Origin of the sequence: Streptomyces sp. NBC_00523, assembly GCF_036346615.1 — a bacterium.
In the GTDB taxonomy this organism is placed as follows: Bacteria; Actinomycetota; Actinomycetes; order Streptomycetales; family Streptomycetaceae; genus Streptomyces.
In genome coordinates this window covers 4,428,037-4,482,448 of the sequence record NZ_CP107836.1, presented here as the reverse complement: position 1 = coordinate 4,482,448, position 54,412 = coordinate 4,428,037, and the positions used below count along the sequence as shown (strand labels likewise).

The 54,412-nt window shown below is 71.9% G+C and carries 60 protein-coding genes (1 of these 60 cut by a window edge); 20 read left to right on the top strand and 40 right to left on the bottom strand.

Going from position 1 to position 54,412, the window contains the following annotated elements:
• Positions 1-104 precede the first annotated feature (104 nt).
• On the top strand, positions 105-431 hold the full coding sequence (locus OHS17_RS20565) for a WhiB family transcriptional regulator (RefSeq protein ID WP_018101161.1): 327 nt from the start codon (positions 105-107) through the stop codon (positions 429-431).
• Between the two features lie 88 nt (positions 432-519).
• Here OHS17_RS20565 and OHS17_RS20560 read toward each other — a convergent pair whose 3' ends face one another.
• The gene (locus OHS17_RS20560; RefSeq protein ID WP_330313348.1) at positions 520-1,440 is read right to left on the bottom strand and encodes a LysR family transcriptional regulator; all 921 of its coding nucleotides are present in this window, start codon (positions 1,438-1,440) and stop codon (positions 520-522) included.
• Between the two features lie 89 nt (positions 1,441-1,529).
• Here OHS17_RS20560 and OHS17_RS20555 point away from each other — a divergent pair, with 89 nt between their 5' ends.
• A complete protein-coding gene (locus tag OHS17_RS20555; RefSeq protein ID WP_330315308.1) occupies positions 1,530-2,201 on the top strand; it encodes an MOSC domain-containing protein in 672 nt (223 codons plus the stop codon).
• Between the two features lie 52 nt (positions 2,202-2,253).
• Positions 2,254-3,027 (top strand): SDR family NAD(P)-dependent oxidoreductase, encoded by a 774-nt coding sequence (locus OHS17_RS20550; protein ID WP_330313347.1) that lies wholly within the window; start codon positions 2,254-2,256, stop codon positions 3,025-3,027.
• 19 nt (positions 3,028-3,046) lie between these two features.
• Here the strand turns inward: OHS17_RS20550 and OHS17_RS20545 are convergent, their stop codons facing one another.
• On the bottom strand, positions 3,047-4,810 hold the full coding sequence (locus OHS17_RS20545; RefSeq protein WP_330313346.1) for a DUF2264 domain-containing protein: 1,764 nt from the start codon (positions 4,808-4,810) through the stop codon (positions 3,047-3,049).
• Positions 4,811-4,981: 171 nt separating this feature from the next.
• Here OHS17_RS20545 and OHS17_RS20540 point away from each other — a divergent pair, with 171 nt between their 5' ends.
• From OHS17_RS20540 to OHS17_RS20520, 5 genes are all read left to right on the top strand, one after another.
• Positions 4,982-6,094, top strand: coding sequence for a substrate-binding domain-containing protein (locus OHS17_RS20540; RefSeq protein WP_330313345.1), 1,113 nt, complete (start codon positions 4,982-4,984; stop codon positions 6,092-6,094).
• Between the two features lie 107 nt (positions 6,095-6,201).
• Positions 6,202-7,530, top strand: coding sequence for an ABC transporter substrate-binding protein (locus tag OHS17_RS20535; RefSeq protein WP_330313344.1), 1,329 nt, complete (start codon positions 6,202-6,204; stop codon positions 7,528-7,530).
• A gap of 4 nt (positions 7,531-7,534) precedes the next feature.
• Entirely contained in the window at positions 7,535-8,422 is an 888-nt protein-coding gene (locus OHS17_RS20530) for a carbohydrate ABC transporter permease (protein WP_018101168.1), read from the top strand.
• Complete coding sequence (locus tag OHS17_RS20525) at positions 8,419-9,273, top strand: carbohydrate ABC transporter permease (RefSeq protein WP_330313343.1); 855 nt, start codon at positions 8,419-8,421, stop codon at positions 9,271-9,273. Before OHS17_RS20530 ends, OHS17_RS20525 begins: the two co-directional genes overlap by 4 nt.
• 29 nt (positions 9,274-9,302) lie before the next feature.
• Positions 9,303-10,331, top strand: coding sequence for a hydroxyacid dehydrogenase (locus OHS17_RS20520; RefSeq protein WP_330313342.1), 1,029 nt, complete (start codon positions 9,303-9,305; stop codon positions 10,329-10,331).
• 21 nt (positions 10,332-10,352) lie between these two features.
• Here the strand turns inward: OHS17_RS20520 and OHS17_RS20515 are convergent, their stop codons facing one another.
• The 6 genes from OHS17_RS20515 to groES all read right to left on the bottom strand — a co-directional run bounded on the left by OHS17_RS20515 (position 10,353) and on the right by groES (position 14,786).
• Positions 10,353-10,835: a hypothetical protein gene (locus OHS17_RS20515; protein ID WP_330313341.1), complete on the bottom strand. Its 483-nt coding sequence runs from the start codon at positions 10,833-10,835 to the stop codon at positions 10,353-10,355.
• Positions 10,836-10,847: 12 nt separating this feature from the next.
• The gene (locus tag OHS17_RS20510; protein WP_330313340.1) at positions 10,848-11,186 is read right to left on the bottom strand and encodes an ArsR/SmtB family transcription factor; all 339 of its coding nucleotides are present in this window, start codon (positions 11,184-11,186) and stop codon (positions 10,848-10,850) included.
• Complete coding sequence (locus OHS17_RS20505) at positions 11,183-11,629, bottom strand: SRPBCC domain-containing protein (protein WP_330313339.1); 447 nt, start codon at positions 11,627-11,629, stop codon at positions 11,183-11,185. The genes OHS17_RS20510 and OHS17_RS20505 overlap by 4 nt, the downstream gene beginning before the upstream one ends.
• A gap of 143 nt (positions 11,630-11,772) precedes the next feature.
• Positions 11,773-12,549, bottom strand: coding sequence for an enoyl-ACP reductase FabI (gene fabI, locus OHS17_RS20500; protein ID WP_330313338.1), 777 nt, complete (start codon positions 12,547-12,549; stop codon positions 11,773-11,775).
• Between the two features lie 199 nt (positions 12,550-12,748).
• Complete coding sequence (groL, locus tag OHS17_RS20495; protein ID WP_330313337.1) at positions 12,749-14,374, bottom strand: chaperonin GroEL; 1,626 nt, start codon at positions 14,372-14,374, stop codon at positions 12,749-12,751.
• A 103-nt stretch (positions 14,375-14,477) separates the two neighbouring features.
• On the bottom strand, positions 14,478-14,786 hold the full coding sequence (gene groES / locus OHS17_RS20490) for a co-chaperone GroES (RefSeq protein ID WP_018101172.1): 309 nt from the start codon (positions 14,784-14,786) through the stop codon (positions 14,478-14,480).
• A 303-nt stretch (positions 14,787-15,089) separates the two neighbouring features.
• Here groES and OHS17_RS20485 point away from each other — a divergent pair, with 303 nt between their 5' ends.
• Positions 15,090-15,494 (top strand): DUF6234 family protein, encoded by a 405-nt coding sequence (locus OHS17_RS20485; RefSeq protein ID WP_330313336.1) that lies wholly within the window; start codon positions 15,090-15,092, stop codon positions 15,492-15,494.
• Here the strand turns inward: OHS17_RS20485 and OHS17_RS20480 are convergent.
• From OHS17_RS20480 to tsaB, 7 genes are all read right to left on the bottom strand, one after another.
• Complete coding sequence (locus tag OHS17_RS20480; protein ID WP_330313335.1) at positions 15,491-16,519, bottom strand: polysaccharide deacetylase family protein; 1,029 nt, start codon at positions 16,517-16,519, stop codon at positions 15,491-15,493. The genes OHS17_RS20485 and OHS17_RS20480 overlap by 4 nt on opposite strands.
• Positions 16,520-16,620: 101 nt before the next feature.
• Complete coding sequence (locus tag OHS17_RS20475) at positions 16,621-17,286, bottom strand: hypothetical protein (RefSeq protein WP_330313334.1); 666 nt, start codon at positions 17,284-17,286, stop codon at positions 16,621-16,623.
• Between the two features lie 47 nt (positions 17,287-17,333).
• Positions 17,334-17,804 (bottom strand): VOC family protein, encoded by a 471-nt coding sequence (locus tag OHS17_RS20470; RefSeq protein ID WP_330313333.1) that lies wholly within the window; start codon positions 17,802-17,804, stop codon positions 17,334-17,336.
• Between the two features lie 63 nt (positions 17,805-17,867).
• A complete protein-coding gene (locus tag OHS17_RS20465) occupies positions 17,868-18,158 on the bottom strand; it encodes a hypothetical protein (RefSeq protein ID WP_330313332.1) in 291 nt (96 codons plus the stop codon).
• A complete protein-coding gene (gene tsaD / locus OHS17_RS20460; protein ID WP_330313331.1) occupies positions 18,155-19,255 on the bottom strand; it encodes a tRNA (adenosine(37)-N6)-threonylcarbamoyltransferase complex transferase subunit TsaD in 1,101 nt (366 codons plus the stop codon). Before tsaD ends, OHS17_RS20465 begins: the two co-directional genes overlap by 4 nt.
• Positions 19,255-19,749: a ribosomal protein S18-alanine N-acetyltransferase gene (gene rimI, locus OHS17_RS20455; protein WP_161212786.1), complete on the bottom strand. Its 495-nt coding sequence runs from the start codon at positions 19,747-19,749 to the stop codon at positions 19,255-19,257. The genes tsaD and rimI overlap by 1 nt, the downstream gene beginning before the upstream one ends.
• Positions 19,746-20,384, bottom strand: a complete 639-nt coding sequence (gene tsaB / locus OHS17_RS20450) for a tRNA (adenosine(37)-N6)-threonylcarbamoyltransferase complex dimerization subunit type 1 TsaB (RefSeq protein WP_330315307.1) — start codon at positions 20,382-20,384, stop codon at positions 19,746-19,748. The genes rimI and tsaB overlap by 4 nt, the downstream gene beginning before the upstream one ends.
• Positions 20,385-20,608: 224 nt before the next feature.
• Here tsaB and OHS17_RS20445 point away from each other — a divergent pair, with 224 nt between their 5' ends.
• Positions 20,609-21,154 carry a hypothetical protein gene (locus OHS17_RS20445; protein WP_330315306.1) on the top strand — a complete coding sequence of 182 codons (546 nt, stop codon included), beginning with the start codon at positions 20,609-20,611 and terminating at the stop codon, positions 21,152-21,154.
• 372 nt (positions 21,155-21,526) lie between these two features.
• Here OHS17_RS20445 and tsaE read toward each other — a convergent pair whose 3' ends face one another.
• The 8 genes from tsaE to OHS17_RS20405 form a co-directional block, all read right to left on the bottom strand.
• Entirely contained in the window at positions 21,527-22,078 is a 552-nt protein-coding gene (gene tsaE, locus OHS17_RS20440; protein ID WP_330313330.1) for a tRNA (adenosine(37)-N6)-threonylcarbamoyltransferase complex ATPase subunit type 1 TsaE, read from the bottom strand.
• Complete coding sequence (locus OHS17_RS20435; RefSeq protein WP_330313329.1) at positions 22,047-23,285, bottom strand: alpha/beta fold hydrolase; 1,239 nt, start codon at positions 23,283-23,285, stop codon at positions 22,047-22,049. The genes tsaE and OHS17_RS20435 overlap by 32 nt, the downstream gene beginning before the upstream one ends.
• A 38-nt stretch (positions 23,286-23,323) precedes the next feature.
• Positions 23,324-24,472 carry an alanine racemase gene (alr, locus tag OHS17_RS20430; RefSeq protein WP_330313328.1) on the bottom strand — a complete coding sequence of 383 codons (1,149 nt, stop codon included), beginning with the start codon at positions 24,470-24,472 and terminating at the stop codon, positions 23,324-23,326.
• 52 nt (positions 24,473-24,524) lie between these two features.
• Positions 24,525-24,911, bottom strand: a complete 387-nt coding sequence (locus OHS17_RS20425; protein WP_073964409.1) for a DUF488 domain-containing protein — start codon at positions 24,909-24,911, stop codon at positions 24,525-24,527.
• A gap of 53 nt (positions 24,912-24,964) precedes the next feature.
• Positions 24,965-26,431 (bottom strand): NAD(P)H-hydrate dehydratase, encoded by a 1,467-nt coding sequence (locus tag OHS17_RS20420; RefSeq protein WP_330313327.1) that lies wholly within the window; start codon positions 26,429-26,431, stop codon positions 24,965-24,967.
• A 186-nt stretch (positions 26,432-26,617) separates the two neighbouring features.
• Positions 26,618-26,986, bottom strand: a complete 369-nt coding sequence (locus OHS17_RS20415; protein ID WP_330313326.1) for a holo-ACP synthase — start codon at positions 26,984-26,986, stop codon at positions 26,618-26,620.
• 22 nt (positions 26,987-27,008) lie between these two features.
• The gene (glmS, locus tag OHS17_RS20410; RefSeq protein ID WP_330313325.1) at positions 27,009-28,856 is read right to left on the bottom strand and encodes a glutamine--fructose-6-phosphate transaminase (isomerizing); all 1,848 of its coding nucleotides are present in this window, start codon (positions 28,854-28,856) and stop codon (positions 27,009-27,011) included.
• A gap of 93 nt (positions 28,857-28,949) precedes the next feature.
• Complete coding sequence (locus OHS17_RS20405; protein WP_330313324.1) at positions 28,950-30,437, bottom strand: MFS transporter; 1,488 nt, start codon at positions 30,435-30,437, stop codon at positions 28,950-28,952.
• 132 nt (positions 30,438-30,569) lie between these two features.
• On the opposite strand from OHS17_RS20405, the gene OHS17_RS20400 reads away from it, so the two are divergent.
• Positions 30,570-31,553, top strand: a complete 984-nt coding sequence (locus tag OHS17_RS20400) for an Lrp/AsnC family transcriptional regulator (protein WP_330313323.1) — start codon at positions 30,570-30,572, stop codon at positions 31,551-31,553.
• 327 nt (positions 31,554-31,880) lie between these two features.
• Complete coding sequence (locus OHS17_RS20395) at positions 31,881-32,303, top strand: RidA family protein (RefSeq protein ID WP_330313322.1); 423 nt, start codon at positions 31,881-31,883, stop codon at positions 32,301-32,303.
• Positions 32,304-32,321: 18 nt separating this feature from the next.
• On the opposite strand, the gene OHS17_RS20390 is transcribed toward OHS17_RS20395, so the two are convergent.
• The gene (locus OHS17_RS20390) at positions 32,322-33,248 is read right to left on the bottom strand and encodes a LysR family transcriptional regulator (RefSeq protein WP_330313321.1); all 927 of its coding nucleotides are present in this window, start codon (positions 33,246-33,248) and stop codon (positions 32,322-32,324) included.
• Positions 33,249-33,371: 123 nt separating this feature from the next.
• On the opposite strand from OHS17_RS20390, the gene OHS17_RS20385 reads away from it, so the two are divergent.
• The 3 genes from OHS17_RS20385 to OHS17_RS20375 all read left to right on the top strand — a co-directional run bounded on the left by OHS17_RS20385 (position 33,372) and on the right by OHS17_RS20375 (position 35,485).
• The gene (locus OHS17_RS20385) at positions 33,372-33,770 is read left to right on the top strand and encodes a nuclear transport factor 2 family protein (protein WP_330313320.1); all 399 of its coding nucleotides are present in this window, start codon (positions 33,372-33,374) and stop codon (positions 33,768-33,770) included.
• 50 nt (positions 33,771-33,820) lie between these two features.
• Positions 33,821-34,753 (top strand): zinc-binding dehydrogenase, encoded by a 933-nt coding sequence (locus tag OHS17_RS20380; protein ID WP_330313319.1) that lies wholly within the window; start codon positions 33,821-33,823, stop codon positions 34,751-34,753.
• 87 nt (positions 34,754-34,840) lie between these two features.
• A complete protein-coding gene (locus OHS17_RS20375) occupies positions 34,841-35,485 on the top strand; it encodes a dihydrofolate reductase family protein (protein WP_330313318.1) in 645 nt (214 codons plus the stop codon).
• A gap of 13 nt (positions 35,486-35,498) precedes the next feature.
• Here OHS17_RS20375 and OHS17_RS20370 read toward each other — a convergent pair whose 3' ends face one another.
• On the bottom strand, positions 35,499-35,957 hold the full coding sequence (locus OHS17_RS20370) for a DUF4396 domain-containing protein (RefSeq protein ID WP_018101197.1): 459 nt from the start codon (positions 35,955-35,957) through the stop codon (positions 35,499-35,501).
• 135 nt (positions 35,958-36,092) lie between these two features.
• Here OHS17_RS20370 and argG point away from each other — a divergent pair, with 135 nt between their 5' ends.
• Positions 36,093-37,538 (top strand): argininosuccinate synthase, encoded by a 1,446-nt coding sequence (argG, locus tag OHS17_RS20365; protein WP_161211382.1) that lies wholly within the window; start codon positions 36,093-36,095, stop codon positions 37,536-37,538.
• A gap of 91 nt (positions 37,539-37,629) precedes the next feature.
• Here the strand turns inward: argG and OHS17_RS20360 are convergent, their stop codons facing one another.
• Together OHS17_RS20360 and OHS17_RS20355 are read right to left on the bottom strand one after the other, a co-directional pair.
• The gene (locus OHS17_RS20360; RefSeq protein WP_383167672.1) at positions 37,630-38,382 is read right to left on the bottom strand and encodes a DUF6008 family protein; all 753 of its coding nucleotides are present in this window, start codon (positions 38,380-38,382) and stop codon (positions 37,630-37,632) included.
• A gap of 176 nt (positions 38,383-38,558) precedes the next feature.
• Positions 38,559-39,419: a hypothetical protein gene (locus OHS17_RS20355; RefSeq protein ID WP_330313316.1), complete on the bottom strand. Its 861-nt coding sequence runs from the start codon at positions 39,417-39,419 to the stop codon at positions 38,559-38,561.
• Positions 39,420-39,559: 140 nt separating this feature from the next.
• Between OHS17_RS20355 and coaA the strand changes: the two genes are divergently transcribed.
• From coaA to OHS17_RS20340, 3 genes are all read left to right on the top strand, one after another.
• Entirely contained in the window at positions 39,560-40,552 is a 993-nt protein-coding gene (coaA, locus tag OHS17_RS20350) for a type I pantothenate kinase (protein WP_018101201.1), read from the top strand.
• Positions 40,553-40,571: 19 nt separating this feature from the next.
• Positions 40,572-41,528: a DUF389 domain-containing protein gene (locus OHS17_RS20345; protein ID WP_330313315.1), complete on the top strand. Its 957-nt coding sequence runs from the start codon at positions 40,572-40,574 to the stop codon at positions 41,526-41,528.
• A gap of 88 nt (positions 41,529-41,616) precedes the next feature.
• Positions 41,617-43,167, top strand: a complete 1,551-nt coding sequence (locus OHS17_RS20340; protein WP_330313314.1) for a PH domain-containing protein — start codon at positions 41,617-41,619, stop codon at positions 43,165-43,167.
• 37 nt (positions 43,168-43,204) lie between these two features.
• Here OHS17_RS20340 and glmM read toward each other — a convergent pair whose 3' ends face one another.
• From glmM to OHS17_RS20320, 4 genes are all read right to left on the bottom strand, one after another.
• On the bottom strand, positions 43,205-44,563 hold the full coding sequence (gene glmM, locus OHS17_RS20335) for a phosphoglucosamine mutase (RefSeq protein ID WP_330313313.1): 1,359 nt from the start codon (positions 44,561-44,563) through the stop codon (positions 43,205-43,207).
• 163 nt (positions 44,564-44,726) lie between these two features.
• The gene (gene rpsI / locus OHS17_RS20330) at positions 44,727-45,251 is read right to left on the bottom strand and encodes a 30S ribosomal protein S9 (protein ID WP_018101205.1); all 525 of its coding nucleotides are present in this window, start codon (positions 45,249-45,251) and stop codon (positions 44,727-44,729) included.
• Positions 45,252-45,296: 45 nt separating this feature from the next.
• Positions 45,297-45,740: a 50S ribosomal protein L13 gene (gene rplM, locus OHS17_RS20325; protein WP_018101206.1), complete on the bottom strand. Its 444-nt coding sequence runs from the start codon at positions 45,738-45,740 to the stop codon at positions 45,297-45,299.
• Between the two features lie 227 nt (positions 45,741-45,967).
• Positions 45,968-47,596, bottom strand: coding sequence for an ABC-F family ATP-binding cassette domain-containing protein (locus OHS17_RS20320; protein ID WP_330315305.1), 1,629 nt, complete (start codon positions 47,594-47,596; stop codon positions 45,968-45,970).
• 58 nt (positions 47,597-47,654) lie between these two features.
• Here OHS17_RS20320 and OHS17_RS20315 point away from each other — a divergent pair, with 58 nt between their 5' ends.
• A complete protein-coding gene (locus OHS17_RS20315; protein WP_330313312.1) occupies positions 47,655-48,509 on the top strand; it encodes a hypothetical protein in 855 nt (284 codons plus the stop codon).
• Here OHS17_RS20315 and truA read toward each other — a convergent pair.
• From truA to OHS17_RS20270, 9 genes are all read right to left on the bottom strand, one after another.
• Positions 48,506-49,360 carry a tRNA pseudouridine(38-40) synthase TruA gene (gene truA, locus OHS17_RS20310; protein ID WP_161211387.1) on the bottom strand — a complete coding sequence of 285 codons (855 nt, stop codon included), beginning with the start codon at positions 49,358-49,360 and terminating at the stop codon, positions 48,506-48,508. The two genes, OHS17_RS20315 and truA, sit on opposite strands and share 4 nt — an antisense overlap.
• Before the next feature lie 88 nt (positions 49,361-49,448).
• Positions 49,449-49,925 carry a 50S ribosomal protein L17 gene (rplQ, locus tag OHS17_RS20305; RefSeq protein ID WP_018101210.1) on the bottom strand — a complete coding sequence of 159 codons (477 nt, stop codon included), beginning with the start codon at positions 49,923-49,925 and terminating at the stop codon, positions 49,449-49,451.
• Between the two features lie 205 nt (positions 49,926-50,130).
• The gene (locus tag OHS17_RS20300) at positions 50,131-51,153 is read right to left on the bottom strand and encodes a DNA-directed RNA polymerase subunit alpha (protein WP_003966937.1); all 1,023 of its coding nucleotides are present in this window, start codon (positions 51,151-51,153) and stop codon (positions 50,131-50,133) included.
• A 137-nt stretch (positions 51,154-51,290) separates the two neighbouring features.
• On the bottom strand, positions 51,291-51,695 hold the full coding sequence (gene rpsK, locus OHS17_RS20295; RefSeq protein WP_003948617.1) for a 30S ribosomal protein S11: 405 nt from the start codon (positions 51,693-51,695) through the stop codon (positions 51,291-51,293).
• A 105-nt stretch (positions 51,696-51,800) separates the two neighbouring features.
• The gene (gene rpsM, locus OHS17_RS20290) at positions 51,801-52,181 is read right to left on the bottom strand and encodes a 30S ribosomal protein S13 (RefSeq protein ID WP_018101211.1); all 381 of its coding nucleotides are present in this window, start codon (positions 52,179-52,181) and stop codon (positions 51,801-51,803) included.
• 191 nt (positions 52,182-52,372) lie between these two features.
• Positions 52,373-52,486, bottom strand: coding sequence for a 50S ribosomal protein L36 (gene rpmJ / locus OHS17_RS20285; RefSeq protein WP_003956441.1), 114 nt, complete (start codon positions 52,484-52,486; stop codon positions 52,373-52,375).
• A 60-nt stretch (positions 52,487-52,546) separates the two neighbouring features.
• On the bottom strand, positions 52,547-52,768 hold the full coding sequence (infA, locus tag OHS17_RS20280; RefSeq protein ID WP_003956442.1) for a translation initiation factor IF-1: 222 nt from the start codon (positions 52,766-52,768) through the stop codon (positions 52,547-52,549).
• 164 nt (positions 52,769-52,932) lie between these two features.
• Positions 52,933-53,769 carry a type I methionyl aminopeptidase gene (gene map, locus OHS17_RS20275; RefSeq protein WP_330313311.1) on the bottom strand — a complete coding sequence of 279 codons (837 nt, stop codon included), beginning with the start codon at positions 53,767-53,769 and terminating at the stop codon, positions 52,933-52,935.
• Between the two features lie 129 nt (positions 53,770-53,898).
• Positions 53,899-54,412 carry the 3' portion of an adenylate kinase gene (locus OHS17_RS20270; protein ID WP_018101213.1) on the bottom strand. It continues 146 nt past the right edge of the window, so only the last 514 of its 660 coding nucleotides appear in the window; the start codon falls outside the window, past its right edge; its stop codon occupies positions 53,899-53,901.

Below are 54,412 nucleotides of genomic sequence, written 5' to 3'. Positions count from 1 at the left end.
CTACTAACACCGTAGATGTACGGTCTTGTACACGGTCATCGACAAGCACCCACCCACGACGCACACGACGCTTCCGACTCAGCACGGTTTCGAGGGGACAAGCAATGGCCGATTTCTCCCGACTTCCCGGACCCAACGCCGATCTGTGGGACTGGCAGCTGCTGGCGGCCTGCCGCGGGGTCGACAGCTCGCTCTTCTTCCATCCCGAGGGGGAACGCGGTGCGGCTCGGAGCGCGCGCGAGACCTCCGCGAAGGAGGTCTGCATGCGGTGCCCCGTGCGCGCGGAGTGCGCGGCGCACGCCCTGGCCGTCCGTGAGCCCTACGGGGTGTGGGGTGGGCTCACCGAGGACGAGCGCGAGGAGTTGATGGGGCGTGCGCGCAATCGGTTGATCACCGCTGCCGCGCCGGCGTCTCCGCCGGGGCACGGGTGACCGTCGCTGCGCGTATCGGGGGAGAAACGTTTCTGCACCCCACCCCGCCCCTTCCCGAAACCCGGGGCTCCGCCCCGGGCCCCGCGCCTCAAACGCCGGCGGGGCTGGATGATGCGGCGGGGCTCGAAGATGCCAGCGCCAGGTGGTCCAGGGTGGCGGCTACCGCCGGGACTCGCGCCAGGTCGGGCAGGGTCAGGGCGACGATCTCGCGTTCGATGGCCGGGGCCACCGTGAGGGTCCTGGCGCCTCGGGGGCGTACCGACTCGATGGCCAGGGCGGGCAGGACGGCGACCCCCAGGCCCGCGCCGACCAGGCCGATCACCGCCGGGTAGTCGTCGGTGGCGAAGTCGATGCGCGGGGTGAAGCCGGACTCCTCGCACACCTCCACCAGCTGCCTGCGGCACCGGGGGCACCCGGCGATCCAGGACTCCCCGGCCAGCTCCGCGATGCCGACCTCGTCCCGGTCCGCCAGCGCGTGCCCCTCGGGGACCAGGCCCGTGAGGCGGTCGGTGAGCAGGGGGCGGACCACCATGTCGTCCCATTCGGCGCCCGGCTCCCCGTAGCGGAAGGCGAGGGCGATGTCGCAGTCGCCGTCGCGCAGCATCTCGACCGACCGGGGCGGCTCGGCCTCCACGAGGGAGACCCGGGTGCCGGGGTGGGCGGCGCGCAGGGCGGCGAGGGCGCCCGGGACCAGCGAGGAGCTGCCGCTCGGGAACGACACGAGCCGGACCCGGCCCGCCCGCAGTCCGGCGATCGCGGCGACCTCCTCCTCGGCGGCGGTGAGCCCGGCGAGGATGCCGGAGGCGTGCCGCACCAGCGCCTCGCCCGCCTGGGTCAGCCGCATCTCGCGGCCGGTCCGGATGAGCAGCGTGGTCCCGGCCGAGGACTCCAGGGCCTTCATCTGCTGACTGACGGCGGGCTGGGTGCAGCCCAGCTCCCGGGCGGCGGCGGAGAAGGAGCCGGTGCCGGCGACGGCGCGCAGGACGCGGAGGTGGCGGGCTTCGATCACCCCTCCAGCATAAGTGACCCTTGGGGCGATCGCGAGATATTCGCGCGCGACTTTGGGGTGGCCTTGGATACCGTTCCGGTATGACCGCGATGACTGTGCTGACCGTGAACGCGGGGCGTCCCACGGCGGCGCCCTGCACCGACGCCCCCGGCGGCAGGACCGGGATCGACAAGCACCCCGTGGAGGGCCCGGTGCGGGTCACGGACCCCGGCCCCAAGGGCGAGGGCGGCAGCGGCGTCGCCGGGGACGCGGTGTGCGACCTGCGCCACCACGGGGGCTCGGACCAGGCGGTGTACGCGTTCGCCCGCGAGGACCTGGACGCCTGGGAGCGGGAGCTGGGCCGCGCGCTGCCCAACGGCTCGTTCGGCGAGAACCTGACCACGGCGGGGCTGCGGGTCGGCGAGGCCTTGATCGGCGAGCGCTGGCGGATCGGCGGGGAGCTGGTCCTGGAGGTCGCCTCGGGCCGCATCCCGTGCCGCACGTTCCAGGGCCACCTGGGCGAGGCCCGCTGGGTGAAGCGGTTCACGCAGGCGGCGGCCCCGGGGGCGTATCTGCGGGTGATCACGCCGGGGTCCGTCCGGGCGGGCGACCCGGTCGAGATCGTGCACCGGCCGGATCACGAGGTGACCGTGGAGCTCCAGTTCCGGGCCGTCACCACCCGGCGCGACCTGCTGCCACTGCTCCTCCCGGCGGGCGAGGCGCTGTCCCCGTCGACGCTGCGGAAGGCGCGCGCGTACGCGGCGGAGCTCACCGCTTCCTGAGGCCGCGGGAGCCCCCGGAGGCGCCGTTCCGGGATGCTCTAACGTGCCGCGTATGACGACTGCACTGATCACGGGCGCGACGGCGGGTATCGGTGCCGCCTTCGCCCGGCGGCTCGCCGCCGACGGGTACGACCTGGTCCTGGTGGCCCGGGACGCGGAGCGGCTGCGCGAGCAGGCGACCGAGCTGCACGACCGGCACGGCATCGAGGCTGAGGTGCTGCGGGCCGACCTGTCCGAGGACAAGGGCATCCGCGCGGTCGAGGAACGCCTCGGGGACACCCGGCACCCGGTCGACCTGCTGGTGAACAACGCGGGCTTCGGCAACAAGGGGCGCTATCTGGAAGTCCCGATGGCCGACGAGCTGACGATGCTCAAGGTGCACTGCGAGGCGGTGCTGCGGCTGACCTCGGCGGCGGCGGCCCCGATGCGGGAGCGCGGCCGGGGCGGCATCGTCAACGTGGCCTCGGTCGCGGCGTTCGTCCCGCGCGGCACGTACGGCGCTTCGAAGGCGTGGGTCGTGCAGTTCAGCCAGGGCGCGGCGAAGGACCTGGCCGGGTCCGGGGTGCGGCTGATGGCGCTGTGCCCGGGCTTCGTGCGGACGGAGTTCCACCAGCGGGCCGGGATGGGCACGGGCAACATCCCGGGCTGGATGTGGCTCGACGCGGACAAGCTGGTGACGGCCGCGCTCGCGGACCTGGCGCGCGGGAAGTCGGTGTCGGTCCCGGACCCGCGCTACAAGGTGCTGATGGGCGCGGTGAAGCTGGCCCCGCGCGGCCTGCTCGGCGGGCTGACCTCGCGGACGGGCCGCAAGTACGGGCCGCAGTAGGGCCCGCGGTAGGGGGCCTTCACTCCTCCGGGAGGCGGAGTACGGCGGTGCTGCCGTCGTGCCAGGTCACATGGATCTCGTGGGGGCTCCGTACGCGGATGTCGGCGAGGGTGTCGACGGGCGCCGGGTCCGCCTCGCCCGTGAGCGAGGCGAGCGCGACGAAGAGGGACCGGGGTCCGGAGGTCGCGCCCTCGACGGCCAGGAGCCGGGAGGTCTCGCCGAACATGGTGTCCCCGCCGGACAGTTCGCGGACCCCGCCCTCGTAGCCGTGGACCGGGTGGAGCTGGGCGGTGAGGGCCTGGTCGTCCCCGGTCGCCCACCCCGTCTGGCGGACGGGCGTGCCGTCGGGCGCGCCCGTGACCAGATGCGCGCGGACCTCGGCGCGGCCGTGGGCGAGGGTGGCGGAGACGACGCGGACGCCGGGGAGCGGGGTGTGCGCGGAGGCGGCGTGGCCGAGCGGGTCCGCGGTGAGACGGGCGGTCGGCCTCCCGTAGGGGAGCAGCGCGAAGTGGTTGTCGCGCTCGGCGTCCCCGTGCGTGGGGCCGGTCCGGGTGGAATACGCGAAGCGGGCGTAGCCGGGGTCCTCCTCGTCGCCCACGTGGTTCGAGCCGTGGTTGTGGAGCCGGACGAGGCCGTCCGCGGCGGTGGACTGGAGGAGCATCCCGGTCGGGCCGAGGACGGTCACGGCGTCGGCGGTCTCGGCGGGCAGCGGCTCCTCGGTGGCGGTCCAGACGGGGTGGTCCGGGGGCATCAGGAGTCCGAGGAAGCCCTTGGAGGCCCAGTACGGGGAGGCCGGGCCGGAGTAGGTCTGGAGCATGGGCGCGTACGGGCGGTGCCAGCCGAGGGTGAGGAGGCCGTCCGGGTCGGTGGCGCCGTGGTCCAGGAAGTGGCGGAGGGTGCCGGAGGCGAGGCGGCGGGTCGCGCCCGGGGTGAGCGGGGTGTGGCCGGTCATCGCGCCGAGCCAGGGGGCGGCCGCGGCGGCGAAGCGGTAGATGAGGGAGCGGCCGAAGGGCATGGGGGCGCCGTCCGCGCCGAACATCCGGCTGTAGTCGTCCAGCTGGCGGTGCAGGCGGGGGCCGTAGCGGTCCAGGAGGTCCCGGTCGCCCGCCAGGTGGGCGTGCAGGACCGGGTAGAAGTGCATCGCCCAGGCGTTGTAGTGGTCGAAGGAGCGGTTCGGGCCGTCGCTGTACCAGCCGTCGCCCAGGTACCAGTCCTCTACGTGTGCCAGTGCGCGGTCGATGGTCTTCCGGGCACGGTCGGTCTCGATGCCGGCGTCCTGGAGGAAGCCGCCGACGGTGAGCCCGAAGAACCACCAGTTGTTGTTCACCGGGGGCGCGTCGAGGGCGGGGAGGAGCCAGTCGACGGCGCGCTGCCGGGTGGCGTCGTCCAGGGTGTCCCAGAGCCAGGGGCGGGTGAGGCGCAGGCCCAGGGCGATGGACGCGGATTCCACGATGGCCTGCGGGACGTCCGCGATGCGGGGCCAGGCGTCGGGGCTGCCCGCCGGGTCGGACGTGCCGGCGGCGAGCCCTTCGGCGTACCGGCCGAGGAGGCCGTGCGGGTCATCGCCGCGCGCTCCGGCGGTCCGCAGCGCGGCGAGCAGCCAGGTGCGGGCGTAGCCCTCCAGGCCGTCGGAGAGGGCCCCGGACCAGCTCGGCCGGGGGCCGGGGAGGTCGACGCGGCCGTGGCGGGGCGAGGCGTAGGGGCGTACCGCGAGCAGCAGTCGGTCGGCCGCGCGCTCCCAATCGGCACGGGTGTACCCCGTGTACGGACTGGTCGTGGGCATGATGCTCCCAGGGGAGGCGGACTTCGGCGTCGCAGGGAATCCTGAACCGCGGGTTGATCGAACGTCAAGAGATGACGTTGCGAATGATCGAAACTTCCATCAATCGATCACAGTGGATTAGGGTCTGGCGAGCCGAGCCACCACATCGCGATCAACAAGGGGACTGCCGCCGTGCGCGAGAGTGCAGCTGAACGTCACGACCGACTTCTGGCCCTGGTACGGGAGCGCGGCTCGGCCCGTGTCTCCGATCTGGCCGGTCTGCTGGGGGTCTCCCCCGTCACGGCGCGCCGCGACGCCGAGGCGCTGGCCGAGCGCGGACTGCTGGACCGGGTCCACGGCTCGGTCTCCTGGCCCCGGGACGCCGCGACGCCCGCCGGTCCCGGCCCCGGCGGCGGCCCGGTGCTCGGGCTGATCGCCCCCTCCGCGACGTACTACTTCGCCGAGGTCATCCGGGGTGCGCAGGAGGCGGCCGCGCGCGCCGGGGGCCGCCTGGTGCTGCGGATCTCCGACTACCGGCCCGAGGGCGACCGGGCGCGCGCCGAGGGGCTGCTCGCCTCCGGGGCCGACGGGCTGCTCATCGCCCCGGCCTGGCGGGGCGCCGAGGACCAGGCGGCGTACGGGGACTGGATGGCCGGTCTTCCGGTGCCCGCCGTGCTCCTGGAGCGCACCCCGGCGCCCGGATCGCCGCTGGACGGACTGGACCGGGTCTGCTCGGACCACCGCCACGGGGTGCTGCTCGCCGTGCGCCATCTGATCGGCCTCGGCCACGCCACCCCGCTCCTGGTGGCCCGCGCCGACAGCCCGACCGCGCTCGCGGTGCGCTCCGGCTACGAGGACGCGCTCGCGGTGCTGGGTCTCGCCGAGGGCGCGCCCGCGATGATCGGGACGTCCGGGCCGGAGGTGGACCCGGCGCGCTTCGAGGAGGCAGTGGGCGAGGTGCGCGACGCGGTGGCCTCCGGCCGGGCCACGTCGGTGCTTGTGCACAACGACGTGGACGCGATCCACCTGGTGCAGCGCCTGTCGGAGCTGGGCGTGCGGGTGCCGGAGGACCTGGCGGTGATCGCGTACGACGACGAGGTGGCGGCGATGGGCGACATCCCGCTGACCGCGGTCAGCCCGCCCAAGCGGCACGTCGGGCGGTACGCGACGGAGCTGCTGATCGGGCGGCTCGGGGCGGGGCGGGACGGGGCCGGGCGGGACGATTCGGGAGCGGACGAGGAGGAGCCCGGAAGGCATCTGGCGCTGCTGCCGCGGCTGCGGGTGCGGGCGTCGACCGCTCGATAACGTTCTGATCTTTTCTCGATCAATCAATCTTTCGCTCTTGACTTCGGTCATCGGTGGACCAAGGATCACGCCCAACGTCCCTGTCACCGTCGACTCAGGAGCCCGCCGTGAACCGCAGTTGGAGCAGAACGACTCTTTCCATAGCCGGAGCCGTCACCGCCCTCGCCGTCGTCACGGCCTGCGGCGGGAGCGGGGACGACTCCGGGGGCGGCGGCACCGGCACCGCCGCCAAGCCCGTGACCATCACCTTCTGGGGCTGGGCCAAGGGCACCAAGGAGGTCGTGGACGCGTTCAACGCCTCGCACAAGAACATCCAGGTGAAGTTCGAGGAGACCCCCTCCGGGAACGCCGGCGGCTACGCGAAGATCTCCAACGCGATCAAGGCGGGCAACGCCCCCGACCTGGTCTCCGTCGAATACCCGCAGCTCCCCGAGTACGTCAGCCAGGGCGGGTTCCAGGACATCGGGAAGTACCTCACGGACGACGTGAAGAAGAAGTTCCTCCCGCAGGCGATCGAGCAGACCACGCTCGGCGGCAAGAGCTGGGCGGTCCCCTTCGACGCCGCGCCGCAGGCGTTCTTCTACCGCAAGGACCTCTTCACCAAGTACGGCATCGACGTCCCCAAGACCTGGGACGAGTTCAAGTCGGCCGCCGAGAAGGTGAAGAAGGCCGACTCCAAGGCCCGCATCGGCACCTTCTTCCCGGACGACCCGACCACCTTCGAGGCGATGGTCTGGCAGGCCGGCGCCCAGTGGTTCAAGGCCGAGGGCGACACCTGGAAGGTCGACACCACCGACGCCGCCACCACCAAGGTCGCCGACTACTGGCAGGGCCTGGTGAAGGACGGCCTGGTCCGCACCGACGCCTCCTTCTCGCCCGCCTGGACCAACTCCCTGAAGACCGGCGGCACCGTCGGCTACCTCGGCGCCTCCTGGGGCGGCGGCGTCCTCGGCGGCACTCTGCCCGAGCAGAGCGGCAAGTGGGCCGTCGCCCCGATCCCGACCTGGGACGGCAAGCCGGCGGGCGGCATGCTCGGCGGGACCACCTTCGCCGTGCCGAAGAACAGCGGGAAGGCCGCCGCGGCCGTCGAGTTCGCGACCTGGATGACCACCACGGAGGACGGCATCAAGGCCCGTATCTCCTCCGGCACCTCCAGCGCCTTCCCGGCCGCGCTCGCCCTGCGCCCGGCGGCCAAGAAGGCGTTCGACACCAAGTTCTACGGCGGCCAGGACATCTACCAGGTCTTCGAGGACGGCGGCGCCGCGATCAAGCAGGGCTGGACCTGGGGCCCCGCGATGGGCACCACCAACACCACGCTCAAGGACCGCTTCGGCAAGCTCGCCGGGGGCGGCACCACCATCCCCGACGCCGTGAAGGCCGCCCACGACGCGACGATCGCGGAGCTGTCCAAGCGCGGCCTGAAGGTCGAGGGCTGACCGGATGAAAGCCCGCACCCGCGCCGCCGCGACCCTGCTGACCCCGTTCTTCGTCCTGTTCACCGCCGTGATGCTGATCCCGATCGGTTACGCGGTCTGGCTCAGCCTCTTCACCGAACAGCAGTCGGGGCTCGGCTTCGGCGGATCCGAGACGGTCTTCACCGGACTCGGCAACTACACGGCGGCGCTGGGTGACCGGGTCTTCCGCGACGGCTTCCTCGTCCTCCTCGGCTACTGCGCCGTCTACATCCCGCTGATGGTCGGCGGCGCCCTCGGACTCGCCCTGCTGCTCGACTCGGCGCTCGCCCGCGCCCGGCGCTTCTTCCAGCTCGCGCTGTTCCTGCCGCACGCCGTGCCCGGCATCATCGCCGCGATGATCTGGCTGTACCTCTACACGCCGGGCCTCAGCCCCGTCGTCTCCGCGATGCACTCCGGCGGCATCGGCTTCGACTTCTTCTCCCCGAGCGGCGCGCTGCCCTCCGTCGTGAACATCGCGCTGTGGGAATGGCTCGGCTACAACATGGTGATCTTCTACGCCGCCCTCCAGGCCATCGACCGCTCGGTGCTCGAAGCGGCCACGGTGGACGGAGCGAGCGGCGGGCGCATCGCGTTCAGCATCAAGCTCCCGCTGATCCGGTCCTCGGTCGTGATGGTCGTGCTCTTCACGATCATCGGCTCGCTCCAGCTCTTCACCGAGCCGCTGATCCTCAACACCGGCTCCGGGTCCGCCGTCTCCTCCTCCTGGACACCGAACATGTACGCCTACACCGCGGCCTTCGCCCGCAACGACTTCGGACTCGCGGCCGCCGCCTCCGTACTCCTGGCGCTCACCGCCGCCCTGCTGTCCTTCGTCGTCACCCGCCTCACCGGCCGGAAGGGCGCGCGCGCATGAGCACCACGACCCGCAAGAACCCCTGGCTGTCCAAAGCGGCCGTCAACGGAGCGCTGCTCCTGGCCGTCCTCTACATGCTCTTCCCGCTCGTCTGGCTGGTCACCGCCGCCACCAAGGACACCGGCTCGCTGCTCGCCGGGGACACCTTCTCCTTCAAGGGCTTCGACCTCTCGAAGAACCTCTCCGACATCGCCACGTACGGGGACGGCGTCTACTTCCGGTGGTACGGGAACAGCCTGCTGTACGCGGGAGTGGGCGCCGCGGTCTGCTCGCTGATCTGCGTCGCCGCCGGGTACGCCTTCGACAAGTACGAGTTCCGGGGCAAGGAGAAGCTGTTCGGGCTCGTCCTGCTCGGGGTGCTCGTCCCGACGACCGCGCTGGCCCTGCCGATGTACCTGCTGGCCAGCAAGCTCGGCCTCGTCAACACGTACTGGTCCGTGCTGATCCCCGTCCTGGTGAACCCCTTCGGCGTCTATCTCGCCCGGGTGTTCTCCGCCGGGTACATTCCGGGCGAGGCGCTGGAGGCCGCGCGCATCGACGGGGCGGGCGAGCTGCGGACCTTCTTCTCCATCGGGCTGCCGATGATGATGCCGGGGTTCGTGACCGTCTTCCTCTTCCAGTTCACCGCGATCTGGAACAACTTCTTCCTGCCGCTCGTGATGCTCTCCGACCGCAAGCTCTTCCCGCTGAGCCTCGGCCTGTACTCCTGGAACACCAACACCCACAGCGAGCCGGGCTTCTATCCGCTCGTCGTCACCGGGTCGCTCCTCGCCGTCATCCCGCTGATCGTCGCCTTCGTCTCCCTGCAACGGCACTGGAAGGCCGGACTCACCGCCGGCAGCGTCAAGTAGCCCCGACCTCAAGGGAGTCGTCCACCACCATGCAGTCCACCACTGACCCCAGGCCGTCGGTCCTGCTCGCCATGGGCCCGGACATCTACGAGCGCCTCTTCGAGTCCCGCCACCGCGCCCGGCTCGCCGCCCTCGCCCGTACGGACCCGGCCCTCGTCGCCCACGACCTGGCCGACCCGGACCCGCGCGTCGCCGCCGCCCTCGCCGAGGCGGAGGTCCTGCTCACCTGCTGGGGCGCCACCCCGCTCACCCCCCGCGTCCTCGCCGCCGCGCCCCGCCTCAAGGCGGTCGTCCACGCGGCCGGCTCCGTCAAGCACCACATCACCGACGCCTGCTGGGAGCGCGGCCTCGCCGTCTCCTCGGCGGCCGGGGCCAACGCGCTGCCGGTGGCCGAATACACCCTGGCCACGATCCTGCTGGCCAACAAGCGCGTCCCGCACTCCGCCCACGTCTACCGCGAGCTCCGCGCCGACCACGACTGGCGCGCCGAGCTGGACGGCGCCGGCAACTACCGCCGCACGGTGGGCATCGTGGGCGCCTCCCGCATCGGCCGCCGCGTCATCGAGCTGCTCCGCCCCTTCGACCTGTCGGTCCTGCTGTACGACCCCTTCGTCACCGCGGACGAGGCGGCGCGCCTCGGCGTCGAGCCGGTCACCCTGGACGAACTGTGCGCCCGCGCCGACGTCGTCTCCGTGCACGCCCCCCAACTCCCCGAGACCCACCACATGATCGGCGCCCGCCAGCTCGCCCTGATGCGGACCGGCTCGACGCTGATCAACACGGCCCGGGGCTCCCTGATCGACGAGGCGTCCCTGCTCCGCGAACTGATCCCGGGCCGCCTGCACGCCGTACTCGACGTGACGGACCCCGAACTACCCCCGTCCGACTCTCCCCTGTACACCCTCGCGAACGTCCTCCTGACCCCCCACGTGGCCGGCTCCCTCGGCAACGAACTCCACCGCATGACCGACCACGCGCTGGACGAACTGGAGCGGTACGCGCAGGGACGGCCATTCGCGGAGCCGGTGCATCCGGCGGTGCTGGACCGGTCGGCGTAGAACAGCCCGAAGGCCCTGCCTTCACCCGTGCCCGGGCACGGCGGGGCGGAGATCGAGGAGCTGTCGCGTATGCACGGGTACGTGGTCCTCGGCGAGGCCGTTCACGAGGCTCGCCAGCGACATCGGCCGGTCCAGCACGACGGCGTCATGGGACAGGAGGAGCGTCGGCACCCGAACCGAGGCGGCTTCCTCATTGAGCCGATCGGCGATGCCGCAGAGGACGGTGGCCTGACTCCTGACATGGTCGATCAGATCCGCCCGGCCCGAGTGCTCTGTGATGATCCGGCCGAGATTCCAGGCGTCGAGGGACACCCGGTTGTCGAAGGCCGGCCGTGAGCCGGCGACGACCGCCAGAGCGACCGCCGCGATCGAGGCGTCGACGCTGAGGAGATGGGCCAGGATCTCGTCGGCGTTCCATCCTCCGTCGTCCGCGTCACCGAGGCCGGGGAGGGCCGCCGCTTCGAGCAGCTTGTCGTAGGCGCTGCGCAGTGCCGTGGTGTCCATGGCGTGCTTCCTTCACTCCTGTTCCGCCGCCTCGGCGACGCGCTTGATGTGGTCCAGCCGCCGGTCCCAGGAGGCCGCGAGCGAGGCCATCCACCGTGCCGTCGCGTCGAGCGCCGCAGGCCGTACGGCGTACCGCACCTCGCGTCCGACCCGACCGCCGGAAACCAGGCCGGCGGCCTCCAGAACGGCGAGGTGCTTGACCACCGCCTGCCGCGAGACGGGAAGCGGTCCGGCGAGCGTCGTTGCCGTGGCCTCGCCCTGTGCGGCGAGCAGGTCGAGCAGCCGGCGCCGCGTCGGGTCTGCCAGCGCGGTGAGGACGCTGTCGACGGCCTCGTGACGTTCTTCCGTCACGGGGCGGACTGTTCGGCGCGGCTCTTGAGCGCGTCGAGCTCCAGGGGCCAGCCTCCGGCGTGGTCCTTCAGATTCCGGCTGCGCAGCTCCTCGGACGCGGCCAGCGCCGCGAACCCGCTCTCGACCACGCGCAGCCGGGTCTGCCCGCCTTCCTCGGTCAACGTGAACTCCACGAGGGTGCTGTTGTCCTCGCGCAGCTCTTCCCCGGGGAACGCGCTGGTCCAGCGGTACGCCAGGTACGTGGGCGGCTCGACCTTCTCCACACGCACCGGGAAGTCGCCGTGCTCGGCGTTCCTCGCCGTCATCGACTCGCCCTCCTTGGCCACGGTCCCGGGCAGGCTCGTCTTGTCGGCCACCCAGAACCCGGGCTGGGCCACCAGCGACCAGACCCGCTCCAGGGGCGCCGCGATCAAGGTCTCGCTTTCGATCCGGTCCTCGCTCATGAGGGCTCCTTCGTCGTCACCATCGGATGCAACTCCAGGGTTGCACTTCACTCACCCAGAAGCAACCCAAGGGTTGCACCTGGCCGCAGCAGGAAGGCCCGGCCCCTCCCGGGGTGCCGGGCCTTCCTGCGCTTGGCGGCTGCTCAGGCACCTACGGCCGAGAACCCGCCGTCCACGTGCAGCACCTGTCCGGTGATCGCGCGGGAGTCGTCGCCGAGGAGGAAGGCGACGGTGTCGGCGACCGGTGAGGCGTCCGAGGTGTCCCAGCCCAGCGGGGCGCGCTGCGGCCACGCCTCCGCGAGGGAGTCGAAGCCGGGGATGGACTTGCCGGCCATGGTGGTGATCGGGCCGGAGTCGACCGCGTTGACGCGGATGCCCTTCACGCCGAGATCGCGCGCCAGGTACCGGTTGGTCGACTCCAGGGCCGCCTTGACCGGGCCCATCCAGTCGTAGACCGGCCATGCCACAGTGGCGTTGAAGGTGAGGCTGACCACGGAGGCGCGCTCGGCCTGCTCCAGCAGCGGCAGCACGTGCGCGGTAAGGCCCTTCAGGCTGAACGCCGAGACGCTCATGGCGGTGGCCACCGACTCGAACGGTGTGTTCAGGAAGTTGCCGCCGAGGGCATCGGCCGGAGCGAACGCGACCGCGTGGACCACACCGTCGAGGCGGTCCCAGTGCTTGCCGATGTTCCGGGCCAGCTCCGCGAGGTCCTCGTCGTTGGTGATGTCGGCTTCCAGGCAGTCGACCGGTGGCTTCGGCAGGCGGGTCACGATCCGCTTCATGATGCTGCTGGGACGGCCCGGGGCGTTCGCCACGATGACGTCGCCGCCGCGGTCCATGACGGATTTCGCGATCTGGAAGCCCATCGAGGGTTCGGTGAGGACACCGAGGACCAGGACCTTCTTGCCGTCGAGAGTCATGCCCGTCCTTCTGCAGAAGTGGTGCGGGGATGCTCCGTCCCCGACTCTGCAGAGTCTCCTCGTCGAGAGCCGACACATGCGTGGGGTCCTGGGCAAAGACGTCCGCCACATCTTTGTCGGGTGCAGCCATGACGAAGCCCCCGCGCAAGCAGAGAGGCCCGGCCCCCTCGCGGGGTGCCGGGCCTCTCTGAGCCAACCGCTAGTGCGAGTGGCCGTGGCCGTGGCCCGCGGCCTCCGGCTCTTCCTCGGCCGGCTTCTCGACGACCAGGGTCTCGGTCGTGAGCAGCAGCGACGCGATGGACGCGGCGTTCTCCAGGGCGGAGCGGGTGACCTTGACCGGGTCGATGACGCCGGCCTTGACCAGGTCGCCGTACTCGCCGGTGGCGGCGTTGAAGCCCTGGCCCTTGTCGAGCTCGGAGACCTTGGAGGTGATGACGTAGCCCTCCAGGCCGGCGTTCTCGGCGATCCAGCGCAGCGGCTCGACGGCGGCGCGGCGGACGACCGCGACACCGGTGGCCTCGTCGCCGGTCTTGCCGAGGTTGCCCTCGAGGACCTTGACGGCGTGGACGATGGCGGAGCCACCACCGGAGACGATGCCCTCCTCGACCGCGGCGCGGGTCGCGGAGATGGCGTCCTCCAGACGGTGCTTCTTCTCCTTGAGCTCGACCTCGGTGGCCGCACCGACGCGGATCACGCAGACCCCGCCGGCCAGCTTCGCCAGGCGCTCCTGGAGCTTCTCGCGGTCCCAGTCGGAGTCCGTGGCGTCGATCTCGGCCTTGATCTGGTTGACGCGGCCGGCGACCTCGTCGGACTTGCCGCCACCGTCGACGATGGTGGTGTCGTCCTTGGTGACGGTCACGCGGCGGGCGGTGCCCAGCACGTCCAGACCGGCCTGGTCGAGCTTGAGGCCGACCTCCTCGGCGATGACGGTCGCACCGGTGAGGGTGGCGATGTCGCCGAGCATGGCCTTGCGGCGGTCACCGAAGCCCGGCGCCTTGACGGCGACGGCGTTGAACGTGCCGCGGATCTTGTTGACGACCAGGGTCGACAGGGCCTCGCCCTCGACGTCCTCGGCGATGATCAGCAGCGGCTTGGAGCCACCGGACTGAATGACCTTCTCCAGGAGCGGCAGCAGCTCCTGGATCGAGCCGATCTTGCCCTGGTGGATCAGGATGTACGGGTCGTCGAGGACGGCCTCCATACGCTCCTGGTCGGTCACCATGTACGGGGACAGGTAGCCCTTGTCGAAGGCCATGCCCTCGGTGAAGTCGAGGTCCAGACCGAAGGTGTTGGACTCCTCGACGGTGATGACACCGTCCTTGCCGACCTTGTCCATCGCGTCCGCGATGAGCTCGCCGACCTGCGGGTCCTGCGCGGAGAGCGCGGCGACGGCGGCGATGTCGGACTTGTCGTCGATCGGGCGGGCGGTCGCGAGGAGCTCCTCGGACACGGCCTTGACCGCGGCGTCGATGCCCTTCTTCAGGGCGGCCGGGGAGGCGCCGGCGGCGACGTTGCGCAGACCCTCGCGGACGAGCGCCTGGGCCAGGACGGTGGCGGTGGTGGTGCCGTCACCCGCGACGTCGTTCGTCTTGGTGGCGACCTCCTTCACCAGCTGGGCGCCGAGGTTCTCGTACGGGTCGTCCAGCTCGACCTCGCGCGCGATGGTGACACCGTCGTTGGTGATGGTGGGGGCACCGAACTTCTTGTCGATGACGACGTTGCGGCCCTTGGGGCCGATCGTCACCTTGACCGTGTCGGCAAGCTTGTTGACGCCGCGCTCAAGGGCGCGACGGGCGTCCTCGTCGAACTTCAGGATCTTCGCCATGGAGCTGAACTGTTCCTCTCAAAAACAAGAACTGCGCCCCTGCCGCCCGGCTAGTGATGTCGCAGGGGGCCAGGGGCGCAGAACAGAAGCAAACGTGGGTGAATTACTTCTCGATGATCGCGAGGACGTCGCGCGCCGAGAGGACGAGGTACTCCTCGCCGTTGTACTTCACCTCGGTGCCGCCGTACTTGCTGTACAGCACGACATCGCCGGTCTTGACGTCGAGCGGCAGGCGCTCGCCGTTCTCGAAGCGGCCCGGGCCCACGGCCAGGACGACGCCCTCCTGGGGCTTCTCCTTGGCGGTGTCCGGGATAACCAGGCCGGAGGCCGTGGTCTGCTCGGCGTCGAGCGGCTGGACCACAATGCGGTCCTCGAGCGGCTTGATCGCAACCTTGGAGCTGGCGGTCGACACGATCCGGTCTCCCCCTTCGGAGATCTCACGGGGTTTAACAGTCTTTGGGTCGGCGACCAGGTGGCCCGTCGTCGCGGGTGCCGGACCTGCCGGTCGCACAGTACTGCTGGCACTCTCCAGTAGGGAGTGCCAGCACTGAGACTATGACCGCGATTAGCACTCGGTCAAGCGGAGTGCCAATTCACGCCCCTCGTGGCGTACGTGGGCGCCCGCCCCTCCGTACGGCTGCGGCCGTGCAACGTTCCGGACACCGTAGGGACAACGCGGGGACCACCCGGACCGTTCCAGGTGGACGGTGGCGTCATGCGCATACGACCCTCCGACCGTTCGGCCCCACCGCGCCCCGGCCCGGTGGTGACCGGCTGCCTCGACGCGGTGCTCGGGGTACTGCTCATCGCGCTGGAGACGCTGCTCAGCGGGATCGCCCTCTGGGCGTACACGGGCTCCGCCCCCCGGCCGCCGAACCCGGACATGGCGGAGGCCGGACCGCCCGGGATGGACTGGTCCGGCACTCTCGTCCTCGCCGCCCTCACCGCGGCGGCCTGTGTGATCGGCGTGGTGCTGCTGCGCCACGGGCTGCCGATCGCGGGCGTCGTCCAGCTGATCGGCGTATGCCTGCTGCTGGTGCTCACGCTGAGGGCCTGGCACAGCGCCTACGAGGACGCGCACCCGGAGCCCGGGGACGCCCGTGCGTACGCCGCCTCCTAAACGTAGTCCTCCAGGCGGGCCACCGAGTAACCCTGGTCCGTGATGACCTTCATGACGGACCGGACCAGGTCGGGCATGCTCCCCTTCCAGTCCGCCTTGCCCCGGAAATGGGTGAGGATGATGTCGCCGGGGTGCAGCTTCTGGTCCTCCTCGCGCCACTCCATGCGGTCGGGGAACGCCTCCGCCTCCCACAGCGGCACGGCGGTGATGCCGCAGGACTTGGCGATCTTCAGCGTGTCGGTGTTGTAGTTGCCGTACGGCGGCCGGAAGAGCCGGGGCCGCTTGCCGAACTGCTTCTCCAGGATGTCCTGCTGGCCGCAGATCTCGCGCTTCTGCTCGTCGCGCGAGAGGCCCGGCAGGTAGCGGTGGTTGAGCGTGTGGTTGCCGATCACGGTCCCCCGGGACTGGGCGTCCTCGAAGTACGTGTAGTCGTCGCGCACCAGGTAGTCGGTGAGGAAGGCGCTGTACGGGATGTTCAGCTCCGCCATCATCTTCAGCAGCTCGGGGTCCTTGTCGTCCCCGTCGTCCATGGTCAGGAAGACGACCTTGTCCGTGGTGGGGACCCGGGTGAAGACCGGCGGCAGCGAGTCGTCCTGGCCCTCGACCTCGAAGCCCTTGCGGGTGGCGATGTGCGGCTTCTTCGCGGGCGGTACGGGCGCCGCGAGCGGCGTGGCCGCCAGGTCCCACTTCTTGGCGGCGACCGCGCGGGCGGCCTGCGCGAGCCTGGCCCGCTCCGCCTGCGCCGCACGGGTGCCGAGCGCCCCGGCCGCCGGTTCCGCCTGCGCGCCCGGCTGTCCCGCCGGGGCGCCCGGCTGCCCCGCCTGGGCCTTCGCGCTCCGGGCCGCGGCGCCCGAGTCCTCCCCGGCCGCGCAGCCGGACGCGGCGGCGGCGACCAGGAGCGCGGCGAGGACCGCGTAACCCGGCCTGCGTCGCAGGCGACTCCGTACCCGCTGCCGCCCGCCCGTCGCCGGACCCGTTTCACGCCCATTCATGGCCAATTTGTCCTTTTGTCGTACTGGCTGCATGGCGCCGGATCCTGCCAGTACGTGACGGGGCATCGGCTACGACACCGCCGCCGGGCGCGCGCGGTCCCCCGGGTGGCTCACACGGAGGGGCCGAAAAGGCTTCAGCGGTGGACGCCACCGCTCCGGGACACCAGGGGCGGCGGCGAGGCCGCCCCGGCCAGCGTCCGCACGATCCAGCGCCGGTGCCAGAACGCCTTGAACACGCCGACGAGCCCGACGAGCCAGGACAGCAGCCCGAGCCCCATGACCAGCGCCATCAGCCCGTACGTGTCCTCGCCCCGGACCGCCCCCGCGGGCACGACGACGCAGAGGTAGAGGCCCAGCGCGCCGAGCGCGAAGGAGGGCAGCAGCCACCCCAGCGTCGTGCCGGGCAGCCGGAGTCCGGCGTCGCGGGCGGGGTCGCGGTCCAGCTCGCCCCACTGCGTGAGCAGCCGGCGCAGCGCCACGTCCCGGCGCAGTCCGGAGACGAGCAGGATCGCCGCCGGGATCAGGGCGGCGGCGCCCATCGCGAGCATCACCACGCCCAGGATCATGCTGATGAAGTCGTACGACTCCTCGAAGGTGATGATCGCCGTCCCGATGAACGACCAGCCGATCGCGCCGACCACCCCCCACAGCCACAGCAGCCCGAGCCGGCCGGGGCCGATGTGCGCCTTGACCAGCACACCGAGCAGGAAGGACCGGTCGGCGAGCAGCGCGTCCCGGTCGGGCCAGGAACGTATCTCCACGGGCGGCGGGGGCGGCGGCAGCACGAAGCGAGGGGACATGGGGCCGACCCTATCGAGCACCCCCGGCCCCAATTGCCGCGCGGGGATCAGGCGTTGCGGATGGCCTCGATGTCCAGCCGCTTCATGCCCATCATGGCCTTCATCGCACGGGCGGCCTTCTCCGGGTCCGGGTCGGTGAGAGCCTCACCGAGGCCCGGCGGGACGATCTGCCAGAACAGGCCGTACTTGTCCTTGAGCCAGCCGCACTGGATCTCCTGCCCGCCGCCGGAGGTGAGCTCGTTCCACAGCCGGTCCACCTCCTCCTGCGAGTCGCACTCCACGGAGAGCGAGACGGCCTCGTTGAAGGTGAACTCGGGTCCCCCGTCGAACGCGACGTACTCCGCGCCGTCCAGCTGGAACCGTACGGTCATCGCCCTTCCCGCCTCGCCAGGGCTCGCGGCGGTCCAGGCGGTGGTCTCCAGGACGCGCGAGTCGCCGCCGACGACGGAGACGTAGTAGTCGGCCGCCTCCTCGATCAGGTCCTTCGGGAACCACAGGAACGTGGTGACCTTCTGCATGGTCCTCTCCTCACGTACAGGGGCAAAGTGACGTGAAGGGTAGACCGCGCGGTCGCCCGGAACTCATCGACGTGCCAGGCCCTGGATCTCTCCCACCGACTCGAAGCGCCAGCGGTGGACCGGCCGGGTGACGAGGGCCGGGTCCGGCTCGGGCAGCTCCGGCAGCTCGTCGGCGTACTCGCCCTGCCACCAGGTGATGACGAGGACCCGGTCCTGCGGGGCGCGCAGCAGCTCGCTGCGGAGCGGGGGGCGGGGCAGCGCGGCGGCGCGGGCGCGGGCCCACTCCGCCAGCTCGCCGCCCCGGCCCTCGGCGGCGCGAGCCTCCCACATCAGGGCGGTAACCGGGGCGCTCATGAGTAGAGGTTGTCCTTGCTGATCTCGTGCACGTGGTCGTGGTCGTGCGTGTGGGCGCCCGGGACGTGGGTCTCGGTGACGGGCAGCGAGGAGTCGGCGGACAGCTCCAGGTCGGAGGCGGGCCGGTTGCGGGCGACCATCTCGGCGCCGAGCGCGGCGACCATCGCACCGTTGTCGGTGCACAGCTTGGGGCGGGGCACGCGCAGCCGGATGCCGGCCCGCTCGCACCGCTCCTCGGCGAGCGCGCGCAGCCGGGAGTTGGCCGCGACGCCGCCGCCGATCATCAGGTGGTCGACGCCCTCGTCCTTGCAGGCGCGGACGGCCTTGCGGGTGAGCACGTCCACCACGGCCTCCTGGAAGGACGCGGCCACGTCGCGCACCGGCACCTCCTCGCCGGCCGCCCGCTTGGCCTCGATCCAGCGGGCGACGGAGGTCTTCAGGCCGGAGAACGAGAAGTCGTACGCGGGGTCGCGCGAGCCGGTGAGCCCGCGCGGGAACGCGATGGCCGCCGGGTCGCCCTCGCGGGCGAGGCGGTCGATGACCGGGCCGCCGGGGAAGCCGAGGTTCAGCACCCGGGCGATCTTGTCGAACGCCTCGCCGGCCGCGTCGTCGATGGTCGCGCCCAGCGGCCGCACGTCGTTGGTGATGTCCGGCGCGAGCAGCAGCGAGGAGTGCCCGCCGCTGACCAGGAGCGCCATGGTGGGCTCGGGCAGCGGGCCGTGCTCCAACTGGTCGACGCAGATGTGGGACGCCAGGTGGTTGACCCCGTACAGCGGCTTGTTCAGCGCGTACGCGTACGCCTTGGCGGCGGAGACGCCGACGAGCAGGGCGCCCGCGAGGCCGGGTCCGGCGGTGACGGCGATGCCGTCGAGGTCGCGGCCGCTGACCCCGGCCTCCTTCAGGGCGCGCTCGATGGTGGGGACCATCGCCTCCAGGTGGGCGCGGGAGGCGATCTCGGGGACGACGCCGCCGAAGCGGGCGTGCGTGTCGACGCTGGACGCGACGGCGTCCGCGAGGAGCGTGGTCCCCCGGACGATGCCGACCCCGGTTTCGTCGCAGGAGGTCTCGATGCCGAGTACGAGCGGTTCGTCAGCCATCAGTCAGTCTCGTTTTCTTCGTGTACGTGGAGGCGCATGACGAGCGCGTCGATGTTGCCCGGCTGGTAGTAGCCGCGGCGGAAGCCGATCGGTTCGAAGCCGAAGCGCTCGTAGAGCTTCTGGGCGCGCGTGTTGTCGACGCGGACCTCGAGCAGCACCTCGGCGCACTCGAAGGCGGTGGCGTGCCGGAGCAGGTCGGTCAGCAGCTCGGAGCCGAGCCCGCCGCCCCACTGGTCGCGGGCGACGGCGATCGTCTGTACGTCGGCGAGGTCGCCGGCGGCCGCGAGGCCCGCGTATCCGACGATCCGGCCGGTGCCCGGCTCCTCGGCGACGACATAGCGGCGGGTGGCCGCCGGGCCGCGCGCGTGGGCCAGCTCGGACCAGAACATGCCCGCCGACCAGGCGTCCTCCGGGAACAGCTCGTGCTCCAGAGCGAGCACGGGGTCGATGTCCCACCAGCGCATCTCGCGCAGCACCGCGGTCGTGACGGTCACTTCGGGGTGACCACCTTGTAGTTTTTCGGGACCTGCGCGTCGGGCCTGCGGAGGTAGAGCGGCTGCGGCGACAGCAGTTCCTCGCCCGCCGCGAGGCGTTCGGCGGCGAGGCCCGCGAGGGCGCCCGCCGCGAGGTGTTCGGGGCCGCGCGCGTCCGGGAACGCCTCGGGGTAGAGCACCGCGCCCGCGCCGACGACCGGGAGGCCCGCGAGCCGGTCCGCGAGGTCGGCGGGCCGGTCGACGGAGGGGCCCTCGGTCCGGGTGCGGGCGTCCTCGTACCGCGCCCAGTAGACCTCCTTGCGGCGGGCGTCCGTGGCGACGGCGAAGGGTCCTTCGAGCCCGGCGGCGTACGCGAGGCCGTCCAGCGTGCACAGGCCGTGCACGGGCACGGAGAGCGCCGAGCCGAAGGTGGCGGCCGTCACCAGGCCGACGCGCAGTCCGGTGTACGGGCCGGGGCCGACGCCCACGACGACGTCCGTCACGGCGTCGAGTTTCACCCCGGCGTCCGCGAGGACCCGGTCGACGGCGGGCAGCAGCAGCTCCCCGTGCCTGCGGGCGTCGACCTGGACGGACTCGGCGACGACGCGGGTCCCGTCGTGCAGGGCGACGGTGACGGCGGGGGTGGCGGTATCCATTGCGAGCAAGAGCACGCAAACAGCCTACGGCTCCGGCGCGGCCCGCCCCGCGCCCCGTACGGCATCCCTGCCCGGGCGGTCCCGGCTGCTACCGTCACCGGGTATACGCGGAGTACGTGTAAACGCTTGTACGACTTACGGTCCGCGTACGACTTGTGGTTCGCGCCTGACGGCACACGACAGCGAAAGAGGCACGCACGGTGGCAAGGGGCAGCTCGGGAATCGTGGCCGCGCTCACCGCGGCGGCCGTCGTGGCGGTCGGCTTCCTGGCCTACCAGGCTTCCGCGAATGTGCCGGACGACCTGGCCTCGAAGCCGAAGGCGTCGAGCAGCGCCTCGGCGTCCGCCCCGGCCGGGGGCCACAACAAGCCCAAGCCGAAGAAGGACCCGCTGGCCGTTCCCGCCGGTTCCGGCACCGGGGCGCGGGTGGTCTACGCGCTGCACGACCGCCGGGTGTGGCTGGTCGACGCGAAGGGGAAGGCGTCGCGGACGTTCAAGGTGATGCCGAGCACGGTGCTCGCGACGCCGGGCACGTATCACGTGACGTCGCGCTCGGGCAGCGTGAAGGGGTCCGACGGCGTGCCGATCGAGCACGTGGTGCGGTTCGCGACGGTGAACGACGTGACGATCGGCTTCAGCGCCGCGCAGGACGGGTCGATGGAGGAGCCGGACCCGACAGTGAAGGCGGGGGGCGTGCGGATGTCCCGGGCCGACGGGGACGCGGTGTGGCGGTTCGCCACGGTGGGGGCGACCGTGGTGGTGGTCCCCTAGCCCGGGGGGCGTCCTCAATCGCCGGACGGGCTTGATTTTGCCGCCCGTCCGGCTTTTGCCGTGCGGGCGGATTTCGCCGCGTGAGCGGCGTTGACTGGGCGCGCAGGATTCACCGGGCGGGGCTGGTTGCGTGGCGATGGCGGTGTTGATACCGCGTTTGCCGCTGCCGTCGCGGCCAGCAATGTGCTCATGGGGACCGCCGTGCTCGGCGGTTGCGGGTCGCGGTCGGATGTCGGCATGGACGCCTCCTGAGGCTCCGGCTCCGGTGGGGCGTGGTTAGGTAGACCTAACCCGCTCTCGTCCTCCATGTCACCATGTCCGCCCCGTCCCGCGCAACATTTTGCCGACACCGCGTCGGAAACAGCGGGGCGGTCAGCCCCACGGCGTCCAGGACTCGTTGCGCAGGCCCGCCCAGCGCTGCCCCACGCCCACCAGGGTCACCGTGCGGCGTTCGTCGTCGGTGTCCCCCACCGCGCGGTCGATGAACACCTGGAGCCGGTCGTCCGAGAGCTCCTCGACCTTGCCGTCGCCCCACTCCACGACCACCACGGACTCCGGCAGCGACACGTCGAGGTCCAGGTCCTCCATCTCGTCGAGCCCGCCGCCCAGGCGGTACGCGTCGACGTGGACCAGCGCGGGCCCCCCGGAGAGCGACGGGTGGACGCGGGCGATCACGAAGGTGGGGGACGTCACCGCACCCCGGACGCCCAGGCCCTCGCCGAGCCCCCGGGTCAGGGTCGTCTTCCCGGCGCCCAGCTCACCGGTGAGCATCACGAGGTCGCCGGGGCGCAGCGCGGCGGCGAGACGGCGGCCCAGGGCCTGCATCTGTTCGGGGGATTCGAGGGCGAGGCGCACGGTGACGGCGCCGGGGGCGTTCTCGTACACGGTGGCCTCAGCGGCCGCCGGGCTGTTCTGCGGTTCCATGCCCGCCAACGTTAGAGGACTCCGGTACGGCACCGGCCCGCACCAGCAGGTCCGCGAGCCGGTCGGTCACCGTCTCGGGGTGCTCCAGCATCACCAGGTGTCCGGCGTCCGGCACGATGACGAGTTCCGCGTCGGGCAGCTGGTCCGCGATGGCCTCGCTGTGCGAGCTGGGCGTCACGAGGTCCTTGTCCCCGGCCAGGATGAGGACCGGGAGGTCGCGGAAGAGGGGCAGCGCCGCGCTCTTGTCGTGCTCCGCGAAGGCCGGGTAGAACTCGGCGACCACGTCGATCGGGGTGGACTCGATGAGCCGTTCCGCGAACCGCGCGACGGCCGGGTCCACGTCGCGGGAGCCGAAGGAGTACCGCTTGATCAGCCCGGCGAACAGGTCGGCGGTCGCCCGGCGCCCCCGCTCCACCAGCTCCGCCTGCGAGCCGAGCGCCCGCAGCACCCCGGGGAGGACGCGGCGCACGGCGTTGACGCCCATCACGGGCAGCCCGAAGCTCACCTCGTTGAGCTTCCCGCTCGACGTACCGACGAAGGCGACGGCGGCGACCTGGTCGCGGAGCAGGTCCGGGTACTGGTCGGCGAGCGCCATGATCGTCATGCCGCCCATCGAGTGGCCGACGAGGACGAGCGGGCCCTCGGGGGCGGCGGCGTCGATGACGGCCTTGAGGTCGCGGCCGAGCTGGTCGATGCCGACGGGCACCCCGCCCCCGGCACGGGCCTGGGCGCGGCCGCGCTCGGAGCGGCCGTGGCTGCGCTGGTCCCAGTGGACGGTGCGCACGAGGCCGCGCAGGGCGGCGCGCTGGAAGTGCCAGGAGTCCTGGCCGAGGCAGTAGCCGTGGCTGAAGACGACGGTGACCGGGGCTGGTGCCTTGCGCCCGAAGAGGCGGCGTCGGCGGGAGCCCGAGGGGGCGGCGTCCTCGGGCGGATCGACCTCGTCCACCTCGTAGTAGAGCTGGGTGCCGTCGTCGGCGGTGGCGCGGCCGGGCGTTCCGCGCAGCGAGCCGTACGGGCCGGTGGCGTCCAGGGCGAGGCGGGCGCGTTGCCGCATGCCCCGGCCGACGGTCAGCCGCTCCACGGCGACCCCGGCCGCGGCCCCGGCGGCGAGCACGCCTATGGCGGCGCCGGCGATGCCCGCCCGGCGCCAGCCGGCCCCCGAGGCGGCCGCCGTCGCCACCACGTCCCCCGTGCTGAAGTCGCTCACCGTGCCCCGCTCCTCGTGGGTCGTGTCAGTCGGTCGTGTCAGTCGGCCGTGGCGCCCAGGTGGACGCGCTCCACCCGGGTCCCGATCCGGGTGACGATCTCGTACGCGATGGTCCCGGCGGCCTCCGCCCAGTCCTCGGCGCTCGGCTCGCCCCGGTCGCCGGGCCCGAACAGCACCGCCTCGCTGCCCGCCGCCACCTCGTCGCCGTCCAGGTCCACGACGAACTGGTCCATGGCGACCCGGCCCGCGATGGTCCGCCGCACCCCGCCGACCAGGACCGGGCCCCGGCCGGACGCGTGACGCGGGATGCCGTCGGCGTAACCGAGGGGCACCAGGGCGAGCGTCGTCTCGCGGGGGGTCGTGTAGTGGTGGCCGTAGCTGATGCCGTGTCCGGCCGGGACCTGCTTGACCAGGGCGACCGACGCGGCGAGCGTCATCACGGGGCGCAGCCCGAAGTCGGCGGAGGTGCCCAGCTCCGGGCTGGGCGAGATGCCGTACATGGCGATCCCGGTCCGCACCAGGTCGAAGTGGGACTCGGGGACGGTCAGGGTCGCCGGGGAGTTGGCGATGTGCCGCACCTCGGGCTCGACGCCCGCCTTCTCGGCGTACGCCACCATGTCGCGGAAGGTGTCGAGCTGGGCGGTGATCGAGGGGTGGCCCGGCTCGTCGGCGCAGGCGAAGTGGGACCAGAGGCCGGTGACGCGGACGGTGCCCGCGCGCTCGGCGGTGCGGGCGGCGGCGACCAGTTCGGGCCAGTCGGCGGGCTGGCAGCCGGCCCGGCCGAGTCCGGTGTCGGCCTTGAGGTGGATGCGGGCGGTCCGGCCGGCCGCCGCGGCGGCCTCGATGACCTCGCGCAGGGCCCACATCCCGCTGACCGAGACGTCGATGTCGGCCTCGATCGCCTCGCGCCAGGGGCCGCCCGGGGTCCAGAGCCAGCACAGCATCGGTCCGTCGAGCCCGGCGGCGCGCAGGGCCAGGGCCTCCTGCGGGGTGGCGGTGCCCAGCCAGGCGGCGCCCGCCTCCCGCGCGGCGCGCGCGCAGGGGACCGCGCCGTGCCCGTACGCGTCGGCCTTGACCACGGCCATGAGGTGCGCCCCGGCCGCCCGGGCACGCAGGACGCGCACGTTGGCGCGGAGTGCGGCGAGGTCGATCTCGGCACGGGCTCGCAAGGACGCTGTCTCGTTCATATCGCGCCCAGTCTCTCAGAGCCGCCCGCGCGGGCCGGTCCGGCGGGGCGCGTCAGCGGTGGCGCAGCTCGTGTTCCAGATGGTCGGCGAGGACCGGTACGTGGCTGTGCTCGACGTCCTTGACGGCCGTCACGAGCGTCACCGGGCCGCCCTCGCGGACCAGCCCGGCCAGCTCGTCCACGGCCGCCGACTCGGCCGGACCGGCGAGCTCCGCGCGGTAGCGCTCCACGAAGGTGTCGTAGCGGGTGGCGGAGCGGTCCTCGTGGTACCAGGAGCGCAGCTCGTCCGACGGGGTGAGGTCCTTGAGCCAGCGGTCGATCGCGGCCTTCTCCTTGGACACCCCGCGCGGCCACAGCCGGTCCACCAGGACGCGGGTGCCGTCGCCCTCCTCCACCCCGTCGTACACCCGGCGTACGCGCACGTCACCGCTGCTGCTCACGGCCGGTCACCTCTTCCTCGGGTCTTCGGACGGTCGGCTCTCCTCAGCTTCGCTCAGGCCCGGACGTCCCGCCACGCCCCGGGGATCGCGTCGGCGACGTCCATCGCGGCGAGCGGGGAGCCGTCGGCGGCGCGGCGGGCGGCGAGCCCGTGCAGATAGGCCCCGGCCGACGCGGCGTCGAGCGGGGCGAGTCCGGCGGCGAGCAGGGAGCCGGTGAGGCCGGAGAGCACGTCACCGCTGCCGGCCGTGGCGAGCCACGGGGTGCCGGTCGGGTTGACCCGGACCGGGGTGTGCGGCGCGTCGGTGGCGATGAGGGTGGTCGAGCCCTTGAGCAGCACGGTCGCGCCGAACCGCCCGGCGAGCTCCCGTACGGCGGCGAGCCGCCCCGCCTCGACCTCCTCGCGTGCCACGCCGAGCAGCGCGGCGGCCTCCCCGGCGTGCGGGGTGAGGACGGTGGGCGCGGTACGGGCCCGCACCACGTCCGGGTCGAGGAGCCGCAGCCCGTCCGCGTCGACCAGCACCGGCACCTCGGTGGCCAGCACGTCGGAGACGGCCGCCACGGCCTCGGTGCCGTCCCCGAGCCCGGGGCCGACGACCCACGCCTGCACCCGCCCGGCCTCCGAGGGGCGGCCCGCGTGGACCAGGGCCTCCGGGTGCCGGGCGATGACCGCCTCGCCGCCCGGGCCCGCGTAGCGCACGGCGCCCGCCCCGGCGCGCAGTGCACCGGAGACGGCGAGGACGGCGGCGCCCGGATAGCGCGCCGATCCGGCGGCGATGCCGACGACACCGCGCCGGTACTTGTCGCTCTCGGCGGCGGGCACGGGCAGCAGCGCGGCCACGTCCGCGTACTGGAGCGCCTCCAGGTCGGGCACGGCGGGGAGTTCGGGCCCGAGGCCGATGTCCACGAGGCGCAGCGCCCCGGCCCGTTCGGCGGCCGGGTCCACGAGCAGCGCGGGCTTGTACGCGCCGAAGGTGACGGTGGCGTCGGCGCGCACCGCGTCACCGGTCACCTCGCCGGTGTCCGCCTCGACCCCGCTGGGCAGGTCGACAGCGACGACGGGCGCGCCGTGCGCGGTGTACTTCCGGACCAGCTCGGCGGCCCCGGGGCGCAGTCCGCCGCGTCCGCCGATGCCGGTGATGGCGTCCACGACGAGGTCGATCCGCCCGGCCCAGTCCTCGTGCGCGGTGCTCTCGGCACCGTCGACCACGTGTCCCCCGGCCGCGACCAGGGCCGCGCTGCCGCCCTCGTGGGCCCGGCCCGGGGTCACCCGCACGGCGACCACGCCCGCGCCGCGCCGCGCGAGCCGGGCCCCGGCGTACAGCGCGTCGCCGCCGTTGGCACCGGTACCGACGAGGAGGACGACGCGCGAACCGTAGACCCGCCCCGCCCGACGCAGCAGATCAGCACAGGCAGCGGCGAGCCCGGCGGCAGCCCGCTGCATCAGCGCCCCATCGGGAACCCGAGCCATGAGAGCCGCTTCGGCGGCCCGTACGGTGTCAACGCTGTAGGCGGTACGCATGCCTTCCAACGTACGCAGGTTGAGAACCCCACGCAGGCGATGGGCGGCACGGACAAGCGGCGACCGGCCACATCAAGCCCGTCCGCCAAGCACTCACGACGGCGCCCGGCCACATCAAGCCCGTCCGGCGATTGAGGACGGAACCGGCCCGCCGGAGCACCTGAGGCCACAGGGGCGGAGCCCCCGTCACCCCTCCGCGATCACCACGGCGGACGCCACCCCCGCGTCGTGGCTGAGCGACACGTGCCAGCTCCGCACCCCCAACGCGGCGGCGCAAGCCGCCACCGTCCCGCGCACCCGAAGCCGCGGCTGCCCGCTCTCCTCCACGTACACCTCGGCGTCCGTCCACAGCAGCCCGCCAGGCGCGCCGAGCGCCTTCGCCAGGGCCTCCTTCGCGGCGAACCGGGCGGCCAGCGAGGCGATCCCGCGCCGCTCACCGCTCGGCAGCAGCAGCTCCGCCTCCACGAACAGCCGCGAAGCGAGCTGCGGCGTACGCTCCAATGCCGCGTCGAACCGCTCGATCTCCGCCACATCGATCCCGACCCCGATGATCACGTTCCCACCCTCACTGCTCGGCTCACTCCACGGTGACGGACTTCGCCAGGTTGCGCGGCTGGTCCACCTCGTTGCCGCGGGCCGTCGCGAGTTCGCAGGCGAAGACCTGCAACGGCACGGTGGCGACCAGCGGCTGAAGCAGCGTAGGCGTTGCGGGGATGCGGATGAGGTGGTCGGCGTACGGGACGACCTCGTCGTCGCCCTCCTCGGCGATGACGACGGTGCGGGCGCCCCGGGCCCGGATCTCCTGGATGTTCGAGACGATCTTGCCGTGCAGCACGGACCGCCCGGCCGGGGACGGGACCACGACGACGACGGGCAGGCCGTCCTCGATGAGCGCGATCGGCCCGTGCTTCAGCTCACCGGCGGCGAAGCCCTCGGCGTGCATGTACGCGAGTTCCTTGAGCTTCAGCGCGCCCTCCAGGGCGACCGGGAAGCCGACATGGCGGCCGAGGAAGAGCACGGTGTCGTGGGAGGCGAGCGAACGGGCCAGCTCGCGGACCGGCTCCATGGTCTCCAGCACTCGTTCGACGGAGCCGCTGATCTCGGAGAGCTGCCGGATGACGGTGCGGATCTCGTCGCCCCACTTGGTGCCGCGCACCTGGCCCAGGTAGAGGGCGACGAGGTAGCAGGCGACGAGCTGGGTGAGGAACGCCTTGGTGGAGGCGACGGCGACCTCGGGCCCGGCGTGCGTGTAGAGGACCGCGTCGGACTCGCGCGGGATGGTCGAGCCGTTGGTGTTGCAGATGGCGAGCACCTTCGCACCCTGCTCGCGGGCGTGCCGCAGGGCCATCAGGGTGTCCATGGTCTCCCCGGACTGGGAGATGGCGACGACCAGGGTGTGCGGGTCGAGGATCGGGTCGCGGTAGCGGAACTCGCTGGCGAGCTCGGTCTCGCAGGGGATGCGGGTCCAGTGCTCGATGGCGTACTTGGCGATCATCCCGGCGTGGTACGCGGTGCCGCAGGCGACGATCACCACCTTGTCGACCTCGCGCAGCTCGCCGCGCGTGATGCGGACCTCGTCGAGGTGGAGGGTGCCCTCCGGGTCGATGCGGCCGAGGAGGGTGTCGGTGACGGCCTTCGGCTGCTCGGCGATCTCCTTGAGCATGAAGGACGCGTACCCGCCCTTCTCGGCGGCCGAGGCGTCCCAGTCCACGTGGTACTCGCGGACCTCGGCGGGCCGGCCGTCGAAGCCGGTGACGAGGACGCCGTCCCGGCGCAGCTCCACCACCTGGTCCTGGCCGAGCTCGATCGCGGACCGGGTGTGCTCGATGAACGCGGCGACGTCGGAGGCGAGGAAGGACTCGTCCTCCCCGAGCCCCACGACGAGCGGGGAGTTGCGCCGGGCGCCGACGACGACGTCGGGCGCGTCCGCGAAGACCGCGACCAGAGTGAACGCCCCTTCCAGGCGGCGGCACACCTGGCGCATGGCCTCCGCCGGCTCCCCGCTCTGGCTGTACGCCTCGGCGAGGAGGTGGGCGACGGTCTCCGTGTCGGTCTCGGAGAGCAGGTCGTGGCCGCGCTCACCGAGCTCGGCGCGCAGGGCGGCGAAGTTCTCGATGATCCCGTTGTGGACGACGGCGACGCGGCCGGCGTTGTCGAGGTGCGGGTGGGCGTTGGCGTCGGTGGGTCCGCCGTGGGTGGCCCAGCGGGTGTGCCCGATCCCGGCGGTGCCGGCCGGGAGCGGCTGCTCGCTCAGCGCCTTCTCCAGGTTGACCAGCTTCCCGGCCTTCTTGGCGGCGGCGAGCCCGCCGTCGGCGAGGACGGCGATGCCGGCGGAGTCGTAGCCCCGGTACTCCAGCCGCTTGAGGCCCGCGACGACGACGTCCTGCGCCGACTGCCCGCCGACGTAACCCACGATTCCGCACATAGTGGTCCCTTCCTGGTCACCAGCCCCTGTTCTTCGCATAATCGCAGAAAACCGGGTCCACCAGCCGATTGAGCACCACGCGCCGCCGCGCCCTCACCCGGCCCGTACAGCCTCCGGCGCGGGTACCTCGACCCCCTTCGCGGCCCCCGGCCGCTCCCCCTTGACCAGCAGCAGCACCGCGACGCCCGCGACGACGCCCACCGCACCGGCCACCACCGCGGCCGTGTTCAGCCCCGAGGCGAACGCCGTCCGCAGCGCGTGCTCCGGCATCCCGGCGGCCCGCAGCCCCGCCGCGCCGCCGCCCGCCAGTGCGTGGGACGTCCCGTCACCCAGGCTCTCCGCCATCCGGGAGGTCAGCACCGTCCCGAGCACGGCGACCCCGAAGGCGTAACCGAGCTGGCGGAAGGTGTTGACCGCGCCGCCCGCCATCCCGGCCCGCTCCGGCGGGACCGCCGCGAGCGCCGCGCCCGCGATGGCCGGCGACACCAGTCCCGTACCGATGCCCGCGAGCGCCAGGCCCGGGATCAGGGCGGGCCAGGAGGAGCCCGCGCCCAGGACCGCCTGGGCGAGGGTGCCGGCACCGATGAGGGCGAGACCGATGCCGATGGTGAAGCGCGGCTGCACCCCGTGCAGCAGCCGGCCGCCGGCGGCGGCGACCACGAAGGAGGTCGCGGCGAGTGGCAGGACCGCCAGGCCGCCCTGGACCGGGCTGAGTCCGAGAACCGTCTGCAACCAGATGGAGGTGTACGGCAGCACGCCGAAGGCCGCCATGTTGAAGGCGAGCGCCCCGGCCATCACCCCGGTGAACGCGGAGGTGCGGAACAGCGAGAGGTCGAGCAGCGGGTGCGCGACGCGCAGCTCCACGACGACGAAGCAGACCAGGGCGAGCGCGGCGATCCCGAACGTGGCGAGCGTCTGCCCGGAGGCCCAGCCGACGCTGCCCGCCCGGACGACGGCGTACGTGGCCGCCCCGGCGAACACCGCGAAGGCGGCGGTCCCCGCCCAGTCGGTGCGCCGGTCCCGCGCCCCGTGCGACTCGGGCACGGTCCTGCCGGTCAGCCAGATGGCGGCGACGCTCACCGGGAGGTTGACGTAGAAGATCCACCGCCAGCCGGGCCCCTCGGCGAGCAGCCCGCCGACCACGGGCCCGATCGCGGCGGCACCCCCGGCCACCGCGCCCCAGAGCCCGAGCGCCACGGACCGGTCCTTGCCCTGGTAGACCGCGGCGAGCAGCGGCAGCGTCGTCGCGAACATCGCGGCGGCCCCCACGCCCTGAACGGCGCGCGCCGCCACCAGCAGGCCCGGTGACGAGGCCAGCCCGCAGGCCAGCGAGGCGGCGGCGAAGAGCACGACGCCGATGACGTGGACCCGGCGCCGGCCGAGCCGGTCGGCCGCCGCGCCTATGCCGAGGAGCAGCGCCGCCAGCGCGAGGGCGTAGCCGTCGATGACCCATTGCAGATCGGAGAGCGAGGCGTCGAGCGCCTTCGCCATGTCGGGCAGTGCCACGATGACGATCGTGACGTCCAGCAGCAGCATGAACGTCCCCAGACAGACCGCGGTGAGCGGCCCCCACTTACGCATGTCCTTGGTTCCTTCTCCCGTACGGGTTCCGTGTGACCGGCGGCCACCCCCGTACGATCGGATGCGGGCGGCCGGAATCCCCAGCCAGTGACGCCCCGGCGCCGGAATCCGACATGGAAGGGGGCTTCGGCAGTGGAATCACCCACCCGGGGCGACGTCCTGGACCTGCGCATCCTGCACGCGCTGGAGCTGGACGCCCGCGCGCCCTTCAGCCGGATCGCGGCCGTCCTCGGCGTCTCCGACCAGACGGTCGCGCGCCGCTTCCGCGCGCTGCGGGCGGAGGGCGGGCTGCGGGTCGTCGGGGTCCGGTGCGCCGCGTCCGACGAGCCGTTCGAGCACTGGCTGCTGCGGGTGCGGTGCGCGCCGGAGGGCGCGACGGCCATCGCGGAGGCCCTGGCCAAGCGCCCCGACACGTCGTGGATCGGGCTGACGTCGGGCGGTACGGAGGTGACGTGCACGGTCAACGTCCGCAGCCGGGACGACGCGGACGACCTGCTCATCGGCAAGCTGCCGCGTACCCCGCACATCGTGGACATCCGCGCGCACCAGCTGCTGCACCGCTTCTACGGCGGCCCGGCCGGCTGGCTGCACAAGAGCGGGGCGCTGGCCCCGGAGGAGGCCGCCGCCCTGACCCCGGCGCCCTCCACGGCCCCGCCCGGCCCGGCCGTCATCACCGCCGACAACGAGCCCCTGGTCACCACGCTGGAACGGGACGGCCGGGCCACGTACCCGGAACTCCAGCGGGCGACCGGCCTCTCCGAATCGGCGGTCCGGCGGAGGCTGTCCCGGCTGGTGGCCTCGGGGGCCCTGTACGTGGACGTGGAGTTCGACGCCGGGTACCTCGGCTACCGCAACCCGAGCATGCTCTACGTCACCGCCGCCCCCCGCGCCCTCCACGCGGTGGGCGAGGCGCTCGGCGCCGACCCCGAGGTGGCGTACGCGGCGGCCACCACGGGCCCGTCGAACCTGATGGCCGTCGTGATCACCCGCGACTCCGGCCACCTGTACCGCTACCTCAGCGACCGCCTGGGCGGCCTGGACGGCGTCGAGCACGTGGAGTCGATGCCGCTGCTGCGCCGGGTGAAGCAACTGACGTACCGGCCGTTCCGGGGGTAGGGCCTGGCTCAGTTGTGGATCTGAACCCGCCGGGTCCGACTGAGCGAGGGCAAAGTCGGCATGACTCATACTTTGAGCCGATCCGACTTCATGGAGGATCCAGTGGCCTTCACACAGCAGGTCCCCGGCGCCCAGGACGCCCCCCTCGTCGCGGTCGGCCGGGTCCCTCCGACGGACACGGCGACCGAGGGCCTGGCCGCGCAGTGGGGCCCTGGGGACATCATCGCGGCGTGGCGCCGACGTCCTCGGCGACCGTCCAACGGGAACCGAACTCGCCTGGGCGCACATATCGTTGGGCACCTCAGCCACCAAAGGAGTGAGGTTCCCGTGCGCGACGCACACGACGGGTCCGGCGAGTCCACGCTGACCCACATACCGCCCGACGGAATCGCCCCCGCCCAGGGTTACAGCCATGTGGTCGTCGGTGAGGGCAGGCTCGTCGTGATCTCGGGGCAGGTCGCACTCGACGAGAAGGGGGACGTGGTCGGGGAGGGCGACCCCGCGGCCCAGGCCCGGCAAGTCTTCGAGAACCTCGCACACTGCCTCGCCGCGAGCGGGGCGACGTTCGCCGACGTCGCCAAGCTCAGCTACTTCGTCACCGATGTGGCGTTTCTGCCCGCCATCCGGGCAGCCCGGGACGTCCATGTCGACGTGCGGCGGCCGCCTGCCAGCACGGCCGTGCAGGTGGCCGCGCTCTACCGGCCGGAGCTGCTCATCGAGGTGGAGGCGCTTGCCGTCCTTCCCCGGTGATCCGACGGGCCGCTCCTCTCACCCCGCCGTCCCCGCCGCCCCCGGCGACCGCAGCCACCCCCCGGCCCGCGCCACCTCCCCCGCCACGCGCAGGAGTTGGGCGGTGACCGGGCGGGCCGTACGGCCCCGGGTGAGGAGGTGGAGTTCGATGGCGGCTCCTCCGGTCAGGGGGCGCCAGACCAGACCGGCGGGCAGGCTCGGGGCGGCGGAGTCGCCGACGATCGAGACCGCCTCGCCCCGGGCGACCGGGGTGTGGCCGGCGTCGAACGTCAGGGGGCGGAGGAGGAGTCCGGGATCGGCGCCCGCCTCGGCCAGGAGCGCCGTGATCGCGTCGTAGTGGCCCGGGTTGGCCTCGCGCGGGTGGATCAGGAGCGTTTCCGGGGACAGCTCGGCCGGGTCCACGGCGGGGCGCGCCGCGAGGCGGTGGGCGGTGGACATCAGGACGCCCTGCGGTTCCAGCCGTACGAGCGTCCGCACCAGCTCGGGCGTCGGCGGCGGGCAGCGGACCAGCCCCGCGTCGAGGGTGCCGTCGGCGACGCCGGACAGGATCGCGGCGGTGGGCAGCAGCCGGGTGTCGGCGGTGATGCCGGGCAGCCGGTCCGCCAGGGCGGCGAGGATCGCGGGGGCCGTCTCGTAACTCGTGCTCATGCTGTAGCCGAGCACCAGCGTGCCGCTCTCGCCCCCGGCGAAGCCGCGTACATCGCGCCAGAGGCGATCCGCCTCCTCGCAGAGGGCCGTGCCGCGCTCCGTCAACAGCCGCCCGGCCTCCGTGGGTTCGACGGAGTGCGTGGTGCGGTCCAGGAGCCGTACGCCCAACTCCCGTTCCAGCTCCCGTATCTGGCGGCTGAGCGCGGGCTGCGCGATGTGCAGGCGCTCGGCGGCGCGGGTGAAGTTGCGTTCCTCCGCCACGGCCAGGAAGTAGCGCAGGCGCCGTAGATCCGACATACGGAACAGCATATGAGCTGCGGCGATGCCGTGCGGTTCTGAAGCGATCGGGAACAGGTCTTTCCCTGCGCGGCCCCGGTCTCCGTAGCGTCGGGAGCAACACGGAGGAAGGGACTCACGATCATGCACAGCACCCCCAAGGACGTCGTCCTCGACTACATGAAGACCCTCGCCGCGGGCGACATGGACCGGCTGAGGGCGTTCTTCGACGCCGACGTCACCTGGACGCTCGCCGGTGACCTGCCCGTTTCGGGCACCTGGACCGGGCCCGACGAGATCTTCGACGCGTTCGTGGCGACGATGACCGCCCGGCTGGTGCCGGAGACCGTGGAGATGGAGTTCCTGGGCGTGATCGCGGAGGGCGAGCGGGTGCTCGCGGAATGGAAGACGCGCGCGCTGACCCGCAAGGGCGCCCGCTACGACCAGCACTGCCTGGCCGTGTTCACCGTGCGCGACGGCCGGATCGCCGCCGTCCGGGAGCACTTCGACACCCTGCACGCCCACGACGTCGTCTTCGCCTGAGCAGCTGAGCAGCTGAGCAGCTGAGCAGCTGAGGAACCGAGGAGCCCGACATGCGCGCACAACTCCCCGCCGCCGAAGAGGGCGGCACAGTCCACATCGGCGAGGCCCCCGAGCCCGCCCCCGCCGCCGACGAGGCCCTCGTCGCGGTCGAGGCGTACTCGGTCAACCGGGGCGAGACCTTCCAGCTCGACGGGCAGCTGAACCGCCGGTGGCCCGGCTGGCGGCCCGGCAAGGACGTCGCGGGCACGGTCGTCCGGGCGGCGGCCGACGGCACCGGACCGGCCGCCGGCACCCGGGTCGTCGCCCACCCGCCCGCGTACGGCTGGGCCGAGCGCGTCGCCGTCCCGGTGCACAGCCTCGCCCCGCTCCCGGACAGCGTCGACGCGGTGACGGCGGCGGCCCTCCCGCTGGCCGGGATCACCGCGCTGCGCCTGCTGCGCGCGGCCGGCCCGGTGGCGGGGCGGCGGGTCCTGCTGACCGGGGCGAGCGGGGGCGTCGGCCACTACGTCACGGAGCTGGCGGCCTCCTCGGGGGCGGCGGTGACGGCGGTGAGCGCGACCCGGGAGCGCGGGGCGCGGCTGCTGGAGCTGGGCGCCGAGGCGGTGGTGACGTCGCCGGAGGAAGCGGAGGGCCCGTTCGACGTGGTCCTGGAGTCGGTGGGCGGGGACTCGCTGCCGGCCGCGCTGGCCCGGCTGGCCCCGGGCGGCCTGCTGGTCTGGTTCGGCCAGGCGAGCCGCACCCCGGTCACGCTGAACTTCTTCGACTTCTTCGGCGGCCCGGCCCAGGCCCGTATCGCCCACTTCGACTACACCCGCGCCGACACCACGTACGCGGCCGAACTCGCCACCCTGGTAAGGCTGGTGGCGGGCGGGCGGCTGCACCCGGAGATAGGCCCGGTCCGCGACTGGTCGCGCACCGGGGACGCCATCGCCGACATCCGGGCGCGCCGGGTCCGGGGGAACGCGGTGCTTACGGTGGGATGAGAAATCGCGGCGGTGTACGGCGGTGAGTCCGGGCCGCCCGAGGAGTCACCCCTTGCGTTGTCACCCATTACAGGGAGAAGAGCATCCATGGCTCAACTGCTGAAGGTCCAGAACTTCACCGTCTCCGCCGACGGCGTCGCCTGCGGGGAGAACCAGACCCTGGAGCGGCCCTTCGGCCATGTCGATCCGGGGCAGTTGTTCGCCTGGGCCGGGGCTACGGCGAGCTGGCCCGGCCGGAGGGACCCGGGCGGCAGCCGGGGCCTGGACGACTACATGACGCGGGACTTCTCGCTCAACATCGGCGCCGAGATCATGGGCCGCAACAAGTTCAGCCCGCAGCGCGGTCCGTGGGAGAACCACGAGTGGCAGGGCTGGTGGGGCGACGAGCCGCCGTTCCACACCCCGGTGTTCGTCCTGACGCACCACAAGCGGCCCTCCTTCACGCTCTCCGACACCACGTTCCACTTCGTGGACGGCGAGCCCGCCGACGTCCTCGCCCAGGCCCGGGAGGCCGCGGAGGGCAAGGACGTCCGGCTCGGCGGCGGGGTCTCCACCATCCGGGAGTTCCTGGACGCCGACCTGGTCGACACCCTGCACGTGGCGGTGTCCCCGGTGAAGTTCGGGACGGGCATGCGCCTCTGGGACTCCCCGGACGACCTGCGCGACCGCTTCCACCTGGACGTCGTCCCGAGCCCGAGCGGGGTGACGCACCACCTGTTCTGGCGGAAGTGAGCCCCGTCCGCCCTCAGTGGTAGGCGTGCACCACGGCGTGGCCCTTGCCGCGTCCGATCATCCAGCGATTCACCGGTGTGGTGATGACGAAGGCGAGGGCCAGCGAGCCGGCGAGCGCGCCCCAGAAGAGGACGTCGGACAGGCCCGCGTCCATGGCGCCGGGGATGGTGACCATGACGGTGTTGTCGATGAGCTCCATGACCGCGATGGACAGCGTGTCGGCGGCCAGCGCCACCTTCAGCGCCTGCCGCAGGGGCACGTCCGCCTTCAGGACCCCGCGCATGGTCAGCGCGTAACCGAAGACGAAGGCCAGGGCGATGGACAGGGCCACGGTCGCGCCGTTGTGCAGGCCGGCCGCCGTGCCGATCACCATGCCGAGGATCTCGCCGATCGCGCAGCCGGTGAGGCAGTGCAGGGTGGCCTGCGCCGCCATCCGCCAGGTGGCGTGACCTCCGTGGTGGACGTGCTCCATCGCGCTTCCCTCCGTCGGGCGGTACGAGACGGGTTTCCCGTACGCACCATCACAACACCATACCCCCCAGGGGTATTTCCTCAGGGAATGCATGCGGACGTTGCATGATCATGCGAGATGATGCATAATCTTCCTATGTCCAAGGTCCTCACCTCCCTGCCCACCGGCGAACGCGTCGGCATCGCCTTCTCGGGCGGCCTCGACACCTCGGTCGCGGTCGCGTGGATGCGCGACAAGGGTGCCGTTCCGTGCACCTACACCGCCGACATCGGCCAGTACGACGAGCCCGACATCGCCTCGGTCCCGGGCCGCGCCAAGACGTACGGCGCCGAGCTCGCCCGCCTGGTCGACTGCCGCGCCGCACTCGTGGAGGAGGGGCTGGCCGCGCTGACGTGCGGGGCGTTCCACATCCGTTCGGGCGGCCGGGCGTACTTCAACACGACGCCGCTGGGCCGCGCGGTCACCGGCACGCTCCTGGTCCGGGCGATGCTGGAGGACGACGTCCAGATCTGGGGCGACGGCTCCACGTTCAAGGGCAACGACATCGAGCGGTTCTACCGCTACGGCCTGCTGGCCAACCCGCACCTGCGCATCTACAAGCCCTGGCTGGACGCCGAGTTCGTGACGGAGCTCGGCGGCCGCAAGGAGATGTCGGAGTGGCTGGTCGCCCACGGCCTGCCCTACCGGGACAGCACCGAGAAGGCGTACTCCACGGACGCCAACATCTGGGGCGCCACCCACGAGGCCAAGACGCTGGAGCACCTGAACACCGGTGTGGAGACCGTCGAGCCGATCATGGGCGTGCGGTTCTGGGACCCGTCGGTCGAGATCGAGACCGAGGACGTCACGATCGGCTTCGACCAGGGCCGCCCGGTCACGATCAACGGCGAGAAGTTCGAGACCGCCGTCGACCTGGTCCTGAAGGCGAACGCCATCGGCGGCCGCCACGGCCTGGGCATGTCCGACCAGATCGAGAACCGGATCATCGAGGCCAAGAGCCGGGGCATCTACGAGGCCCCCGGCATGGCCCTGCTGCACGCCGCGTACGAGCGCCTGGTCAACGCCATCCACAACGAGGACACCCTCGCCCAGTACCACAACGAGGGCCGCCGCCTCGGCCGGCTGATGTACGAGGGCCGCTGGCTGGACCCGCAGGCGCTGATGGTCCGCGAGTCGATCCAGCGCTGGGTCGGTACGGCCGTCACCGGCGAGGTCACCCTGCGGCTGCGGCGCGGCGAGGACTACTCGATCCTCGACACCACGGGCCCGGCCTTCAGCTACCACCCGGACAAGCTGTCCATGGAGCGCACCGAGGACTCCGCGTTCGGCCCGGTCGACCGCATCGGCCAGCTCACCATGCGGAACCTGGACATCGCTGACTCCCGCGCCAAGCTGGAGCAGTACGCGGGCCTCGGCATGATCGGCACCGCGAACCCGGCCATCGGCGCGGCCCAGGCCGCCGCCACCGGCCTGATCGGCCAGCTGCCCGAGGGCGGCGCCGAGGCCATCGCCTCGCGCGGCGAGGTCTCGGACCAGGACGAGATGCTGGACCGCGCGGCGATGGAGTCCGGCACGGACTGACCCGCCCCGCCCCGCACGCACGACCGGCCGGACACCCCTCGGGGTGCCCGGCCGGCTCTGTTCCGTACGGGGGCAGTGCGCGGCGCCACGGTCAGGGGCGCCCCGCCGGTTCGAGGGTGCGCGCGGGGTCGTCGTCCGCCGGAGCGGCCGCGTCCGAGGCGTCCTCCGCGAGACCGAAGCTCGCCCTGACCGCCCGCTTCTCCTTCCACAGGTGGTACACGGCGATCCCGAGGATGGCCGTGCCGACCGCGTTGGCCACGAAGTGCCACCAGATCCGGTACGTGGCCAGCGCCGGGCCGGGCTCGATGGCGCCGAACCAGGTCGACAGGCCGATGGCCCGGCTGGCTCCGAGCGCGACGGAGAGGGTCAGCACGATGTGCTCCAGGCCGTGGATGCCCTGCATCCAGACGCCCATCCGGGCCCACTTGCGCGACTTCAGCTGCCCGGCGACCCGGTGCGTGATCTGCACGATGCCGACCAGTCCGGCGAGGAAGATGAAGTTCCCGATCAGGTGCAGGATCTCCATCCCGAGCGACGGCTTGCTCGGGTCGACCTGCCCGAACCCGCGCGAGAAGCTGTTGCCCCACGGCGTCATCCACGCCGGGTCGTAGGGGTGCCCGATCCAGTACGCGGCCTGGGCGACGTGCTCCTGAAAGTGCCCGATCTGGCCGATGACGCCGATACCGATGAGCGCGACGGCGACCTTGTACAGCCCCGGCCGCAGCGGCCGCCGGTTGCCGACCGCGAGCACGGCGACGGCGCCCCACATCGCCACGGCCCAGCCGATGAACAGGACGGCGCCCAGGGTGTCCACCGTCGAGGCGGTGGACTCCATCCCGGGCATACCCGTCATTCCTGGCATTCCTGAGTGGTCCATACGAGGTCCCTTCGAGAAACACATACCCGTGCGAAGAGACTGCTGCCGAACCGCCCGTTTCGCTTCTTCCGGATTGCTGAATCCGCCACCGACGAGAAACGGGCCGGGCGCCCCGAAGCGCATCCGGCCCGCATCACCCCAGGTCACCAGGGACGTGCGTGCATCTCCCTGACGAGCCCGCCCGCGCCGCTCACGTCCACGTAGTCCCCGGACGAGACCGCGCCGCCCGTGGTGGACCAGCCGCCGAAGCTCCACCGCCAGTCCCCGTCGAGGGTCGCGGTGACCGTCGCCTTCAGCGCACCCGTGGAGCTGGACCGCACGGTCTTCACGGTGTCGTACGAGGACGTGCCCGTGGGCCGGAACTGCAACTGGACGGACGCGTCCGCGACCCCGGTGTACGTGTGCTTCACCCAGTCCGCCCGCTTCAGCGTGCCGGTCACGGTGATCGGCTTGCCCTTCGCCACGGGCTCGGGGGCGGCGTTGACGGTGGCCTTGGCGTAACGCTTGAGCTGCACGCCGCCGGCCACGTTCCCGTACTCCTCGGCCAGGAGATGAGCGCCCTTCCAGAGCTGGGACACGGTCCCGATCTTCCAGGTGGTCGCGTCGTTGTGGGAGTCCAGCCCGTAGTAGTAGTGCTGGGGCTCGATGTAGAGCGTCCCCTCGCAGTCCGCGATCCGGGCGGTCGTCTCGTAGCAGGTGTAGAGCCCCATATGGATCCCGCCGTTCTCGAAGCCCCGGGCCGGTGTGGTCCCGTGGTAGAGAAACGGTGCCGCGTCGTACGCGGAGGGGTCGGCCGTGCTGTAGCCCGGAGGCAGGGTGATCCGGAAGGTGACCGAGGGCTCCTTCGCCTCCGTGGTGCCCACCACGACGGGCTTCCCCCCATTGACGACGACCCGCGACACCGTGATCCCGGTACCGGCGGCCGTCGCCTGCGGTGCCGTGAGCGCCGAGAGGGCCAGAGCCCCCGCGAGCGCGGCCACGGCCCCGGTTCTGCCTGATTTCATGCGCACCTCATTGCCGCGTAGGAGAAAGGCGAGGCGGCAGGCTACCAGCGCCCCGGAACCGGGCCCGCACCGGTGTGCCCGCTCCCCCACGTGACCGAGCCCACCCCCCGCTCCCGTAAAACTCCCGCAACAATGAAGACGTGATCACTTCACCCGCACGGAGCCCCCGACGCGCCGAGCACGCGGCGACGCCGTACGTCGATCTCTCCCGGGCGGAGTGGAGCGCGCTGCGCGACAAGACGCCGCTGCCGCTGACCGCCGAGGAGGTGGAGCGGCTGCGCGGGCTCGGCGACGTGATCGATCTCGACGAGGTGCGGGACGTCTACCTGCCGCTCTCGCGGTTGCTGAACCTGTACGTGCAGGCCACCTCCGGGCTGCGCGGCGCGCTCAACACCTTCCTCGGCGACGCGGGCAACGGGCAGGGCGCGCAGCGCGGCACCCCGTTCGTCATAGGCGTCGCGGGCAGTGTCGCCGTCGGCAAGTCCACCACCGCGCGCATCCTCCGCGCGCTGCTGGCCCGCTGGCCGGAGCACCCCCGCGTCGAGCTGGTCACCACCGACGGGTTCCTGCTGCCGATGAAGGAGCTCCACGCGCGCGGCCTGATGTCCCGCAAGGGGTTCCCGGAGTCGTACGACCGGCGCGCCCTCACCCGTTTCGTCGCCGACATCAAGGCGGGCAAGGACGAGGTCACCGCCCCCGTCTACTCGCACCTGATCTACGACATCGTGCCCGGCGAACGGCTCACCGTGCGCCGCCCGGACATCCTCATCGTGGAGGGGCTGAACGTCCTCCAGCCCGCCCTGCCCGGCAAGGACGGCCGCACCAGGGTCGGGCTCGCCGACTACTTCGACTTCAGCGTGTACGTGGACGCCAAGCCGGAGGACATCGAGACCTGGTACCTGAACCGCTTCCGGAAGCTGCGCGAGACGGCGTTCCAGGACCCGTCCTCGTACTTCCGGAAGTACACCCAGGTCTCCGAGGCCGAGGCGATGGAGTACGCGGCCACCATGTGGCGGACCATCAACCGGCCGAACCTCGTGGAGAACGTGGCGCCGACCCGCGGACGTGCCACGCTGGTGCTGCGCAAGGGGCCCGACCACAAGGTCCAGCGGCTGTCACTGCGCAAACTCTGACTCCGGAAGGGGCCGCTCCGTGCTCCATCTGCGCCTGCTCGTCCCCGCCGAGCGCACGGACGAGGTGACGGACCTGCTGGAGCGGACCGTCGGCACCGCGCACCTCGCCGTGCTGCCGGGCGTCTCGCGCGACCCGGTGGGCGACATGGTGCTGTGCGACGTGGCGCGCGAGGCGGGCGACGAGCTGATCGCGGCGCTGCGCCGGCTCGGTCTCGACGAGTACGGCGCGATCACCGTCGAGAACATGGACCTGACGCTCTCCGCGCGCGCCGACCGGGCGGAGGAGGAGGCGCCGGGCGAGGGGTCGGACGCGGTGCTCTGGGAGGAGCTGGTCGAGGCCACGCACGACGACTCGACGTTCAGCGCCACCTATGTCGCGTTCCTCGCGGTCGCGACGATGCTCGCGGCCTGCGGGGTGATGCTCGACAACGCGATCCTGATCGTCGGCGCGATGGCGGTGGGCCCCGAGTTCGGGCCGCTCGCCGGGATCTCGACGGCGCTCGTGCAGCGCGCCCCGCGCCTGGTGGGGCGCTCGCTGATCGCGCTGATCGGCGGGTTCGCCGCGGCGATGCTGCTCACGGTGGGCTTCGCCTGGCTGATGGACGTCTTCGGGCTGTTCGACCGCGCGATGATCGAGGGGGACCGGCCCAACACCGCGTTCGTCTGGCAGCCGGACTGGATGTCATTCGTCGTGGCGTTCCTCGCCGGCATCGCGGGCACGCTCTCGCTGACCTCGGCGAAGTCCGGCGCGCTCATCGGGGTCGCGATCTCGGTGACGACCGTCCCGGCGGCCGCCAACGCGGCGGTGGCCTTCAGCTACCGGGACTACGGCCAGATGACCGGGTCCGTCCAGCAGCTGCTGGCCAACCTCGGCGGGATCGTCGCGGCGGGGACGCTGACCCTGCTCGCCCAGAAGGCCCTGTGGCGCAGGACCCGGCACTTCCAGCGCGCCCACACCAAGCCGACGGCACCATAGGCCGGTGCCGGACCGGCAGGGTGAGGGCCGCCGAGACTTCCGTAACCCCCACAAGCGCTGGACGCCGGAGCGCTGACACGATGCGGCCATGTCCGAACCAGCGGAAGTGATCTGCCGCGTTCCCGCGCGGAACGTGTCGTGGTGGGGCAGCGGGGTCTGCGCGGTCGCGGCGGGCCTGGCCGCGCTGCTCGTATGGCAGCGGCCGGACGTCCTCAGTGTGGCGTTCTGGCTGTGCGCGGTGATCGCGCTGATGGGGCCGATTTTCCTGTATCTGGCTACCGCCCGGCTCACCGCGGGCGCGTACGGACTGCGCTCCCGGACCCTGCTGCGCCGTCGTTCGGTGCCGTGGTCCCGGATCGTGGATCTGCGCCGCTGCATACAGAGCGGCGGGAACCACGACATCCACCGCGTCAGCGTGCTGCTGGACAACGGGCGGTCCTTCCGGCTGCCGCTGCCGACGAGCGGCGAGGACCTCGCGAGGTTCGACGCGGAGCTGACGGCGCTGCGCGCGCTGCACCGCCGATACGGGAGCCCCGCGACGGACGGCGAGGCCCCGGTCATCACGCCCCGGTCGGCGGGGCGCCGCCCTGTCGTCACCTGGATCGTGGGCGTCGTGCTGCTCACCGCCTCGGCCGTGGCCGCGTCGTACGTCGCGGACGCCGCGTCGGAGCAGCGGGCGTGGCGGGCGGCCGTGGCCTGCACCGACGCCACCCCGGCCGCCGAGCGCCGCGACTGCCTGGCCACCTTCGACGGGGTGATCGAGCGGACCGACGTCAACCGGGGCAGGGGCAGCAGCTGGCTGTACTTCACCGACGACCGTCCGATCGACCGGCTCTCGGTCTCCCAGGACGACGCCGCGGCGTTCCGCGCTGGGGAGAAGGTGGAGCTGGTCTTCTGGCACGGCTCGGCCAGGACGGTCACCGGCGAGCACCGGGTCTGGCACGACCACCTGATCAGCCCCGGGGAACTCGCCGTGTTCTCCGCGCTCTGCCTGCTGGGCGCGGGTTACGCGGGGGCCCGGCTGCTGGTCCGCGGGCGCGGGCGCGGGCTGCGGGACGACGAGCTGCTGCCCTCCGCCCTTCCGTTCGCGGGCGCCCTCGGCGTGACGGCCGTATGGCTGCTGCCCCTGCTCCACCTGCACTCCACGGACCCGCTGAGCTCGCCCGGGAGGGTCGCCTGGGCGGCGGCGGGCACGGCGGTCACCGCGGCCGTGCTCGTCCTCGCCTGGCGCGCCACCCGCGTCCGTGCCCCGGGCGAGGTCCGGGCCGCCGCCCCGGACGGACGTGACCACTTCCTGGCCGCCCGTTTCCTGGAGGCCACCACGTACAACCCGAACTACTTCGGCACCCACGTGGTCGTCGGCGAGGGCCCGCCGGCCGTGACGCCCCACCCGGGCCCCGGCCGCTTCGCCGCCCGCCGCATCCCCGCGGAACGGCTCACCGTGACCGGCGTGCGGCGGGCCCGGGGCGGCGACGGCGACACCGTCCCCCGGGGCTGGCACGTCGCCGAGCTGGACGACGGCGGCACACCGGTCCGGCTGGCCGCCGCCCCCGCGGACCTGGCCCGGATCACCGACGCGCTGGAGCGCGAGCGCCGCGACGGCGGGCGGGACCCGGAAACGGCGACGACCCGGCCGTGAAGCCGGGTCGTCGCCGCGCCGGAGACTCGGGCGCCGGTCAGCCCAACGCCGACTTCACGACGTCCGCCAGCTGCCCCGCCACCGAGCGGGCCTGCTCGATGTCGGCCGCCTCGACCATGACCCGTACCAGCGGCTCCGTGCCCGAGGGGCGCAGCAGCACGCGGCCGGTGTGGCCCAGCTCGCGCTCGGCCTCCGCGACGGCGGCGGCCACCTCCTGCGAGGTGTGCACGCGGGACTTGTCCACGTCCGGGACGTTGACCAGGACCTGCGGCAGGCGCTCCATGACCCCGGCCAGCTCGGCGAGCGAGCGGCCCGTCGCGGCGACCCGGGCCGCGAGCATCAGGCCGGTCAGGGTGCCGTCGCCGGTCGTGGCGTGGTCCAGGACGATGACGTGGCCGGACTGCTCGCCGCCCAGCGCGAAGCCCTCGGCCTTCATGGACTCCAGCACGTAGCGGTCGCCGACGGCCGTCTGGACGAGCTGGATGCCCTCGCGCTCCATGGCCAGCTTGAAGCCGAGGTTCGACATCACGGTGCCGACCACGGTGTCCCGGCGCAGCTGTCCGGCCTCGCGCATGGCGAGGGCCAGCACGGCGAGGATCTGGTCGCCGTCGACCTCCTCGCCCGCCGCGTCCACGGCCAGGCAGCGGTCGGCGTCGCCGTCGTGCGCGATGCCCAGGTCCGCGCCGTGGTCGACGACGGCGGCGCGCAGCAGCTCCAGGTGGGTGGAGCCGCAGCCGTCGTTGATGTTCAGCCCGTCCGGCTCGGCGCCGATCGTGACGACCTCGGCCCCGGCGCGGGCGAACGCCTCGGGCGAGACTCGGGCGGCGGCGCCGTGCGCCTCGTCCAGGACGACCTTCAGGCCGTCGAGGCGGTTCGGGAGGACGCCGATGAGGTGGGCGACGTACCGGTCGAAGCCCTCCACGTAGTCCGTGACGCGGCCGACGCCGGCGCCGGTCGGGCGGGTCCACGGCTCACCGGTGCGGTGCTGCTCGTAGACCGTCTCGATGCGGTCCTCCAGCTCGTCGGCGAGCTTGTGGCCGCCCCGGGCGAAGAACTTGACACCGTTGTCCGGCATGGCGTTGTGGCTGGCGGAGAGCATGACCCCGATGTCGGCGCCGAGCGCGCCGGTCAGGTAGGCCACGGCCGGGGTCGGCAGCACGCCGACGCGCAGGACGTCGACGCCCGCGCTCGCCAGGCCGGCCACCACGGCGGCCTCCAGGAACTCTCCGGAGGCGCGTGGGTCGCGGCCCACCACGGCCGTCGGCCGATGGCCCTCGAAGGTGCCCGCCTCGGCCAGTACGTGTGCCGCGGCCACCGAGAGGCCGAGCGCGAGCTCGGCCGTCAGGTCCGCATTGGCGACACCGCGCACGCCGTCCGTGCCGAAGAGTCGTCCCACTGGTGTCCTCCGAAAGTGCTCCGAAACGCAAAAGTCAGATCACGCAACCAACAAGCCTATGAACGCCTTATGTCGTTATATGCCCGAGGATGTCGATAAACGAACGCCCCGGCAGCACGAGAGGTGCCGCCGGGGCGAACGGTAACGCGGGTGAGCAGGCGGTTTAGCGCTTGCTGTACTGCGGGGCCTTGCGGGCCTTCTTGAGACCGGCCTTCTTGCGCTCGACCGCACGGTCGTCGCGGGAGAGGAAGCCGGCCTTCTTGAGGGTCGCGCGGTTGTTGTCCACGTCCGCCTCGTTCAGCGCGCGGGCCACGCCCAGGCGCAGGGCGCCGGCCTGACCCGAGACGCCGCCACCCGCGATGCGGGCGATGACGTCGTAACGGCCGTCGAGCTCGAGCACCTTGAAGGGCTCGTTGACTTCCTGCTGGTGCACCTTGTTCGGGAAGTAGCTCTCGAGGGTGCGACCGTTGATCTTCCACTTGCCGGTGCCCGGAACGATCCGGACGCGGGCGATGGCGTTCTTGCGACGGCCGAGGCCGGCGGCGGGCTGCGGGTCGCCGAAGCGGCCGGCGAGCGACTCGGAGGTGTACTCACCCTCGACGGGGACCTCGGACTCGAAGGTGGTCACCTCGGCGAAGGTCTCCTCGCCCTCGGTGCCCTCGACGGTCTCAACAGTGGTCTCGGCCACGATTCTCCTCAGATCTTTCTTTATGTCTTTGGGGGGAGGCCGGAACTACTGCGCGACCTGGGTGATCTCGTACGGGACCGGCTGCTGCGCAGCGTGCGGGTGCTGGTCGCCCGCGTAGACCTTCAGCTTCGAGATCATCTGACGGCCCAGGGAGTTCTTGGGGATCATGCCCTTGATGGCCTTCTCGACGGCCTTCTCGGGGTTGTTCGCGAGCAGGTCGTCGTAGCGCACGGAGCGCAGACCGCCCGGGAACCCGGAGTGGCGGTACGCCATCTTCTGGGTCCGCTTGTTGCCGGACAGGTGAACCTTGTCGGCGTTGATGATGATGACGAAGTCGCCCATGTCCATGTGGGGGGCGTAGATCGCCTTGTGCTTGCCTCGCAGGAGGTTCGCAGCCGTGGTGGCGAGACGGCCCAGGACGACGTCCTGCGCGTCAATGATGTGCCACTGGCGGGTCACATCGCCGGGCTTGGGGCTGTACGTACGCACTTCGTAGCCTTCGCTTCTTCAGTGGATGGGGTCCAGACACACGACACCTCTGAAGCGATCATGCAGCTGGGGCCCACAATGCCGGGACGACGCCCGTATGCGAGCCACTGGTAACTGCTCCAGAGAACCTGCGTACGGGCTGTCGCACCATGCCGGTGCAGCCCATACGCATAACAAACGTCGAGACTACCCGCCCCGCCCCGGACGGGTCAAAACGCGCCCGCCCGCTACCGCGCCCGCTCGACCCGTCGCTCGTCCCACACCGGCTCCGAGGTCTCCCGGACCACCCCGTCCGAGCCGAAAACCAGGTAGCGGTCGAAGCTCTTCGCGAACCACCGGTCGTGCGTCACCGCGAGCACCGTGCCCTCGTACGCCTCCAGACCGTCCTGCAGCGCCTCCGCCGACTCCAGGTCCAGGTTGTCCGTCGGCTCGTCCAGCAGCAGCGCGGTCGTGCCGGACAGCTCCAGGAGCAGGATCTGGAACCGGGCCTGCTGCCCGCCGGACAGCTTCTCGAACGGCTGGTCCCCCTGCCGCTCCAGCTCGTAGCGGCGCAGTACGGACATCGCCCCGCCCCGGTCCTTGGCGTGCTCGGTCCACAGGATGTCGACCAGCGTGCGGCCCAGCAGCTCCGGGTGGGCGTGGGTCTGCGCGAAGTGCCCGGGGACCACCCGCGCACCGAGCTTCCACTCCCCCGTGTGCGCGACGGGCTCGCCCGCGAGGAGCCGCAGGAAGTGCGACTTGCCGGACCCGTTGGAGCCGAGGACCGCGACCCGTTCCCCGTAGAAGACCTCCAGGTCGAACGGTTTCATCAGGCCGGTCAGCTCCAGGCCCTTGCAGGTCACCGCCCGCACCCCGGTCCGGCCGCCGCGCAGCCGCATCCGGATGTCCTGCTCGCGCGGCGGCTCCGGCGGCGGGCCCGCCTCCTCGAACTTCCGGAACCGGGTCTGCATCGCGTGGTAGCGGCTCGCCATGTCCGGGCTGATCGCCGCCTGCTGGCGCAGCCGGTGCACGAGCGCCTTCAACCGCTTGTGCTCCTCCTCCCAGCGCCGCAGCAGCTCCTCGAAGCGGGCGAACCGCTCCTTGCGGGCCTGGTGGTACGTGTCGAAGCCGCCGCCGTGCACCCAGACGTCGCTGCCGGCCGGGCCGGGCTCCACGCTGACGATCTTCTGCGCGGCGCGGGACAGCAGCTCCCGGTCGTGGGAGACGAAGAGCACCGTCTTACGGGTCTCCTTCAGCCGCTCCTCCAGCCACCGCTTGCCGGGCACGTCGAGATAGTTGTCCGGCTCGTCCAGGAGCAGCACCTCGTCGGGGCCCCGCAGCAGGGCCTCCAGGACCAGCCGCTTCTGCTCACCGCCGGACAGCGTGCGCACCTCGCGCCACTGCGCCTTCTCGTACGGAACGCCGAGGGCGGCCGTGGTGCACATGTCCCAGACCGTTTCGGCCTCGTAGCCGCGCGCCTCCGCCCAGTCGCTCAGCGCCTGCGCGTACGCCATCTGCGCGGCCTCGTCGTCCACGGTGAGGATGCGTTCCTCGGCCCGGTCGACGGCCAGCGCGGCCTCCCGGATCCGGGGCTGCGCGACGGAGACCAGCAGGTCGCGGACGGTGCGCTCGTCGCGGACCGAGCCGACGAACTGGCGCATCACACCGAGCCCGCCGCTCACGGACACCGAGCCGCCGTGCGGCTGGAGCTCCCCGGCGAGCAGCCGCAGCAGCGTGGTCTTCCCGGCGCCGTTCGCCCCGACGAGGGCGACGACGGCACCGTCGGCCACCCGGAACGAGGCATCGCCGAGCAGCACCCGCCCGTCCGGAAGGTAGTACTCAAGGTGGCCCGCTTCGAGATGTCCCATGCAGAGCATTGTCACGGGCGCCGCGGGGTTGACCCAACCGGATTACGTCCCGTCTAGGATGCGCGGCATGAGCTTTGGGGACGGGGGGCCCGGCGAAGGGCCCGGGAACGGCGGCACTCCCGACTGGGAGGCGCTGGCCGACGCCTCCGCGGCCCGGGCCCGGCGCAAGAAGTGGCTGCTGATCGGCGGCGGCGCCCTCGCCACGGCGGCCGTCGCCGCGGTCGTCGCGACGGCGGTGATCTCCGCGAACGGCGGCGGCAGAGGCACCTCCGCCGGGAAGCACGCGAGCGAGCTGCCCACGGGGGACGACCTGCCGACCGAGCTCCCCGCGCCCGAGCCGTCCTTCTCGTCGGTGGCGCCCCCGCCCCCGCCGGACCCCCGGGACTACATAGCCGACGTGAAGAAGGACCGGCTGCCGGTCGACGTCGACGCCTTCTTCCCCGACGGCAAGCTGACCGCCGGAGGCCGTACGTACGCCAGGGGCGCGACCCACCGCACCAAGCAGTGCGCGGCGACCACCCAGGGCGCGCTGGGCGCGATCCTCACCGCCAACGGCTGCGACCAGGTCATCCGGGCCACGTACAGCCGGGACGGCGTGGCGATCACCGTCGGCATCGCGGTCTTCGACACGGAGGCCCAGGCGAAACGCACCGCGCAGCTGGCGACCGGCGGCCTGGCCTCGCTCAGCGGCTCGGGCGTCCCGGTCTTCTGCCGCGACGGCGTGATCTGCCGCCGTACGGCGAACTCGTACGGCCGGTACGCGTACTTCACGGTCGGCGGCTTCACGGACGGCCGCAACGCCACCAAGGCCGACAAGGACGTGTACACGACCGGCGACGACCTGGCGGACTACACGTTCCGCCGCATCCGCCACCGCGGCGAGGTCCAGGCGTCGGCCGCCGCCGACATCACGACCACCTAGCAGCAGCCGGCACCCGGCAACGTCCGCACGTTGCGGGCCTCCACCGCGCGTGCCGCCAGCAGCTCGTCCGCCGGGTACGCGACCTCCTCCAGCGTCAGCCCGTGCGGACGCACCACGTGCACCCCGGGGTCGCGCACGGCGGCGGCCAGCACCTCGGCCGGCCAGGGGTCGGGCCGCCGCCCGTCGCCGACGAACAGCATCGCCCCGACCAGCGCGCGCACCATGTTGTGGCAGAACGCGTCCGCCTGCACCGTCCCGGTGATGATCCCGGTCGCCTGATCCCGCACCCAGTGCAGCTTCTGGAGCGTCCGGATCGTCGTCGCGCCCTCGCGCTTCTTGCAGTACGCCGCGAAGTCGTGCTCCCCGGTCATCCGCGCCGCGGCGGCGTTCATCGCGGCCACGTCCAGCGGCCGGTCGTGCCAGAGCACATGGCCCCGGACGAGGGGGTCGACGCCGCCGGGGCGGTCGGCGATGCGGTACGCGTACCGGCGCCACAGGGCGGAGAACCGGGCGTTGAACCCGGGCGCCGCCTCCGCGATCCGCCAGACCCGCACATCGGGGGCCATCCGCCCGGCGAGCCGCCGCAGCAGCTTCTCCGCGTGCTCGGCCCACACCTCTTCCGGCAGGTCGACATGGGCGACCTGGCCCCGGGCGTGCACCCCGGCGTCGGTGCGGCCCGCCACCGTCAGGTCGTACGTGCGCGAGGAGCGCGTCACGGTCCGCAGCGCATCCTCGATCTCGCCCTGGACCGTCCGCCGCGCGGTCTGCTTCGCCCAGCCCGAGAAGTCCTTGCCGTCATAGGCCAGGTCCAGCCGTACCCGTACGGAACCGGGCTCCACCTCGTCACTCACCAGCGCATCCTCTCAAGATCCCGCACAGCCGAACGGGCCCGCACCGCCCCGGAGGGTGATGCGGACCCGTTCAGTGGTTCCGGAACGCTCAGGCGTCCTGCGCGTCCTCGACGGACTCGACCGGGGTCTCGTCCTTCTTGGCCGCGTCTTCCTTGACCGCACGCTTGGTGGCGGCCTCGGCCTCACCGGTGGCCTGCTGCGCCACGGTCAGCGCCTCGACCAGCTCGATGACGGCCATCGGGGCGTTGTCGCCACGACGGTTGCCGATCTTGGTGATGCGGGTGTAACCACCGGGGCGGTTCTCGTACCGCGGGGCGATCTCGGTGAAGAGCGTGTGGACGACGCCCTTGTCCGTGATCGACTGCAGCACCAGGCGACGGTTGTGGATGTCGCCCTTCTTCGCCTTGGTGATGAAACGCTCCGCGACCGGACGCAGGCGGCGGGCCTTGGCCTCGGTCGTGGTGATGCGGCCGTGCTCGAACAGCGACTTCGCGAGGTTGTTGAGAAGAAGCTTCTCGTGCGCGGCGCTGCCGCCCAGACGGGCACCCTTGGCGGGCTTCGGCATGGGTTTTCTCCTTGTGTGCTGCACCGGCCGTATCAGGTACCGGTGTCAGTTCCCGCGCGGCGGCCGCCGCGCGGAAGAATGAAATGTCGCCGCACTGGACATCGGGCATCAGCCCAGAATCAAGCCCGTCCGGCGATTGAGGACAAAGGCCCTCGCCCGGACCGGGGCGCCCCCGCAAGCAGGCGCACCCCAGCCGGGAGGCGACTCAGTACTGCTCGGTCTCCACGAAACCGGCGTCCGCGTCGTCGTCGGCGCCGAAGGCGTCGGCGGCAGCGGTCGGGTCGAAGCCGGGAGGCGAGTCCTTCAGCGCCAGGCCCATACCGGCCAGCTTCGCCTTGACCTCGTCGATCGACTTCGCACCGAAGTTGCGGATGTCGAGCAGGTCCGCCTCGGAGCGGGCCACGAGCTCGCCCACCGAGTGGATGCCCTCGCGCTTGAGGCAGTTGTACGAGCGGACCGTGAGCTCCAGCTCCTCGATCGGCAGCGCCAGGTCCGCCGCGAGCGCGGCGTCCGTCGGCGACGGGCCCATGTCGATGCCCTCGGCGTCGATGTTGAGCTCGCGCGCCAGACCGAACAGCTCGACCAGGGTCTTACCGGCCGAAGCCATCGCGTCACGCGGACGCATGGCCTGCTTGGTCTCGACGTCGACGATCAGCTTGTCGAAGTCGGTGCGCTGCTCGACACGGGTCGCCTCGACCTTGTACGTGACCTTGAGCACCGGCGAGTAGATGGAGTCGACCGGGATACGGCCGATCTCCTGGCCCACCTGCTTGTTCTGGACGGCGGAGACGTAGCCGCGACCGCGCTCGACGGTCAGCTCCATCTCCAGCTTGCCCTTGCCGTTCAGCGTGGCGAGGACGAGGTCCGGGTTGTGCACCTCGACACCGGCCGGCGGAGCGATGTCCGCGGCGGTGACCAGGCCGGGGCCCTGCTTGCGCAGGTACATCACGACGGGCTCGTCGTGCTCCGAGGAGACGACCAGCTGCTTGATGTTGAGGATGAGGTCGGTCACGTCCTCCTTGACGCCCGGCACGGTGGTGAACTCGTGCAGGACACCGTCGATGCGGATGCTGGTGACAGCGGCACCCGGAATCGAGGAGAGGAGCGTGCGGCGCAGGGAGTTGCCGAGCGTGTAGCCGAAGCCCGGCTCCAGCGGCTCGATGACGAAGCGCGAACGGAATTCGTCGACGACCTCTTCGGTCAGCGACGGACGCTGAGCGATAAGCATGCTGTGATCCTTCAGTCGTGGGCACCCACTATTTGATGCCCGACAGATGTAACAAGGGTACGGGCGGTACGCCTCAGAAGAGGTGTACCGCCCGGACCCGGCGCTACTGGCGCACGGCCGTCACCGGCCGTGACGACTCAGACGCGGCGACGCTTCGGCGGACGGCAGCCGTTGTGCGGCGTCGGGGTGACGTCCTGGATCGAACCGACCTCGAGGCCGGTGGCCTGGAGGGAGCGGATCGCGGTCTCGCGGCCGGAGCCCGGACCCTTCACGAAGACGTCGACCTTGCGCATGCCGTGCTCCTGCGCGCGGCGGGCGGCCGACTCGGCGGCCATCTGCGCGGCGAAGGGGGTGGACTTGCGCGAGCCCTTGAAGCCGACGTGGCCGGCGGAGGCCCAGGAGATCACGTTGCCCGTGGGGTCCGTGATCGAGACGATCGTGTTGTTGAACGTGCTCTTGATGTGCGCGTGGCCGTGAGCGACGTTCTTCTTTTCCTTGCGACGCACCTTCTTGGCTGCGCCCTGACGACCCTTGGGGGGCATGTCTTGACTCCAGATGGAGAGGGGAGGTGATCGGTCCTACAGCGAAGACCGCTGGTTGCTGCGGAGGCCGGGGGTGCCGGTCGCCCGCAGTGCGTCCGCTGAGGACTACTTCTTGCCGGGCTTCTTCTTGCCGGCGATCGCGCGACGCGGACCCTTGCGGGTACGAGCGTTGGTGCTGGTGCGCTGGCCGTGGACCGGCAGACCGCGGCGGTGACGGAGACCCTGGTAGCAGCCGATCTCGACCTTGCGGCGGATGTCGGCCTGGATCTCGCGGCGGAGGTCACCCTCGGTGCGGAGGTTGGCGTCCACGTACTCGCGGATCTTGACCAGGTCCTCTTCGGCCAGGTCACGAACGCGGGTGTTCGGGTTCACGCCGGAGGCGGCGAGGATCTCCTTGGACCGGGTGCGCCCGATACCGAAGACGTAGGTGAGGGCAACCTCCACGCGCTTTTCGCGCGGGATGTCAACACCTGAAACGCGTGCCATTCAATGGCTCCAGTTGTTAAGTCGGGGGTCTTCCGCAGAGCCACTCCCGGCCGCCGACCCCTCGCTGGGAGAGGTGGTACGTCCGGGTCCCCGGCCCCCGCCGGAGGTGCCGTCAGCCGTGGCTTGGACGGGCTCTGCGTATGTACGTGTTACGTGCGTCGCGCGAACTGCGAGATGCAGGGGGTCGTGCGTCAGCCCTGGCGCTGCTTGTGGCGCAGGTTGTCGCAGATGACCATGACCCGGCCGTGACGGCGGATCACCTTGCACTTGTCGCAGATCTTCTTGACGCTCGGCTTGACCTTCATGGGATGTCAGGTTCTCCGGGTCAGTGCCCACGTCCGCACGGATGCGGACGGCGGCAAGATCTACTTGTAGCGGTAGACGATCCGGCCACGCGTCAGGTCGTACGGAGAAAGCTCCACGACGACCCGGTCATCCGGGAGGATGCGGATGTAGTGCATACGCATCTTGCCGCTGATGTGCGCGAGGACCTTGTGACCGTTCTGGAGCTCCACCTTGAACATGGCGTTCGGGAGGGACTCGATCACGGTGCCCTCAATTTCGATGGCACCTTGCTTCTTGGCCACGCTTCGCCCTTCGAATCGGCTACCTTGATCGACTTTCGTTCCCCGCATGTGGACACACGGATGCACGAGAGCCGACGAGTCAGTCTACGTCAGCGGACTCCCAAAGGCGAATCCGTCAAGTTTGCCCATCCGGGGAGATCCTTAGACCTCCCCGGGGACCCCAATCAGCCCAGGGGGTCCGGCGCGGCCTCGACGCCGTACTGCGCCAGCTTCTCGCGGCCGCAGTCCGGGGCGGTGAGGACCAGCGGGCCCTGCTCCGTGAGGGCGATGGAGTGCTCCCAGTGCGAGGACCAGGTGCCGTCCGTCGTGATGACGGTCCACTCGTCCTCCAGCACCTCGGTGTGCGGGGTGCCCAGCGAGACCATCGGCTCGATGGCCAGGCAGAGGCCCGGGACCAGCTTGACGCCCTTGCCGCGCTTGCGGGAGACGTAGTTCAGCAGGTGCGGGTCCATGTGCATCTCGGTGCCGATGCCGTGCCCGCCGTAGTCCTCGATGATCCCGTACTTGCCGGTGGCGGGGCGGGGCTGGCGGCGGATGTAGGACTCGATCGCCTTCGAGATGTCGACCAGGCGGTTGTTGACCTTCATCGCGGCGATGCCGGCCCACATCGACTCCTCGGTCACCCGGGAGAGCTCGACCAGCTCCGGCGCGTGCCCCGTACCGACGAAGGCGGTGTACGCGGCGTCGCCGTGCCAGCCGTCCACGATCGCGCCGGCGTCGATGGAGATGATGTCGCCGTCCTTGAGGACCGTCTTGTCGTCCGGGATGCCGTGGACGACGACCTCGTTGACCGAGGTGCAGATGGTCGCGGGGAACCCGCCGTACCCGAGGAAGTTCGACTTCGCGCCGTGGTCGGCGATCACCTTGCGGGCGACCTGGTCCAGGTCGCGGGTGGTGGCGCCGGGCACCGCCGCCTCACGGGTGGCCGCGTGGATGGCAGCGACCACCAGCCCCGCCTCGCGCATCTTCGCGATCTGCTCGGGGGTCTTGATCTGCACCATGCTGCGGCGCCTTTCCGGTGGGACGGTGAACGGGGGGCGGGTCTTCCACGATACGCGGCGGCAAGCAGTCGGCCGCGGCGTCCGAGGACGCCGCGGCCGGCTTGTACTGCGTACTGCGCGAGTGGGCGCTCAGTCCTCCGCGGACTTCTTCAGCGCCTCCATGGCCCGGTCGGTCACATCGGTGACCTTGCCGAGCGCGGAGATGGTGACCACCAGGTCCTGTGCCCGGTAGTAGTCGATGATCGGCTCGGTCTGCGTGTGGTAGACCTCCAGCCGGGTACGCACCGTCTCCTCGCTGTCGTCGTCGCGCTGGTACAGCTCGCCGCCGCAGGTGTCGCAGACACCCTCGGTCTTCGGCGGGTTGTACGTGGCGTGGAAGACGTGCGCGCTGTCGTTGCGGCAGATGCGGCGACCCGCGATCCGCTTCACGACCTCGTCCTCGGGGACCTCCAGGTCGAGCACGGCGTCCAGCTTCACGCCCTCGTCCTTGAGCATCACATCCAGAGCCTCGGCCTGACCCACGTTGCGCGGGAAGCCGTCGAGCAGGAAGCCGTTGACCGCGTCCGGCTGGGACATGCGGTCCTTGGCCATCCCGATCGTCACCTCGTCCGGCACCAGCTGTCCCGCGTCCATGTAGGCGCGG

Excerpts from the sequence above, each read along its gene's own strand:
- OHS17_RS20565 (WP_018101161.1), top strand. The coding sequence starts at position 105 with ATGGCCGATTTCTCCCGACTTCCCGGACCCAACGCCGATCTGTGGGAC.
- OHS17_RS20555 (WP_330315308.1), top strand. The coding sequence starts at position 1,530 with ATGACTGTGCTGACCGTGAACGCGGGGCGTCCCACGGCGGCGCCCTGC.
- OHS17_RS20550 (WP_330313347.1), top strand. The coding sequence starts at position 2,254 with ATGACGACTGCACTGATCACGGGCGCGACGGCGGGTATCGGTGCCGCC.
- OHS17_RS20545 (WP_330313346.1), bottom strand. The coding sequence starts at position 4,810 with ATGCCCACGACCAGTCCGTACACGGGGTACACCCGTGCCGATTGGGAG.
- OHS17_RS20530 (WP_018101168.1), top strand. The coding sequence starts at position 7,535 with ATGAAAGCCCGCACCCGCGCCGCCGCGACCCTGCTGACCCCGTTCTTC.
- OHS17_RS20525 (WP_330313343.1), top strand. The coding sequence starts at position 8,419 with ATGAGCACCACGACCCGCAAGAACCCCTGGCTGTCCAAAGCGGCCGTC.
- OHS17_RS20520 (WP_330313342.1), top strand. The coding sequence starts at position 9,303 with ATGCAGTCCACCACTGACCCCAGGCCGTCGGTCCTGCTCGCCATGGGC.
- OHS17_RS20515 (WP_330313341.1), bottom strand. The coding sequence starts at position 10,835 with ATGGACACCACGGCACTGCGCAGCGCCTACGACAAGCTGCTCGAAGCG.
- OHS17_RS20505 (WP_330313339.1), bottom strand. The coding sequence starts at position 11,629 with ATGAGCGAGGACCGGATCGAAAGCGAGACCTTGATCGCGGCGCCCCTG.
- fabI (WP_330313338.1), bottom strand. The coding sequence starts at position 12,549 with ATGACTCTCGACGGCAAGAAGGTCCTGGTCCTCGGTGTCCTCACCGAA.
- groL (WP_330313337.1), bottom strand. The coding sequence starts at position 14,374 with ATGGCGAAGATCCTGAAGTTCGACGAGGACGCCCGTCGCGCCCTTGAG.
- OHS17_RS20485 (WP_330313336.1), top strand. The coding sequence starts at position 15,090 with ATGCGCATACGACCCTCCGACCGTTCGGCCCCACCGCGCCCCGGCCCG.
- OHS17_RS20480 (WP_330313335.1), bottom strand. The coding sequence starts at position 16,519 with ATGCAGCCAGTACGACAAAAGGACAAATTGGCCATGAATGGGCGTGAA.
- OHS17_RS20475 (WP_330313334.1), bottom strand. The coding sequence starts at position 17,286 with ATGTCCCCTCGCTTCGTGCTGCCGCCGCCCCCGCCGCCCGTGGAGATA.
- OHS17_RS20470 (WP_330313333.1), bottom strand. The coding sequence starts at position 17,804 with ATGCAGAAGGTCACCACGTTCCTGTGGTTCCCGAAGGACCTGATCGAG.
- OHS17_RS20465 (WP_330313332.1), bottom strand. The coding sequence starts at position 18,158 with ATGAGCGCCCCGGTTACCGCCCTGATGTGGGAGGCTCGCGCCGCCGAG.
- tsaD (WP_330313331.1), bottom strand. The coding sequence starts at position 19,255 with ATGGCTGACGAACCGCTCGTACTCGGCATCGAGACCTCCTGCGACGAA.
- tsaB (WP_330315307.1), bottom strand. The coding sequence starts at position 20,384 with ATGGATACCGCCACCCCCGCCGTCACCGTCGCCCTGCACGACGGGACC.
- tsaE (WP_330313330.1), bottom strand. The coding sequence starts at position 22,078 with ATGGAACCGCAGAACAGCCCGGCGGCCGCTGAGGCCACCGTGTACGAG.
- alr (WP_330313328.1), bottom strand. The coding sequence starts at position 24,472 with ATGAACGAGACAGCGTCCTTGCGAGCCCGTGCCGAGATCGACCTCGCC.
- OHS17_RS20420 (WP_330313327.1), bottom strand. The coding sequence starts at position 26,431 with ATGCGTACCGCCTACAGCGTTGACACCGTACGGGCCGCCGAAGCGGCT.
- glmS (WP_330313325.1), bottom strand. The coding sequence starts at position 28,856 with ATGTGCGGAATCGTGGGTTACGTCGGCGGGCAGTCGGCGCAGGACGTC.
- OHS17_RS20405 (WP_330313324.1), bottom strand. The coding sequence starts at position 30,437 with ATGCGTAAGTGGGGGCCGCTCACCGCGGTCTGTCTGGGGACGTTCATG.
- OHS17_RS20390 (WP_330313321.1), bottom strand. The coding sequence starts at position 33,248 with ATGTCGGATCTACGGCGCCTGCGCTACTTCCTGGCCGTGGCGGAGGAA.
- OHS17_RS20385 (WP_330313320.1), top strand. The coding sequence starts at position 33,372 with ATGCACAGCACCCCCAAGGACGTCGTCCTCGACTACATGAAGACCCTC.
- OHS17_RS20380 (WP_330313319.1), top strand. The coding sequence starts at position 33,821 with ATGCGCGCACAACTCCCCGCCGCCGAAGAGGGCGGCACAGTCCACATC.
- OHS17_RS20375 (WP_330313318.1), top strand. The coding sequence starts at position 34,841 with ATGGCTCAACTGCTGAAGGTCCAGAACTTCACCGTCTCCGCCGACGGC.
- OHS17_RS20370 (WP_018101197.1), bottom strand. The coding sequence starts at position 35,957 with ATGGAGCACGTCCACCACGGAGGTCACGCCACCTGGCGGATGGCGGCG.
- argG (WP_161211382.1), top strand. The coding sequence starts at position 36,093 with ATGTCCAAGGTCCTCACCTCCCTGCCCACCGGCGAACGCGTCGGCATC.
- OHS17_RS20360 (WP_383167672.1), bottom strand. The coding sequence starts at position 38,382 with ATGCCCGGGATGGAGTCCACCGCCTCGACGGTGGACACCCTGGGCGCC.
- OHS17_RS20355 (WP_330313316.1), bottom strand. The coding sequence starts at position 39,419 with ATGAAATCAGGCAGAACCGGGGCCGTGGCCGCGCTCGCGGGGGCTCTG.
- OHS17_RS20340 (WP_330313314.1), top strand. The coding sequence starts at position 41,617 with ATGTCCGAACCAGCGGAAGTGATCTGCCGCGTTCCCGCGCGGAACGTG.
- OHS17_RS20320 (WP_330315305.1), bottom strand. The coding sequence starts at position 47,596 with ATGCTCTGCATGGGACATCTCGAAGCGGGCCACCTTGAGTACTACCTT.
- OHS17_RS20315 (WP_330313312.1), top strand. The coding sequence starts at position 47,655 with ATGAGCTTTGGGGACGGGGGGCCCGGCGAAGGGCCCGGGAACGGCGGC.
- rplQ (WP_018101210.1), bottom strand. The coding sequence starts at position 49,925 with ATGCCGAAGCCCGCCAAGGGTGCCCGTCTGGGCGGCAGCGCCGCGCAC.
- OHS17_RS20300 (WP_003966937.1), bottom strand. The coding sequence starts at position 51,153 with ATGCTTATCGCTCAGCGTCCGTCGCTGACCGAAGAGGTCGTCGACGAA.
- rpsK (WP_003948617.1), bottom strand. The coding sequence starts at position 51,695 with ATGCCCCCCAAGGGTCGTCAGGGCGCAGCCAAGAAGGTGCGTCGCAAG.
- rpsM (WP_018101211.1), bottom strand. The coding sequence starts at position 52,181 with ATGGCACGCGTTTCAGGTGTTGACATCCCGCGCGAAAAGCGCGTGGAG.
- rpmJ (WP_003956441.1), bottom strand. The coding sequence starts at position 52,486 with ATGAAGGTCAAGCCGAGCGTCAAGAAGATCTGCGACAAGTGCAAGGTG.
- map (WP_330313311.1), bottom strand. The coding sequence starts at position 53,769 with ATGGTGCAGATCAAGACCCCCGAGCAGATCGCGAAGATGCGCGAGGCG.